We start from the raw sequence: 57,451 nt of genomic DNA, 5'->3' as shown, positions 1-57,451 counted from the left end.
GGCATCTAAGCTACATACGGATATGACTGGAAGATTATTTGAAACAGCGAGACCCTGTACTGCCGCAACACCCAATCTAACTCCCGTGAATGCACCAGGTCCAATACCAATAGCAATAGCATCAAGATCTTTTAAAGACAGTTTTGCATTAGCCAGTAGTGTCTCCACCCAGGGCAATAGGAGTTGGCTGGCACCCGCTGAAACAGCTTCATGCTTGAACTCTGGTGCTTTATCACCTAAAGATAAAGCCACCGAACACCACGCCGAAGAGGTGTCGATGGCCAATATATTTGCCAATTTGAATCCTATCCGCTAATTACAAAACCAAATTATGAACTCAATCCTGCAATCACTTCGGGAGGCGCTTGAACCAGCTCAATGAGCACCCCTTCACCGCCAATCGGAAACTCGTCATTTCCCTTGGGGTGCACAAAAGTAATGTCATAGCCTGCAGCACCCTTGCGGATGCCTCCTGGAGCAAAGCGCAGGCCATTGGCTGAGAGCCACTCAACCGCTTTAGGGAGGTCATCCACCCACAAACCAATATGGTTCAGGGGTGTTTGATGTACAGCTGGTTTCTTTTCGATATCAAATGGCTGCATGAGATCAACTTCAATCTCATGGGCACCGGAACCAATCGCACAAATATCCTCATCCACGTTTTCACGCTCAGAGACAAAAGTGCTTTTGTATTCAAACCCAAGCATATCAACCCAAAGCTTCTTGAGTCGATCTTTATTTTCGCCGCCTATGGCGATTTGCTGGATACCTAAAATCTTGAATGGTTTAGTGCTCATAGTCATTAACCTGGATTATTCAAAACGAATAATTAACTGATCTACCGCTAAGCTATCGCCCTCTTTAGCGCAGATTTCAGCAACTACACCATCTTGCATAGCGGATAGTGTGTTTTCCATCTTCATCGCTTCAATTGAGGCTAGCTTCTGACCTGCAGTAACCGCTTCACCAGCCTTGACAGCAATTTTTGTTAATAGGCCTGGCATCGGAGACATTACTAATTTAGAAGTATCTGGTGGCAACTTGACAGGCATGCGACGCTGTAACTCTGCACCCAAAGGACTCAGAACCATACATTCGAAATGGGCGCCATCCAGAATTAAAAGATACTTAACGCCACGTCGCTCTACTTGCGCAGTAATTTTATGTGTACCGTTAATAGTCGCGTGTAGACAAATTTGCCCAGGACGCCAGTCACTCACAATGTCATAACGACTCACACCATCAGCATCATCGATGTAGACAGAATAGATGCCATCTTTGAGTTCAACACGAATGGGCACTTCATACGGATCATTCATGGAACCGGTTTTTTTACCAGTAACCACGACGAATTTCTTCGCAATGATCATTTCATGGCCAGCCAATTGACCATCAATCATCTTGATATGTTCTAGATAGCGATAGCGCATAAAAGCAGCTAATGCTGCCAAACGCTTAGGATCAGCGGGCTGTACAGAATCCTTTTTGAAGCCCTCTGGATACTCTTCAGCGATAAAGCCAGTTGTAAAGTCGCCATTCACGAAGCGAGGGTGCTGAAGTAATGCTGCCTGAAACGGGATATTGGAATGAATGCCGCGAATCACGAAATCATTCAATGCTGAACGCATCTTTTCAATAGCTTCGGTGCGATCCTTGCCGTGAACGATTAATTTAGCAATCATCGAGTCGTAGTACATCGGAATTTCACCGCCCTCATACACGCCAGTATCAACGCGCACTCCATTGATAGACTCTGGCGGACGGTACTTCACTAGACGGCCAGTTGACGGGAGGAAGTTGCGGAATGGATCATCGGCGTTGATACGGCATTCCATAGACCAACCATCCAACTTCACATCTTCTTGCTTGAATGCCAACTTCTCACCAGCGGCTACCCGAATCATCTGCTCGACTAAGTCAAGCCCAGTAATACTCTCAGTCACTGGATGCTCCACCTGCAAGCGGGTATTCATTTCTAGGAAGTAGAAAGACTTATCTTTACCAACCACAAACTCCACTGTGCCGGCGGATTGGTAGTTCACAGCCTTTGCCAATGCAACCGCTTGTTCGCCCATCGCCTTACGAGTCGCTGGATCGATAAAAGGTGAAGGTGCTTCTTCAATGACCTTTTGATGACGGCGCTGAATGGAGCAATCACGCTCATTGAGATAAACCACATTGCCATAAGAATCCCCTAAAACCTGAATCTCAATATGACGCGGACCCTCTACAAACTTCTCGATAAAAATACGATCATCACCAAAGCTGTTCATCGCTTCCGTTTTACAAGCTGCAAAACCTTCGGCAGCTTCTTTGTCATTAAATGCAACGCGCAAGCCTTTACCGCCACCACCTGCAGAAGCTTTAATCATGACGGGATAGCCAATGCCTTGGGCAATCTTTACGGCCTCTTCAGTGGTGTCAATCGCTTCGTTATAACCAGGAATCGTATTCACCTTAGCCTCTAAGGCAAGCTTCTTGGAGGCAATCTTGTCTCCCATAGCAGCGATAGACTGATGCTTAGGACCAATAAAGACAATGCCCTCTTCCTCGCAACGCTTAGCAAACTGCTCGTTCTCAGATAAGAAGCCGTAGCCAGGATGAACCGCTTCAGCGCCGGTATCTTTACAGGCTTGAATAATGCGGTCCATTACTAAGTAGGATTCACGTGAAGGTGCTGGTCCAATGCAAACAGCCTCATCTGCCAGCTGTACGTGACGCGCCTCTTTATCTGCCTCAGAATAAACAGCAACAGTCTTGATGCCCATTTTTTTAGCGGTCATCATCACACGGCAAGCAATCTCGCCGCGGTTAGCAATCAGAATTTTCTTAAACATTTTCGTAGTCATAATTTGTCAGCGCCTTTACAGAGGAATATTGCCGTGTTTACGCGCAGGATTCTTCAAGTCTTTATCTTTGAGCATCGCAAGTGATCTAGCAATACGCTTACGGGTCTCGTGCGGAAGAATGACGTCATCGATATAGCCGCGACGACCTGCCACAAAGGGGTTGGCAAACTTCGACTTGTACTCGGCTTCACGTGCAGTGATTTTTTCTGGATCCGACTTCTCTTCACGGAAAATAATTTCCACGGCGCCTTTAGGGCCCATCACGGCAATTTCTGCTGAAGGCCAGGCAAAGTTCACGTCACCACGTAAATGCTTAGACGCCATCACGTCATAAGCGCCACCATAAGCTTTACGAGTAATTAAAGTTACCTTGGGCACGGTGCAATCAGCGTACGCATAGAGCAATTTTGCACCATGCTTAATAATGCCGCCGTATTCTTGTGCAGTGCCAGGCATAAAGCCAGGAACGTCAACTAAAGTCACAACCGGAATATTGAAGGCATCGCAGAAGCGTACGAAACGCGCAGCTTTGATGGATGCCTTGATATCCAAACAACCGGCCAAAATCAGTGGTTGATTAGCAACAATACCTATCGAACGGCCTTCAATACGAGCAAAGCCAATCACGATATTTTTTGCATAGTCCGGCTGTAATTCAAAGAATTCACCGTCGTCAACGATCTTCTCAATCAACTCTTTCATATCGTAAGGTTGATTGGGATTGGATGGCACCAAGGTATCCAATGAAAAATCAGGCTCTTCTGTACGATTAGCCCCCTTGATCAAAGGTGGTTTCTCGCGGTTTGAGAGCGGTAAGTAGTTAAAGAAACGACGCAGCATCATGATTGCATCAACATCATTATCAAAAGCCAAGTCGCAAACACCGGATACTGTTGAGTGAGTCACTGCGCCACCCAACTCTTCAGCAGTAACATCCTCATGAGTCACAGTCTTCACTACTTCAGGGCCCGTCACGAACATGTAAGAACTATCTTTGACCATGAAGATAAAGTCGGTCAAGGCTGGGGAATAGACGGCACCACCAGCTGAAGGCCCCATGATCAAGGAAATTTGCGGGATAACACCGGACGCAGTTACATTGCGTTGGAAGATTTCTGCATAGCCGCCAAGTGAGGCAACGCCCTCTTGAATACGTGCACCGCCAGAGTCATTGAGGCCAATTACAGGAGCGCCTACCTTGAGGGCTTGATCCATGATCTTGCAAATCTTTTCTGCATGAGCCTCTGATAAGGAGCCACCTAAAACAGTGAAGTCCTGTGAGAAAACAAACACTAGGCGACCATTAATCATTCCGTACCCAGTGACAACACCGTCGCCAGGAACGGTTTGATCGGCCATGCCAAAATCATGACAACGGTGCTCAACAAACATATCCCACTCTTCGAATGTGCCAGCATCCAGCAAAAGCTCAATACGCTCACGAGCAGTTAATTTGCCCTTCGCATGTTGAGCTTGAATACGCTTTTGCCCGCCACCCAATCGAGCAAGCTCACGCTTAGCTTCCAGTTGTTGAATGATTTCCTTCATTTCCTGCTCCTTAGAAAAATTCATGCCCCATGGCTTCCAGTAGTCGTCTTGCCGCTACTGAAGCTGCCATAGTTCCTTGGTTTACCTGCGCTGCCAAGCTTGGTAGAAGCGCTTGAACGGCTTCATTACTACGAAATGCATTTTTTAATCCTGCATCGATGCGATCCCACATCCAAGCACCTGATTGTTCTTTGCGCCGAGAATCAAATTTCCCATTGGCTTTTTGGAGAGATTCAAAATGAGAGACCTTTTCCCATAACTCCGGAACGCCGTTACCTTCTAAGGCACTTAAGGTCATGACTTGTGGGTGCCAAAATTCTTTGTTATGGGATGCGTGATCTGGATTGCCTTGAAAGCCTAGCAGTCGCAATGAGCTTGTAATAAATAACTGCGCGCGCATTGCAGCATCAGGATCAATGTCTACTTTGTTAATGACGATCAGATCTGCGATTTCCATCACACCCTTTTTAATCGCTTGTAGATCATCGCCGGCATTGGGGAGTTGCATTAGTAGGAACATGTCTGTCATACCCGCAACTGCAATCTCACTTTGCCCTACGCCAACGGTTTCAACAATAATCACGTCAAAACCTGCGGCTTCAGCAACCAACATGGCTTCACGCGTCTTCTCTGCAACACCACCCAGCGTACAAGACGATGGACTTGGGCGAATAAAGGCGTGCTCCAGAACGGATAGACGCTCCATACGGGTCTTATCACCCAAAATAGAACCGCCAGAGATACTGGATGAAGGATCGATCGCCAATACGGCGACTCGATGACCTTTATCAATGAGGTAAAGACCTAAAGTCTCAATCAAGGTCGACTTGCCAACTCCTGGAACGCCTGAAATTCCCAGACGAAATGATTTACCTGTTTTTGGCAATAAAGAATTCAACACCTCATCAGCGCGATGACGGTGATCTAGACGAGTTGATTCAAGCAGCGTAATGATCTTCGCTAATGCACGTCGCTGTTTAAGCGATGGCGCACCAGTGAGATCATTCACTAGAGCTTGATCAGCGGCTTCGAGCATGCCTATGGGCCGTACTAAGCTGGTTTAACAGACTTGCGGATTTGCTCTAGCACATCCTTAGCCGAAGCCGGAATTGGAGTGCCTGGACCATAAATGCCTTTGACACCCGCCTCATAGAGGAACTCGTAATCCTGCCTTGGAATCACACCACCAACGAATACGATGATGTCGTCTGAACCCTGTCTTTTTAATTCAGCAATGATGGCCGGCACTAATGTTTTATGGCCAGCAGCCAATGTAGAAACTCCCAAGGCATGTACGTCATTCTCAATCGCTTGGCGCGCACACTCTTCTGGAGTTTGAAATAGGGGGCCGATATCCACGTCAAAACCCAAATCAGCATAGGCTGTAGCAACTACCTTAGCGCCACGGTCATGACCATCTTGCCCCAACTTAGCAATCATCACACGCGGACGACGACCAAAGTCTTTTGCAAAGTCGGCAATTTCAGTTTGGAGTTTTGCCCAGCCTTCGGCTGAGTCATAAGCAGCTGCATACACACCAGTCACCTTTTGAGTATCGGCGCGATGGCGCCCGTAAACTTTTTCTAATGCATCAGATACTTCACCAACGGTTGCTCGTAAACGAATTGCATTGACAGATAACTCCAACAAGTTTCCAGAGTTATCCTCAGCAGCCTTAGTCAACGCTTCTAGCGCAGCTTCTACTTTTTTGGAGTCACGCTTAGCCTTAATTTCCTTGAGGCGAGCAACCTGACCTTCACGAACTTTATCGTTATCGATCATTAATACATCAACCAGATCTTCTTTACCAAGCTTGTATTTGTTAACGCCAACAATGACGTCGGAGCCTGAATCTATCTTGGCCTGTTTTTCAGCAGCAGCAGCTTCAATTTTGAGCTTGACCCAACCACTTTCAACCGCCTTGGTCATACCGCCCATGGCTTCTACTTCTTGAATAATTTCCCAGGCTTTGTCAGCCATCTCTTGAGTGAGGTTTTCCATCATGTAGGAGCCCGCCCATGGATCGATCACGCTAGGAATATGCGTTTCTTCTTGAAGGATTAACTGAGTATTACGGGCAATACGGCTGGAGAACTCGGAAGGCAAGGCAATCGCCTCATCCAAAGAGTTGGTATGCAATGACTGTGTGCCACCAAATACTGCAGCCATCGCCTCTACCGTAGTTCTTACTACGTTGTTGTAAGGATCTTGCTCGGTTAAGGACCAGCCCGATGTTTGGCAGTGCGTACGCAACATTAAGGACTTTGGATTCTTTGGCTCGAAGGACTTCATAATGCGCCACCACAACAAACGAGCAGCGCGTAATTTGGCAACTTCAAGGTAGAAGTTCATGCCAATAGCAAAGAAGAAAGAGAGGCGACCTGCGAAGCCATCAACATCCAAATCTTTAGCGAGCGCTGTTTTTACATATTCTTTGCCATCAGCCAAGGTGAATGCCAATTCCAACACTTGATTGGCTCCAGCCTCTTGCATGTGATAACCCGAAATAGAAATCGAGTTGAACTTCGGCATATGCTTAGCGGTGTACTCAATAATGTCGCCAATAATACGAATCGAAGGCTCCGGTGGATAGATGTAGGTATTGCGCACCATGAACTCTTTCAGAATGTCATTCTGAATGGTTCCGGATAGCTGCTCTTGTTTTACGCCTTGCTCTTCACCAGCCACAATGTAACCGGCCAGTACTGGCAATACAGCCCCGTTCATCGTCATCGAAACAGATACCTTGTCCAATGGAATGCCATCGAACAAGATTTTCATATCTTCTACAGAATCAATAGCAACACCGGCCTTACCAACGTCACCGGTAACACGTGGATGATCAGAGTCGTAACCGCGATGAGTGGCTAAGTCAAAAGCAACGGATACGCCTTGACCACCCGCATCAAGTGCCTTGCGATAAAAAGCATTGGATTCTTCTGCAGTTGAGAAACCAGCGTACTGACGAATGGTCCAGGGACGAACTGAGTACATCGTCGCTTGAGGACCACGTACAAATGGTTCAAATCCAGGCAATGTATCGGTGTAATTGAGACCCTCAACATCTGATGATGTGTACAAAGCTTTTAAATGAATTCCATCCGGGGTTTTCCAACCCAAGGAATCAACGTCACCATTAGGTGCAGATTTTTGCGCTGACTTTTTCCAGGCCTCTAGATTGGCGTCTGGAAATGATGGCCATGAATTGTTTTCTTTAGAACTCACAAAAACTCCCGGTTAATTTTTGCTGCATTGCATCGAAATATCCTTACATTCTGCTTGACTATTTCTCATTTGTCTAGTTATCATGTATTCATAATTATGAATACAAAACTGAATAACAGGCCCTTGTATGAAGACGTTGCTGACCGCCTGCGGGAGCAGATATTTAGCAAACAATTGGCATCTGGAAGCTGGTTAGATGAACAATCGCTTGCTGACCAATTCGGCATAAGCCGCACACCAATGCGTGAGGCAATTAAGGTTTTAGCCTCTGAAGGCCTTGTGACCATCAAGATGCGTCGAGGCGCTTATGTGACTGAGGTAGCTAGAAAGGATTTGGAGCAAATCTTTACCATCCTCTCCCTTTTAGAGGGTCAGGCGGCCAAGGAAACCGCAACCAAAGCTACCGAAGCAGAACTCAACATGCTGGACCACTTGCATCACCGCTTAGAGAAAGCTGCCGCTGACCGTGATATTGAGCAGTTTTTTGAGATAAATGGCAAATTTCATGAGCTAATTCAAGAAATTGCAGGTAATAAATGGATGAATGGTGTCATTGCCGATCTTCGTAAAGTACTCAAATTACATCGTAGAGACTCATTAACCGGTACCGGTAGACTGCAAAACTCTTTAGTTGAGCACCGAGAAATCCTTCGGGCACTTCTCAAGCGAGATGAGCAAGTTGCTGAAGCGGTGATGCGAAAACACCTTGCCCATGGGCTGGAAGCGTTAAGATAAAACCTATAAAAAATAAAGGCTTAGAAAGATATTCTAAGCCTTTTATGTAAGTAGCCTGAGCTAGCGGGGCTTACTTTTTAATAACAAAATTTCCCGGCAAGCTGGAAACATAAGCGGCGATATCTTGCATATCCGCATCGCTAAAGGCCTGAACTTGTGAGCCCATAATGGCGTTGTTACGTCCATACTGAGGATTACCGTTGCCTACTTTGTATGCTTTCAAAGCGTAATACAAGTAATCAGAATACTGGCCGGCTAACTTTGGATAGGCAGGCAAGATTGGAGCATTTAGTCCTGCACCATGGCAAGAAGCGCAATTAGCCTTCTCCACCAATGCCTGACCTTTATCAACGTTAGCAGCATTTGCTACGTTTACCAAACCAATGCTTGAGAGCAAAACTGCTGTAATTAGTGCAAATTTCATAAAAGTATCTCTATGTATCTTTATCAATGAATCACTTCAATGGGTTGTTCGGTGTGCTGGCAGTTTGCGCAGCATAGTATTCGCCAATATCAGCCATATCTTGGTCTGACAAGCTAGCAGCAATGGCGCGCATCGTTGGATGCTTACGTTCACCCTTTTTGTACTCTGACAAAGCGGTAGCAATGTAGGCACCATTTTGACCGCCCAACATAGGCACTTTGTATACCAATGGGTAATCAGCGCGGTAATCGGGGATAGAGTGGCAACCAACACAAAGCCAAACTTTAGCGTTACCAGCAGCGGCATTACCTTTAACTTCATCAGCCTGAGCAACAGAACCTGCAAAAGCTAAAGTTGCAGCAACAGCCAAATGAGGAAGAAATGAGAGTTTTTTCATAGAAATCAGTATTAATGAGTTTGATTTAGATCAATTTGGGAAGAGTATAGCGGACAGATGCCCTTCTCGCCATTTCAGAGGCCAAAATCAGTAGAAACACTGAAAAATTCCACTCATTTACCTATACTTGAAAGCTTAATCCAGTCCTTATTTAGGTATGTCCATGAGCAAATCCCCCTTGCCCTCCCCAAATCGCTTTGCAGGTAGCCAAAGTTATGTCGCCACTGATGATCTGAAATTGGCTGTAAATGCGGCCATTGCGCTGCAGCGCCCTCTTCTCATTAAAGGCGAGCCTGGCACTGGGAAAACCATGCTCGCCGAGGAAGTGGCTGCCGCCCTCAACATGCCACTGTTGCAATGGCATATCAAATCAACCACAAAGGCTCAGCAAGGTCTTTATGAATACGATGCTGTAAGTCGTTTACGCGACTCCCAATTGGGCGATGAAAAAGTAAATGATATTCGGAACTACATTATCAAAGGCGTTCTTTGGCAAGCTTTTGAAGCAGATGAGCCAACAGTATTGCTCATTGATGAAATCGATAAAGCAGATATTGAGTTTCCGAATGATTTATTACGTGAAATTGATCGCATGGAGTTTTATGTCTATGAAACCCGTGAATTAATTAAAGCAAAACATCGCCCACTCGTCATCATTACGTCAAATAATGAAAAAGAATTGCCTGATGCCTTCTTGCGTCGCTGCTTCTTTCATTACATCACCTTCCCAGACGCCAATACGATGCAAAGCATCGTGGATGTGCACCACCCCAATATCAAACAGGATCTTTTGGATGCTGCTCTGAAGGCCTTCTACCAGATACGGTCGTTGCCGGGCTTAAAAAAGAAGCCTTCTACATCTGAGTTAATAGACTGGCTCAAGCTCTTATTGGCGGAAGATATCCCACCTGAAGCACTGCATAGCAGCGATGAGAAGATTGTCGTACCGCCTTTGCATGGGGCTTTACTTAAGAATGAACAAGATATTCATCTATTTGAACGCTTGGTCATGATGAATCGCAATCATCGCTAACTTGTTAGCCAGAAGACTTCTTCAATGTTGATTCAATTCTTCCTAAATCTGAAAGAGGCCAAGGTGCCTGTTTCAGTGCGAGAGTTTTTAACTCTTTTGGAGGGATTGAAATCGGGTGTTATTAACCCTTCCATTGATGAGTTTTATCAGTTCTCGCGCTTGACCTTAGTTAAGGATGAACAACACTTTGATCGCTTTGATCAAGTGTTTGGTAGCTACTTCAACGGGATTGAACAAATTATTGCGCTATCGCCAGATATTCCACTGGAATGGTTAGAGAAAAAACTTCAACGTGTACTAACGGATGAAGAAAAAGCGGCGCTGCAGAAATTAGGCGGTCCGGATGCCTTAAAGAAGCGTCTTGAGGAGCTTTTAAAAGAGCAAAAAGAATGGCATGGCGGTGGAAATAAATGGATTGGCGCAGGCGGTTCTTCACCCTTTGGTCACAGCGGCTATCACCCCGAAGGCATCCGTATTGGTGGCGAGAGTGCTGGCAACAGAACGGCCATCAAAGTCTGGGAAGCGCGAGAATTTAAGGATTACGACAGCGATCTAGCATTAGGTACACGCAATATAAAAGTCGCTTTACGGCGCTTGCGTCGCTTTGCCCGAGAAGGATCTACTCTAGAGCTCGATTTAGATAAAACCATTCATTCAACAGCTGCCAATGCCGGCATGCTCGATATTCAAATGCGACCCGAGCGACATAACCAGGTCAAGGTTTTGCTACTCATGGATGTCGGCGGTTCGATGGATGATCACATCCAACGCATTGCTGAGTTATTTTCTGCTGCAAAAGCTGAATTTAAGCACTTAGAACATTACTATTTCCATAACTGCGTTTACGAAAACTTATGGCAAAGCAATCGCCGTAGGCGTGATCAAGTGACTGCAACGCAAGACATCATCAATAAATATGGGCCTGACTACAAACTCATCTTTGTTGGAGATGCGACGATGTCTCCTTATGAAATATTGAGCCCCAATGGCTCTGTTGAATACAACAATAAAGAAGCGGGCGCTGTTTGGATTAATCGGCTCATTGACCACTTCCCGCATTTTGCGTGGCTTAATCCTGAGCCCGAATCCATCTGGCAATACCGTCAATCGATCGACATCATGCAAAACCTCATGAAAGATCGTATGTACCCAGTCACTCTAAATGGTCTTGAAAGCGCCATGCGCCAACTTTCCAAGTAAGATTCTTTGTTTAATTTAATGATAGAAACCTCATATGAGCACGAAGATTAGCGAACGCCTTAAGTCCCTCGGAATTGATTTGCCCCCAGCGGGTCCCCCGGCTGCTGCGTATGTGATGGCCGCCACTACCGGTAATACAGTTTTTCTATCTGGTCACATTGCGAAACGCGATGGCAAGCCTTGGGTTGGAAAACTCGGTAAAGACTTGGATACAGAAACTGGTAAAGCCGCTGCTCGCGCTATTGCGATCGATTTGATTGCTACCTTACAAAACCACTTGGGCTCTTTAGATAAAGTCAAGCGCATTGTTAAAGTCATGGGTTTAGTGAACTCCACTGATGGCTACACAGAACAACACTTAGTGGTGAATGGCTGCTCTGAATTATTGTTTGAAGTCTTTGGCGACGCTGGCAAACATGCACGTAGCGCCTTTGGTGTCGCTCAAATCCCGCTTGGCGCTTGTGTGGAAATTGAATTGATTGCTGAAATTTAATTTGCCATTAATTAAATAGGATCAAGCCCTAGTTTCTGGATGTCGGCTTGCGTGTCGACGTCCATTAAATATGCCTGATTATCGGTAATAAATAATTTGACCAACTCTGGACGCTCATCCATATAGGGCCTACAGGCCATTCCGGGAATCGATAAGATTTGATCGATCAACCTTCTTGAAAACAATACCGGGTTACCTCGCTGACCATTCACCATTGGCAAAATGATTTCCTGGTTTGCGGCTCTTTGATTAAATTGACCTAGTAATGCCTCTATCTCAGCACTCGCTATGCTGGGTTGATCGCATAAAGCAATCATCAAAATATCGTAGTCACCCCTTAGAGATTCAAGACCAAGACGTACTGAAGAGGCTTGACCCAACTCCAGCTGGAGATTTTTTACCCAAGTTATTGGGTTTGTTACGAACTGCTTGATTAATTTAATTTCTGCTTCGATTTGGTCCGAGTAAAAGCCTGTAACGACCAAAGTCTCAATGGGGTCAAAACTCTGGGTAGATTGAATAAAGCGCTTTAACAAACTTTCTCCGCCTTTTTTTAATAAGGCTTTGGGATATCCACCCAAACGACTTCCCTCACCCGCTGCCAATATCAGGATGGCTAGACGCAAATTAGGGCTTTTGGAGGATTCACCGGAGATGCTCATTAGAGTGATAATAAATAGTTATTAATAAAAGCTTTCACAAAAGAACGAAAAAGAAGAAAACGCATGAACAGCACCGATTTAAGCGTACTCGAATCTGCCGTCGAATGGCTCCAAGCGGGTCAATCTGTCGCAATTGCGACCGTGGTTCAGACTTGGGGCTCAGCACCCCGTCCAATAGGCTCCTGGCTTGCTATACGAGCTGATGGGCAGGTTGCCGGGTCTGTTTCGGGCGGCTGCGTTGAGGATGACCTGATCCGCCGCGTTCAAACTGAAATCCTCACTCGCGATACCCCAGAAATGGTGGTTTACGGAGTAACCCAGCAAGAAGCTGCTCGTTTTGGTCTGCCTTGTGGTGGCACCTTGCGTTTATTGGTAGAGCCTAGGCCAGAATTAGCTGTTTTGGAAAAGTTGCTTGCAAATATTTCCTCCCATCAAATTACTCGCCGCTCCGTCAATTTGGCTACCGGCAAATCCACCCTCAGCTTAGGTAAGCGCAGTGATGAATTTGTTTGTACCGAACAAGAAATGCAAACCACATACGGTCCTCGTTGGCGCATGGTAATTATTGGTGCCGGCCAACTTTCCTTGTATACGGCTGATTTCGCACTGGCCTCCGACTTCGAGGTCATTGTGATTGATCCCCGCGAAGAATACGCCGAGGGCTTGAATCGCTCCGATATCGCCTTTGTAAAGGGTATGCCGGATGATGTCTTGCTGGAGATTGGTGTTGACTCTCATACCGCTGTTGTTGCGCTAACTCATGATCCGAAATTAGATGACATGGCCTTGATGGAGGCCCTGAAGTCTCCCGCTTTTTATGTGGGGGCGTTAGGTAGCAGAAAAAATACTCAAAAACGCAAAGAGCGCTTGCTCGAATTTGATGTCAGCCAAGAGCAGGTTGAAAAGTTACATGGCCCTGTTGGGCTTTATATTGGCGCTCTCACCCCACCAGAGATCGCAGTTTCGATTCTGGCGGAAGTGATTGCCGTTAAATACGGCGTGAGTATTCCAAAGAAAAATTAGCGAATTTAATTGGCTTAATTTGCTGTCAACTTGCCGTCTTTTAAACGTGGCTCAACAAAGTGACCCTTGCGAGCACGGTTACCCGCAAATGACTTCAAGGTTTTGGCATCTAAGCCGAGTTCAGTCGGCTTACCCGCGCGTCCAGCACCCGAATAAGTAGCGCCATCTGGGCCAACTGCGATAGCTGACGCCAAATGCTCTTTATCATCCAAGCCCATGAGAATTACACCCTTACCTCCGGTTGGCAGGCGCTTGAGTTCATCCAATGGGAACACTAATAACTTAGAAGCCTCTGATAAGCAGGCAACTTGCTTCATGCCTACCTTTACCTTGGCGGCACCTAAAGGGGCATCGCCAGGGACCTTAGCGTCCATACTCAAGAATGATTTGCCCGCTTTGTTACGGGTAGTCATATCAGCAACGTTAGCCAAGAATCCATAACCGGCTTTAGTAGAAAGCAATACCAAATCATCGGGTTGACCAGCGTAATAGGCAACCATTTGTGAGCCAGCAGCCAAGTTCACAAAACTAGTTAATGGCGAGCCATCTCCACGAGCGCCCGGTAATTCACTGACGGGAACTGTGTATACACGCCCGTCACTACCAAAGCCCTGAATAACATCTACAGTTCTCACTTCAAAGGTAGCGTATAAAGCATCGCCCGCTTTGAAGCCAAATTGAGTTGCATCATGCTCATGACCTTGACGAACACGTACCCAGCCCTTTTGGGAAACAATGACTGTGACAGGCTCATCAATGACTTTGGTCTCAGCAACGGCGCGCTTATCTTCCTGAATCAGGGTGCGACGATCATCACCAAAGTCCTTCATATCGGATTCGATTTCTTTGATGATGCGCTTGCGTAATACGGTGTCGTTTTGCAATAAACCTTCCAGGTCATCACGTTCAGTCTTAAGTTCTTTCAGCTCTTGCTCGATCTTGATACCTTCAAGACGCGCCAACTGGCGCAAGCGAATATCCAAAATATCTTCAGCCTGACGATCGCTGAGCTTGAACTCTTTAATCAAATCCGCTTTAGGCTCATCACTATTGCGGATGATCTTAATGACCTTATCAATATTCAGAAGAACGGTTAAACGCCCTTCCAAAATATGCATACGGTCTTTGACCTTGCCTAAGCGGTGCTGAGTTCGTCGAGTGACAGTGGCAACTCTAAATGCAACCCACTCAGACAGAATTTCTTTTAGGCCCTTTTGACGTGGACGACCATCATTACCAATCATCACCAAATTCATTGGGGCATTGGATTCTAATGAAGTATGAGCAAGCAATAAATTGACAAACTCATTCACGTCAATATTTTTGCTCTTTGGCTCAAATACCAAACGTACTGCGGCATCCTTGCTCGATTCATCACGCACGCCATCGAGCACATTCAGAATGGTCGATTTGAGATTATTTTGCTCAGGAGTTAAGGTCTTCTTACCGACTTTCACCTTAGGATTGGTGATTTCTTCAATCTCTTGCAAGACACGCTGCGAGGAAGTTGCTGGTGGAAGTTCGTTAACCACAATCTGCCATTGACCACGCGCCAGCTCCTCAACAGACCATCTTGCGCGCACTTTAATACTGCCGCGCCCTGCCTCGTAAATCTGCGCAATTTCTGCTGCAGAGGAAATAATTTGGCCGCCACCTGGATAGTCAGGGCCAGGCATGATTTCTAAAAGCTCTGAAGTGCTCATCTTCGGAGACTTCATTAATGCAACGGCAGCCGTAGCTACTTCACGCAAATTATGCGAAGGAATCTCGGTAGCCATACCTACGGCAATACCAGATGCACCATTAAGCAAAACAAACGGTAGGCGCGCTGGCAATAATTTGGGCTCTTGGAATGAGCCGTCGTAGTTCGGCGCAAAATCTACCGTACCTTCATCGATTTCACTTAAAAGCAAGCTAGCGATCTTAGTAAGGCGCGCCTCGGTATAACGCATCGCCGCCGCGCCATCGCCATCGCGTGAGCCGAAGTTACCTTGACCATCGATTAATGGGTAACGCAATGAGAAGCTTTGTGCTAAACGAACTAAAGCATCATATGCAGATTGGTCGCCGTGCGGATGGAACTTACCCAACACATCACCAACTACACGCGCACTCTTCACCGGTTTTGCATCGGCACGCAAACCCATTTCGCTCATCGAGAACAAAATACGACGCTGCACAGGCTTCTGACCATCAGACACATCTGGTAGTGCGCGACCCTTAACCACGCTAATTGCGTAATCTAAATAGGCACGCTCTGCGTATACCGCCAGAGTTAAGCTATCTTTTCCATCCTCATTGAGATCAATTGTTTTGGGGTCGTGATTGCCTGATCCGCCACCTGAGGTAGCAGCTACGGCAGGAGCTTCATCCACTTCAACAATATCTACTTCAATCGGGCTGGAGAACAAATCCGCCTGATCAGCCGGAGTATTTTTATCAGAAGTCTTTTTAATCGCCATTAGATATCCGCCTCCACTTCATTGCCACGCTCTTCAAGCCAGTCACGGCGTGCACCAGACTCTGATTTACCCATCAGCATATCCATTGTTTTAAATGTTTCGTCCTCAGTCCACGCGCCCAAAGTAACCGGTAGTAAACGCCGAGTGTCTGGATTCAAGGTCGTATCCCAAAGCTGCTCCGCACTCATTTCTCCTAAACCCTTAAAGCGAGAGATCTGCCACGCGGTTTCTTTGACGCCATCTTTACGTAATTTATCCTCAATAGCTTGAAGCTCATTAGCATCTAAGGCATAAATCTTTTGTGCTGGTTTCTTACCGCGCGCTGGAGCATCCACCCTAAATAGTGGCGGTCTAGAAATATGTATATGTCCTAACTCAATGAGTTTAGGGAAATGTTTGTAGAACAAGGTTAAGAGCAATACTTGAATGTGCGCGCCATCGACGTCCGCATCAGACAGAATGCAAACCTTGCCGTAACGTAAATTAGATAAATCAGGAGTGTCATTTGCTCCATGTGGATCCACGCCAATTGCTACAGCGATGTCATGCACTTCATTATTGGCAAACAAGCGGTCACGCTCAGCCTCCCAGGTATTTAATACCTTGCCACGTAATGGCAGGATGGCTTGATATTCCTTGTTACGTCCCATCTTGGCTGATCCACCAGCAGAATCACCCTCTACCAGGAAGATTTCATTCATGCCGATATCTTCGCTCTCGCAATCTGTAAGCTTGCCCGGGAGTACGGCTACGCCAGAGGATTTCTTCTTCTCCACCTTCTGACCAGCACGAGTTCTCGCTTGCGCCTGCTTGATCACCAGGTCGGCTAACTTGCGACCGTAGTCAACGTGCTGGTTGAGCCAAAGCTCTAAAGCAGACTTCACATAGCCAGAAACCAAACGTACGGCATCACGAGAATTCAGGCGCTCTTTAATCTGCCCTTGGAACTGAGGATCCAATACTTTGGCCGACAGAATGAAAGATGCGCGTGCAAATACGTCCTCAGGCATCAGTTTCACACCCTTCGGTTGCAATGCATGCATCTCAATAAAGCCTTTAACAGCATTAAATAAGCCTTCACGCAAACCGCTTTCATGAGTACCGCCAGCGGGCGTTGGAATCAAGTTCACATAACTCTCGCGCACTGGTGCACCATCTTCAGTCCAACAAACTACCCAAGCCGCGCCCTCGCCTTCAGCAAAAGAATCCTCTTCTCCAGTGCCAGTAGCGTATTGCTCGCCTTCGAATGGAGGAATGACTTCGGCGCCATGACCTGCTTGCGCAATCGCCTCATTTAAGTAGCCACGCAAGCCTTGTGCATATTGCCAAGTCTGGGTATCACCAGATTTTTCTTGAATCAGCGTTACCTTCACGCCAGGCAATAACACTGCCTTGGAGCGCAATAGACGAATGAGCTCAGGCATTGGAATCACTGAGCTATCAAAATACTTACCATCTGGCCAAGCACGTACGCGGGTACCGTGCGACTTGTCTTCTTTTGTAGAGGAAATTGTTTTGAGCTTTTCAATCACTTTGCCATCAGCAAAGGTCAATGTCGACATTTGGCCATCACGCCAAACAGTGACTTCTAATCTTTTAGATAAAGCATTCGTTACGGAAACACCTACACCATGCAAGCCGCCTGAGAATGCATAGGCACCACCAGTGCCTTTTTCAAACTTACCGCCGGCATGAAGCTGGGTAAACACAATCTCCACTACCGGTAATTTTTCGGTAGGATGCATCCCCACTGGAATACCGCGCCCATCATCTTCTACGCTTACGCTGCCATCGGCATGCATCGTAACGATGATTTGCTTACCAAAACCCCCTAAAGCTTCATCAGATGCGTTATCCAGCACCTCTTGAATGATGTGGAGTGGATTGTCGGTGCGGGTGTACATTCCAGGCCGTTGACGGACTGGTTCTAGTCCTTTTAGGACCTGAATCGACGATTCGCTGTATTCGGAAGTTTTACGGGTAGCCATGCGCGCAAATTGTAGTCATGTCTGAGATCCGAGCCGAATTTTTCGGGAATTCCCCTGTCATCCATGCCAAAATCGGGGGATGGGAGCCTTAAGTCATATTCGCGTTTTAGACCTCAGCCGAGTCTTGGCTGGTCCTTGGTGTGCTCAAAATCTGGCAGATTTGGGTGCGGATGTCATTAAAGTCGAAAGACCCGGCGTTGGAGACGACACCCGTCACTGGGGTCCTCCATTCGCTAAAGATGCCAATGGCAAGGAAACCGACGAATCTGCCTATTTTATTTGCATCAATCGCAATAAACGCTCTATTACGGTTGATATTGCCAAGCCCGAGGGTCAAGAGCTAATCCGCAAACTTGCGGCTGATTCTGATGTTGTCATTGAGAACTACAAAGTGGGTGACCTGGCTAAATATGGACTCGACTACGAAAGCCTAAAGAAGGTTAAACCCGATTTAGTCTATTGCTCAATTACTGGGTTTGGTCAAACTGGGCCTTACGCCCATCGCCCTGGCTACGATTTCATTATTCAAGGTATGGGCGGCTTCATGAGCGTAACCGGTGAAGCGCATGACTTCGAGGGTGCTAGTCCACAAAAATCCGGGGTTGCGATCGCGGATATTTTTACTGGCATGTATGCCAGTACCGCCATACTCGCAGCCATTGTCCATCGCGACCATACTGGTGAAGGGCAATACATTGATATGTCACTGCTAGATACACAAGTAGCTGTAATGGCCAATGTATCCAGCGCCTATCTCACCTCAGGAGAAGTTCCGAAACGCTGGGGTAATGCTTCTCCGATCATCGTTCCCTATCAAACTTTCCCTACCTCTGATGGCTGGATGATTGTGGGCGCTGGTAACGATGGTCAATTCCGACATTTCGTAGCCGCCGGTGGTGAACCTCAATTAGCGGATGACTCTCGCTTTGCAACCAATCCGCAGCGTGTTGAACATCGCAAGCAACTCATTCCACTTCTCGAGCAAATGACGCGCAAGAAGACCAAAGGTGAATGGATTTCACTGCTTGAGAAAGCCAATGTTCCTTGTGGTCCGATCAACAACTTCAAAGAAGTTTTTGAAAACGAGCAAGTGATTCATCGCGGCGTACAGATTGATGTACCCCACCCGACCGTTGGCACTATGAAATTGGTTGCTAGTCCGATGCGCCTATCTAAAACACCCACTGAAGTGCGAATGGCACCACCAACACTGGGTCAGCATACGCAAGAGATCCTGCATGAACGTCTCAAGCTGGATGATCAAGCAATCAAAGAACTCCGCATAAAGGGAATCATCTAACCGATGACAACGAAAACCTCCAAAGCAGGACTTTCGATGAAGCAGGTCCTCATCTATGGTGGGCTCATGGTCACCCTATCTATGGGTATTCGTCATGGCTTTGGACTCTTCAATCTTCCCATTACCTCTGCCAATGGCTGGGGTCGAGAAACGTTTGCTCTGACTATTGCTTTACAAAATCTGATTTGGGGAGCTGTGCAACCAGTTACTGGGGCCTTGGCTGATCGCTACGGCGCATTCAAAATCATGGTTGCCGGTGGGATTTTGTATGCCCTAGGTTTGGCAGGCATGGCTATCTCTACTGATGTCATGAATTTCACTTTAGCCGGCGGCCTACTTATTGGCCTGGCACAAACTGCCACGACCTACAGCGTGGTCTATGGAATTTTAGGTCGCAATGTGTCAGCTGAAAAACGGGTTTGGGCAATGGGTATTACTGCGGCTGCCGGCTCGTTTGGTCAATTCCTCATGATTCCAGCCGAACAAAGTTTGCTTAGTATGTTTGGCACCCAAGACGCACTACTGATGTTGGCGTTGATGGCAAGTTTGATGGTACCAACCGCATTCATGTTGCGTGAAAAGAATTTCACCTATAACCATAATCTGGGTGATCAAACGATTAAGCAAGCATTAAAAGAGGCTCTGGGTAACCCCAGTTTTCGCTACCTGACCTTAGGTTATTTTGTTTGTGGCTTTCAGGTAGTGTTTATTGCGGTTCATTTGGCGCCTTACCTCAAAGATCTCTCCTCAACTTATCCAGCGGTTGGCGCTCCAGTGGTAGCGACAACCGCCCTAGCCTTAATCGGCTTGTTTAATATCTTCGGCACCTATAGCTCCGGCATCCTAGGTCAACACCTCCCTAAACGCTATTTACTATCTGCAATCTATATTGGTCGTTCCATTGCCATTACAGCGTTCTTGTTGCTGCCACCAACACCGATGAGTACTTACATCTTTGCTGCCATTATGGGTTTCTTATGGCTTTCTACCATTCCACTGACCAACGGTATCGTTGCACAAATTTTTGGTGTGAAGTATTTGACGATGCTTTCTGGTCTCATCTTTTTCTCGCATCAGCTAGGTAGTTTCTGTGGAGCCTTCCTAGGGGGTTATTTGTTTGACCAAACTGGCTCTTATTTAATTGTTTGGGAAATTGCAATTGGATTGGGCGCCTTTGCTTTCTTAGTAAATCTTCCCGTCAAAGAACGAGCAATTCATAGAGTAGCTAATGCTTAAGAAAAAACCAGGCATTGGAAAGATCATCTCTTATGGGTTTGCTTTATTCATTTTGTTGTTCGTTTTCTCAATGTACTTCGCACCCGATATGATGGTGGCAGTGACAAATCAAGTATGGGCTCTGTGTGGTTGGTAATTCATTAGAATTGACTTAGCACACTTTTTTGTTTTCCTAGCATCTCGCCGTAGCACAATGGATAGTGCACATGCCTCCTAAGCGTGGGATACAGGTTCGATTCCTGTCGGCGGGACCAAATATTCCCCATACTTATCCACAGGTAATGTGGATAAATCCTTAAAAGTTTTCGTAAGTCACAGATTTGTATAGGCAGACCTAGCTTGCCTAATTTGTGTGCAGGGTAGCTTTCTCTATTTTGGATGTTTACTTATAAATATTTAAGTTAGTTCTTAAAATATTTTGTGTTATGCGGCTTTACCAATAAGGGCATAGAACACGAAGTTCCCTTACACTTAGACCATGACCAGTCTCTCAACCAGTACGTTAGCCGCCCTTGAGGAAATGCTCCAAAATACGGCGCGTTCTGCTCCAGCGGAATACCTGCCGATTTATTTATCCCGCGGTGCAACAGGCGAACAACTCATTGGTCACCTGAATCCAGAATTCATTCCTTTTCTGCAAGAGTCTTTGCACAAAGAAGCTATTGAGCTCATTGCCATGGGTCATGACAAACTCACCATTCAATTAGGCAAGCCTAGAGATTTATCAAACAGTCTCTACCAATTGGCCAATCGCATGAGGTTGGGTGGATTTATTCCTGGCTGGCGTAACGAAGACTTTGCGTGGGTTGATCAAAATGGTCACAAATACTTTCGCATGGAACGCGCTGCGTTTCGTACCTTTGGGTTTCGTAGCATGGCCACACATATCAATGGCTACACCCAAGGCAACACAATTTGGTTGGGTAGACGCAGTGAAACCAAGGCGACTGATCCAGGTAAGCTAGACAACTTGGCAGCCGGTGGCATTACGGCAGATGAAACCCCCTGGGTTAGTGCGCGGCGTGAGCTTTGGGAAGAAGCTGGCGTACCCGAACAAATCTCCGATCAAATTGAACCTGTGGGACGGATTCATATGCGCCGTCCATCTCTAGGTCGAGGCTTTCATGATGAGCAGCTCTATGTCTATGATTTGGAACTGGCTGACAACTTTGTCCCCACAAATCATGATGGCGAAGTGAGCGGCTTTTTTAAAATTTCACTGCTAGAGGCTGCTGCCAGAATCTTGGCCGATGAATTTACCTCGGATGCCGCCTTTGTTACCGCCGATTTCATATTGCGACGCAATAAATAGAGTTTTCGCCTTGTTTAGCGCAACAGGGCTACCGGTTGACTGGCGTCATGCCTTAAACAGTCAATTCGTGGTTAAATTCATCTTAAGGATGAAACAGGGGTGCCCTTCATAGCAGTTTTGCTAGAAGGCGCTGAGAAAGACCCTAGAACCCGATCCAGGTAATGCTGGCGTGGGGAGTTACATCAGACCGACACCCGGTTTCGTCCATCTAAAACAGCTAGGAGATGGAAATGAGTACAGGCAACACCTCAACTAAAAACGCTAAACACGAGATTCCAAGTTTAAAAAGTTTGGAGCGCGACTTCGGGCAAAAATTTGCCTATCCAGCGTCAACAAAAACTTACCTCCAAGGTTCAAGACCTGATGTCAAAGCGCCAATCCGCATGATTGAGCAACTACCTACTCGAGTAGGCGATGAGATGTTGGCAAATCCTCCGGTGCCTGTTTATGACACTTCAGGCCCATACAGCGATCCAGATGTTGTGATCAATCTTGAAAAGGGTTTGCCAAGACTACGTGATGCTTGGATTGCTGAGCGTAATGACACCATCCAGTTGGCAGGACCTAGCTCTGAATACGGCGTTGCTCGCTCTCAAGACGAAGCCACCCAAAATTTACGCTTTTCTCATATCAGCGCACCGCGCGTTGCTAAATCTGGTCATAACGTCAGCCAGATGTATTACGCTCGCCAAGGAATCATCACCCCTGAAATGGAATACATCGCCCTGCGTGAATCCATGGGTCTGGAGCAACTGCGCAAAGATCCAGCATATAAGCAACTCCTTAAGCAGCACCCTGGTAAAGGCTATGGCGCGAATCTGCCAGACATTGTCACCGGTGAATTTGTGCGCTCTGAGATTGCTGCAGGCCGTGCGATCATTCCAGCAAACATCAATCACCCTGAATTAGAGCCAATGATTATTGGCCGCAACTTCCGCGTAAAGATTAACGGCAACTTAGGCAACTCTGCTGTTACTTCATCCATTAATGAAGAAGTTGAAAAGATGGTGTGGTCGATTCGTTGGGGTGCAGACACCATCATGGATCTCTCCACCGGCAAGCATATTCATGAGACACGCGAATGGATTATTCGTAACTCGCCAGTTCCAATTGGCACAGTGCCAATCTATCAGGCACTAGATAAAACCGGCGGCATTGCTGAGGACCTTACATGGGAAATGTTCCGCGACACCTTGATTGAGCAAGCAGAGCAAGGCGTTGACTACTTCACCATCCATGCCGGTGTATTACTTCGTTATGTACCGTTAACTGCTGATCGTATTACCGGTATTGTTTCTCGCGGTGGTTCGATCATGGCTAAATGGTGTTTGGCTCATCACAAAGAGAACTTCCTTTACACGAAGTTTGATGAGATCTGCGAGATCATGAAAGCCTATGACGTGTCATTTAGCTTGGGTGATGGTTTGCGCCCTGGTTGCATTGCCGACTCTAATGATGCTGCTCAGTTTGGTGAGCTCCATACACTCGGCGAGTTGACTGCTAAGGCTTGGAAGCATGATGTACAGGTGATGATTGAAGGCCCGGGTCACGTTCCAATGCAGCGCATTGAAGAGAATATGACTGAAGAGCTGAAGCATTGCTTAGAAGCGCCTTTCTATACCCTCGGACCATTGATTACCGATATCGCCCCTGGCTATGACCACATCACCAGCGGTATTGGTGCTGCGCAAATCGGTTGGTATGGCACAGCGATGCTTTGCTATGTCACACCAAAAGAGCATTTAGGTTTACCGGACAAGGAAGATGTACGCGAAGGCATCATCACCTATAAGATTGCAGCCCATGGCGCTGACTTAGCTAAAGGCTTGCCTGGTGCGCAAGTCCGCGATAACGCTCTCTCTAAAGCACGCTTTGAGTTCCGCTGGGAAGACCAATTTAATCTAGGCTTAGATCCTGAGCGCGCACGTGAGTATCACGATGCAACACTGCCAGCAGAAGGTGCCAAGATTGCCCACTTCTGCTCAATGTGTGGTCCGAAGTTCTGCTCGATGAAGATCACCCAAGAAGTTCGTGATTACGCGGCCACTCTAGATGCAGACGGCAATCCTAAAGCGAAAGTCATCCCCATTACTGAAGTTGCCGATGCATCTAAGGGCATGGAAGAAATGTCTGCAGAGTTCCGCAAGCGCGGTAGTGAGATTTATCAGTAATCCAACTCGCTAAAAAGATAAAGATGGCTAGCGCAAGCTTCTCCAATAGCAAATTCGCAATTGTCGGCGGCGGCCTGATAGGTCGCTTGTTGGCTGTTGCACTTGCTAAAGGCGGTGCTCAAGTTGATCTGTTTGATAAGGGCGGCTCGGATGGCGCCCATGCTGCTGCGCGCATTGCTGCAGCGATGTTGGCACCATTAGCTGAATCTGCAATTACCGAAGATTCAGTGGTACGGATGGGTTTGCATAGCCTGCCTCGCTGGAAAGAGCTCATTGCTAATTTGTCTACTCCGGTTTACTTTCAGCAAGATGGCACTTTGATTTTGTGGCACCGCCAAGATACCAGTGAAGCTGAACGCTTTGCTGCACATCTGGAGAAAAATTGTCGCTCCAACTCTAGCTTAAGTGCGCCGCAAAAGCTCAATAACGAAGCTTTGAGGAATCTTGAGCCTGGTGTTGCCGACCGCTTTAATCAAGGACTCTATTTACCCAATGAAGGGCAATTAGATAATCGCCAGCTATTGGATGCTCTCGCTAGCGAGTTAACGCTATTGAAGGTCAATTGCTACTGGTATACCGAAATCGAGCTATCTGAATTGCGAAAACAGGCTGGCTATAAAGCGGTAATTGATTGCCGCGGCACAGGTGCCAAAGAAGACTGGTTATCTGGGGACAAGCCCAACAGCTTACGTGGCGTTCGCGGTGAGGTCATTCGACTCCATGCGCCAGAAGTGAAGTTGCGTCGCCCTACGCGCTTAATCCATCCACGCTACCCGATTTATATTGCCCCTAAAGAAAACGACGTCTATGTGGTGGGTGCAACGGAGATTGAATCCGATGATCTGTCAGAAATGAGCGTACGTTCTGCAATGGAATTACTCAGCGCTGTCTATACCGTTCATAGTGGATTTGCGGAAGCGCGTATTTTGGAGATGGCGACACAGTGTCGCCCGACTTTAAAAAATAATCTCCCAGAAATTCGGTCGATAAGAAATAAAGGGCTTACAGATTTGATCATGATCAATGGCTTATATCGCCATGGTTTTATGATTTCTCCTGCAGTGCTTGACTGCGCATTAGAGCTTTTGGAGTTCGGCACAAGTAAGACTGCATTGGATTTAGGATTGAGTATGACTCAAGATAACAATCGGGTTGAGGCGGTATGCGCGTAATCGTTAATCAAGTGGCTTATGAGTTGCCTAGCAAGAGTATGGTGAGTGACGCTCTGGCCTTGATCAATGCGAAGCCACCTTATGCCGTTGCCGTGAATCTCCATTTTGTACCCAAGACTAAGCATGCAGACTTTGTATTAAATGAGGATGACCAAATTGAAGTGATTGCCCCAGTTACCGGTGGTTGATCCAGAACGAATTATTTTGATATGAACGCTCCTTTACCTAATAAGCTCAATAGCGCAGACACACTCGTCTTATATGGCGAGAGCTTTGCGAGTCGTTTACTATTGGGTACCTCACGCTACCCTTCTCCACAGGTGCTAGAGAACTCGGTACAAGCGTCTAATCCTGGCATGATTACTGTGAGCTTGCGCCGCCAGGGAACATCAACCACTGAAGCGCATAGCGGCTTTTGGGATTTACTCAAAAAGATGGCAGTTCCCGTTTTACCAAATACTGCTGGTTGTCATAGTCCACAAGAAGTCATTACAACCGCGCAAATGGCGCGCGAAGTGTTTGAAACCGATTGGATCAAGTTAGAGCTCATTGGCGATGATTACACTTTGCAACCTGATGTCTTACGCTTAGTGCAGACAGCAGAGACTCTCATTAAAGATGGCTTTAAGGTTCTGCCGTATTGCACGGAGGATCTCATTTTGTGCCAACGTCTGGTTGATGTGGGTTGCCAAGCAGTCATGCCTTGGGCGGCCCCAATTGGCACTGGACAAGGCCCATTAAATCCGTATGCCATGAAACTCTTGCGTGATCGTCTGAAGGTTCCGCTCTTGGTGGATGCCGGCCTAGGGCTGCCTTCACATGCTTGCACCGTTATGGAATGGGGATTTGATGGTGTACTACTCAATACCGCAGTAGCCTTAGCGGATGATCCTGTAGTGATGGCCAAAGCCTTTGCTATGGCGGTTGATGCAGGTCGTGCAGCCTACTTATCCGGCGCCATGAAGCCACAAGAGTCTGCCCAAGCAAGCACTCCTTTAGTGGGTACTCCGTTTTGGCACCAATCGTAGTGACGCTAAGTTAAGTACACTGAACTCATGAGCCTAATTCGTGACCTTGCTGATCAAATCGTTGCTGCGCATAGCAATGAAGATTTATGTATTCCGATTCCAGCCTTTAGCCTAAACTCCCCGCCCCCACTCATTGATAACGAAGCGGCTGTCGATCATTACGAATTAGCCGGTGCATTAGCGGCCATTGATATGGGCTTTATTGAATCTGATGCCAAAATCCTGGGTAAGGCTTGGTCACGCATGACATTGCAAGATGGCGGCTTCAATCCCTTTAAATGGCCTAGCAGACCAGAGCATTTTGATTTATTGCCTTGGACTCGCAATATGAATCCCAATGCTTTTAAAGAATGTCCAAAACGCTTGGGCTTGTATGGCGTTATGCCCGATGCTGATTGGGTAAAACGCATGGTTGATGCTGAATTACCGACAGTACAACTACGCTTTAAGTCGGATGAAAAATCCAAAATCCGAAAACAGATTAAAGAATCTGTTGCAGCAGTCAAAGATAGCAAGACCTTGCTCTTCATCAATGATTATTGGCAAGAAGCAATTGATGCCGGCGCCTATGGCGTGCATTTAGGTCAAGAGGATTTAGAAGATGCAAACTTGGAAGAAATTCGGGGCGCAGGCTTAAGACTAGGATTGAGTACTCATGGCTATGCAGAGCTGGCTTATGCAGATCGTTTTTGCCCAAGCTACATTGCCATGGGCGCAGTCTTTCCAACAAATTTAAAGAAAATGCCAACAGCGCCGCAAGGACTGGGTCGCTTATATCGATATGCTCAGCTCATGAGCAACTACCCACTGGTAGCTATTGGCGGCATTGATCAAGATAGCATTCATGCGGTAGCAAAAAGTGGTGTTGGTTCAGTTGCCGTTGTGAGAGCCATTACACAAGCCAAAGACCCTAAGGCAGCGGTCAAGCACTTACAAGAATTAATGCGGGCGTGATTTACTAGCTGTTGGCCAAAATTAGGCTAGATCAGCTCAGTAATTGCCTTTTTCTTCGAGCAATGAAGTTGGATAAAAATCATGCATGTGCCATAGCGGCCCTGGACCTTCGCCAACACTTAAGAAGCGCCCCGCCTCTAGGCCTGCCTCTACATAGGCAATCGCCTTAGCAACGGCATGAGCTAGATCATGACCATCGGCTAGATAAGTAGCAATTGCAGAAGCTAAAGAACAACCGGTACCGTGCGTGTTCACTGTATTAACGCGATAGTGCTTGAATTCTTTTGATTGCACAACCTCAAGACCGTCCTCCATAGTGCGCCACATTAAGTAGTCAGTAATTTGGGTGTGCGTACTATCTAAATGCCCACCTTTAATGAGGACTGCTTGTGGCCCCATATCCAATAACTCTTCTGCAGCTAATTTGAAATCATTGGGGCCGCTAATTTCACGACCCAACAGTAAAGAGGCTTCATCTAAATTCGGCGTTACGAGTGATGCTATTGGGAATAATTCAGAGATCATGGCTTGGGCCGTATCGTCACCGCCTAAGCTTGCTCCGGAGGTTGCGCGCAAAACAGGATCTAAAACAATGCGTTTAACACTATGTTTGCGTAAAGATTTAGCAACTGTGCGGACTATTTCTGGGCTCGCTAACATGCCTATTTTGACAATATCAGCGCCAATATCCATTAAAACTGCGTCAATCTGGGCTTCAACCACGTCAAGATCTACATCCTGAATACGCGTAACGCCCAAGGTATTTTGGGCGGTAATTGCAGTTATGACTGACATGCCATAGCCACCAAGGGCGGTGATGACCTTGAGGTCGGCCTGGAGCCCCGCCCCACCGCCGCTATCGGACCCAGCAATGGTCAGTACTTTGGGGATCTGCACAGAAGTGGGAAGAAGTGATTTCATCTTGCTATAATATCGGCTTATTCCTCGATAGCTCAGTCGGTAGAGCGCCGGACTGTTAATCCGTAGGTCCCTGGTTCGAGCCCAGGTCGAGGAGCCAAATAAGTAAAGCCCCTAGAGAAATCTAGGGGCTTTTTCTTTATCCAGACTGATTAAGTTGATCTCTTAGACCAAGCCCTTCTTGCGCAAGTTGGATAGGCGATTATGGAGAGACTTCAATGTCAGAAGATTATATTTATCGCCTTCCTTCCAGGCGCTGCCTTTCCATTCGATGCCTTCTGGGGTGATATTAGCGAACGGCTCTTTACCTTCCTTTGCATAGCCCTCTAAGATGGCGATCAATGCTGCTCGATCATCGGATCCACCAGCATCTTTGATTGCATCCAAAATGGGTTTGGTGATCGTATCGCCATAGGTAACCTTAACATCCATATGGTTTGGCGCTGCTGGCTCTTCGAAGATGTACTCATGAGGCCACTCAAAGACATTTCTGGCGGAATTTTTAACCGCCTCTGGACTCACTGCACCGCTCTCAGGATTCTTTGGATCAGTTGGTAGGCTTAGGCCCAAAATCCAAGCTTCAAATTCAGCAATGCGGCTATAACGCTTTTCTTCGCTATCGCGCTTTTGCTCTTCTTGTGAGAGCAGCAAAGTCACCCATGCCCAGGCAATATCTTTAGGTATTGCAAACTCTTGAGCCAAAATACCGCTGGCTTTTTTTAGGATGGGTTTGGATGTGAGTTTTGACATTGCATTCTTTCTGGATTCGTTCTACTTTTTTAGTAAGCGCCTTCAATTTAGGGTGAAAAGTCAAAGGGAAGGCTCCCCGTTCATCTTGACACTGCTCTCCACATCCCCCGTAGGATACTCTTCATTAGATAGCTGCCTACCTGTCAGGCCTACGCAAACCCAGTTCTAGCAGGCCCCAGGACTGAGTCATGGGGCAAATCAAACAAGTTCGGCCGTATTCACTAAAATAGGCAGATGACTAAGATTCCTGAACTTCTCGCTCCAGCCGGCAGCCTTTCCATGCTGCGTACTGCCTTTGATTTTGGCGCAGATGCCATTTACGCCGGACAGCCTCGCTATTCACTAAGGGTTCGTAATAACGACTTTGGCAAGATTGAGGTTCTCAAGCAAGGCATCGATACCGCCCATGAAATGGGTAAGAAGTTTTATCTAGTTTCTAACTTACTGCCTCATGGTGGTAAGACGCGTACTTACATTAAAGACATGGATCCAGTCATTGCATTAAAGCCGGATGCTTTAATCATGTCCGATCCCGGCCTCATCATGATGGCTCGTGAAGCATGGCCAGACATGCCAATTCATTTATCCGTTCAGGCCAATACCGTGAATGGTGCTTCTGCTAAATTCTGGCGCTCGGTTGGTATTAGTCGCGTGATTTTGTCTCGCGAACTTTCCTTTGATGAAATTGAAGAAGTACGTCAAGACTGTCCAGAGATGGAACTTGAGGTATTTGTTCATGGCGCTCTCTGTATTGCCTACTCAGGTCGCTGCTTGTTATCGGGCTATATGTCCCATCGCGACTCTAATCAAGGCGCCTGTACCAATGCTTGCCGCTGGGATTACAAAGTAAAGCCTGGTCAACAAAATACGAGTGGTGATGTTGTACTACTTCAGGAAGCACGTCGCCCTGATGACTTGATGCCAATGGAAGAAGATGAGCATGGCACCTACATCATGAACTCAAAAGATCTGCGAGCTGTTGAACATATTGAGCGCCTAACTAAGATGGGGGTTGACTCTTTCAAAATTGAAGGTCGTACCAAATCACCTTATTACGTTTCTCGTACTGTGCAATCCTATAGAGCGGCAATTAATGATGCTGTAGCTGGCAAACCATTTAATACTGCATTATTAGGTCAATTAGAAGGTTTAGCCAACCGTGGTTATACCGATGGCTTTTATGAGCGTCACCATGACAAAGAGTATCAACTCTATATGCGTGGCCACTCCTTATCGGGGCGTAGCTTGTATGTTGGTGAAACACTGGAGATTGACCCTGCTAACGGCCGAGTGAAGGTAGATGTTAAGAATCGTTTTTCTATTGGCGACAAAATAGAAATCATCGAGCCAAATGGAAACACGGATGTTGTATTGACTGAGATGTGGAATATGAAGGGCGAATCAATTGATGTAGCCCCTGGATCGGGTCACTTTGTTTGGCTAAAAATACCAATGGCCACAACACATGCCTTTATTGCTCGCTATACACAAGAACCTGCACCAGCTGAGGTGGCTACTTCTAGCGCTTGCTCCACTTGCGGCGATTAATACACCCTATTTTTCTCATTTAAGATTTCCATGACTAACAGCGCTAAGAACTCCCCAAACAAACCCGGCTTGAAATTAAAGTTGGAAGATGAAATGAGGAAAGCGCTTGCTCTAACGCTTTACTTCGGCATTTGGTTCTGCGCTATTACCTTTATGGCTACAACCGCTTTAGAAGAGCGCCCTATCCCCCTGACCCTCTTTGGCTTTGCATTAATCAAAGCAGGCTTATCGGCAAAATTTATGCTGATTGCTCAGGCCGCCTATCCAATCAAGGTCGATAAAGAACATGGAATTGTTGGCCCTCTATTTGTTGAGTCTATCGTTTACATTGTTGTCATTATTGCCCTGAACTATATTGAAGCCGGAGTCGATGGCCTGATACATGGAAAAGAGTTTATTACCTCCATGGCAGCTTTTGGAAGCGGTGATCCATTAAGGGTATTGGCCATGTCGATTGTGTATTGGTTAATTGTTTGGCCTTACTTGATTTTTGTTGGGTTCAATAAGGTTGTTGGAAATACTGAAACACTTGCCGTCCTATTTGGCTCCAAAAAATAATTGTCTTACTTGTATTGCGTGAGAATTTTTTGGCTTTGCCTATTGGCGTTTTTGTGCCAACAGGCTTCTGCTCAAGAAATTGAAGCTCGCGCGTATTCCAATGCACCTATAGGCATCAACTTTGTTACTGGCGGCATTGCTCAAGCTAAAAGTGGTTCATACACCCTCACTACAGAGGCGGTAAATCTGACCCGCATCATTGATGTCTTCGGACAGTCCGGCAGAATCAGCTTGTTATTACCCTATGCTCAACTTTCTGGTGCCGGGAGTCTTGGCCCTCAAAATATCAATGCATCTGCGGAAGGCTTGTCCGATCCCGTTGTCAAGATCTCTGCCAATCTGTATGGTGCTCCAGCACTCTCGCTAGACGAATTTAAGAATTACCAGCAGGACTTAATTATTGGTACCAGTCTTGCCGCATCAATCCCATGGGGCAAGTACAACAGCGAGCAAATGCTCAATGTGGGCGCCAATCGCTCCCTTATTCAGCCCGCCATCGGAGCCTCTCAGGCAATCGGATCATGGCGTTTGGAATTGGCAGGCATGGCTACCATCTACACCAACAACACTAGTTTTCTGGGAAGTAATACGCTCTCTCAAAATCCCATCTATTCCTCGGAAGCCCATGCAATCTATTACTTTGAGAATACGGCCTATATTTCTGCCGATGCGACCTACTTCATGGGCGGTCAAAAATATGTCAACGGAACCGCAATTAGTGGCTCACAAGAAAACTGGCGTTTTGGCAGTACTTTTTCTTACCCTATCAATAAGCACAATTCGATCCGTCTCACTGGCAGCAAAGGCGTCTACTCCAACACCAATACCGATTACACCGCGCTGGGGATTTCTTGGCAGTACCGCTGGGGTGGCGGGCTGTAGGTAAAGAGGCTATTCCATCGCTACAATAAAGCCAAAGAACATTAAAAAGAGATACGAGACAATCATGAGCAATAAACCAAAAGATCCTACAGAGAGCGGTTTACGCAAAGGCTTAACTAGCTATGGCGACAAAGGCTTCTCTTTATTTTTACGCAAAGCGTTTATTAAGGGCGCTGGGTATACCAATAGCGCTTTAGATCGCCCTGTGATTGGCATTATCAATACCGGTAGTGCGTACAACCCCTGCCATGGCAATATGCCCCAGCTCTTGGAAGCGGTAAAGCGCGGCGTAATGCTAGCCGGTGGTTTGCCAATGGAATTTCCAACGATCTCCATTCATGAGAGTTTTGCTGCGCCTACCAGTATGTACTTGCGTAACTTGATGTCTATGGACACCGAAGAAATGTTGCGCGCACAGCCAATGGATGCAGTCGTCATGATTGGTGGTTGCGATAAAACCGTTCCCGCGCAAATGATGGGCGCTGCTTCTGCTGGTATTCCAGCTATTCAACTCATTACCGGCTCCATGCTCACCGGCTCACATCGCAGTGAACGTGTTGGCGCCTGTACAGACTGCCGCCGTTACTGGGGCAAGTTCCGCGCCGGTGAAATTGATGAAGTTGAAAAAGATGAAGTGAATGATCAACTGGTTGCGAGCGTAGGTACGTGTTCAGTCATGGGCACTGCAAGCACCATGGCCTGTATCTCTGAGGCGCTGGGTATGACGGTTCCTGGTGGGGCAACTCCTCCAGCAGTCACTGCAGACCGCATCCGCGTAGCCGAAGAAACCGGTACTTGTGCTGTGAAGATGGCAAAAGAAGGCCTAACGATTGACAAAGTACTCACAGCCGATGCCTTTGAAAATGCCATGCGTGTTTTGCTAGCGATTGGTGGATCAACCAATGGCATTGTTCACTTAGCAGCCATTGCTGGCCGCATGGGCCTCGAGATTGATTTAGATGCGCTTGATAAGATGGGTGATGAGACCCCTGTTTTGGTTGATCTCAAGCCCTCAGGTGATCACTATATGGAGAACTTCCATGACGCCGGTGGCATGACCACCTTGTTTCGTGAACTGAAGCCTCTCTTGAAGCTTGATGCGATGACTGTTTCCGGCAGAACTCTTGGTGAAGAGATTGACGCTGCTGCGCCAAGCTTTAAACAAGATGTAGTACGTCCATTTGATAAACCAATTTACCCACGCGGCAGTATTGCTGTCTTGCACGGCAATCTAGCGCCTGGTGGCGCCATCATTAAACAGTCTGCTGCTAATGAAAAGCTGATGGAGCATGAAGGTCGTGCCGTAGTATTTGAAGATGCTGCAGATTTAGCTAACCGTATCGATAGCCCAGACTTAGATGTCACTGCTGATGACATTTTGGTACTCAAAAATATTGGGCCTAAAGGTGCTCCTGGTATGCCAGAGGCTGGCTATATCCCCATTCCGATGAAATTAGCCCGCGCTGGCGTCAAAGATATTGTCCGCATCTCTGATGGACGTATGAGCGGCACTGCCTTTGGTACGATTGTGCTGCACGTTACCCCTGAATCCGCTATTGGCGGTCCATTAGCGCAGGTACGTAACGGTGATCGCATTCGTTTGAGCGTGAAGAATCGAGAGATTAGCCTCTTAATTTCCGATGAAGAACTGGCTCAGCGCATGAAAGACAATCCGATTACTTCTCCAACTGCTGAACGCGGTTATAAAAAGCTCTTCTTGGATACCGTGACTCAAGCAGACCAAGGTGTGGACTTTGACTTCTTAAGAGCAGCAAAGATGGTCGGCAAAACCCCCTCATCCAAATAAAATTTTTCAATGATTAACGCCAATCTCTTGCGTAGGGGCATGAATCTATGGCCACCATTTCTGGGTGCCGGCATTACGGTTGAACATATTGCCAAAGACTTTCGTCATGCTAAGGTACGTCTTAAGCACGGTCTATTGAACCGCAATATTGTTGGGGTTCATTTTGGAGGCAGTCTCTTTGCAATGACTGATCCATTCTTCATGATGATGGTGTCTCAGAATTTAGGTAAGGGTTACATTATTTGGGACCAGGCGGCCAAGATTGAATTTCTGAAGCCGGGCAAAGGGAAAGTTCATGCTAGTTTTGAAATTACTCAGGACCAATTGGATGAAATTGTTACTGCCGCAGAGCCTGGAGATAAGGTCTTAAGGGACTTTGTAGTCGACGTAAAAGATCAAGAAGATGATGTAGTGGCACGCATCACCAAGACCTTGTATATACGAAAGAAGATGAAGAAAAGCTAAGGCGTGTTGTTAGCTTTTTACTAATCGACTGATTGCTTTGTATAAGCGGGCGCATCAATAATACGCATCTCGCCTTCAATCCAGGCTTCCACCTCAAGCTGCAGCTGCTCTTCCGTTTTTCCTGCAACAGAAATCACAGGCCCAATGGCAAGCGTGATCACGCCAGGGCGCTTTAAGAAGGTGTTTCTGGGCCAAATGGCAGCAGAGTTCTGCGCCACCGGAAGAATGTCTGTATTTGTACTAATGGCAAGGCGCACACCGCCTTTTCTGTAAGGCTTAAATGATCCACGTGCGGTTCGCGTACCCTCTGGATAAATCGCAATCCAATTCCCCTCCGATAAAACTATTTTGCCCTGCTCGTTGACCGCTTCCCTAGCCCTCTCACGATCGCCCCGATTGATATGAATCATTTTTAACGAGGCTAAAGCCCAACCAAAAAAAGGCACAAACAATAATTCTCTTTTGAATACAAAGCAAAGTTGTCTTGGGAAGAAGGCTGGGTAGATAAAGGTTTCCCATGCAGATTGATGCTTTCCCAAAATAATTAATGCCTTATTAGGATCTTGGGGGATATTCTCAAAGCCCTTTATCTTTAGATCTATTCCACAGAAAAATAAGAGTGCTTTTTGGGTTAAACGGCACCAAAATACTCCCATCTGGTAACGCGTGTTTCGACTTGTAAAGGGAATGGCCAGAATAATTGCGCTAGCAACAATGGTGACGGTTGTGAAACCAAATAAATAGAATAGAAAGGAACGCAGCCAAAGAATCACGATAATATTTTTACTAATAAAGCGCAAAAAAACTTATTTTAAATGATTGGCCTTTACGAAATGACCCTTGGCAATGCTCATAAACCCCTTAATTCACGTCTTAGGATTTTTCCAACATTGGTTTTTGGTAAATCATTGCGGAAAACGATGTGCTTTGGGCGCTTATAGTTAGTGAGGTTCTCTTTGCAGAATGCCAAGATAGCTTCTTCTGTTAGGGACTGATCTTGCTTTACAACGAAAGCTTTGACAGCCTCACCAGAGTCTTCATCGGGCACACCAATGACTGCACACTCCAAGACACCTGGAATCAAAGACAGGACTTCTTCCACTTCATTTGGATAGACATTAAATCCAGAAACCAGAACCATATCTTTTTTGCGGTCCACAATCTTAGTGAGACCATCGGCATTCATGATGCCAATATCGCCCGATTTAAAGAAGCCATCAGATGTCATGACATTCTTAGTTTCTTCAGGCTTATTCCAGTAACCCGCCATTACCTGAGGCCCCCGGATGCAAATTTCACCAGGAGTACCAAAAGGCACCTCAATGCCGTCGTCACCCAGGATTACAACTTCAGTGCTTGGAACAGGAAAGCCAATATAGCCAGTAAAGCTTTCGATTAAAGCAGAGTTAACGCAAGCAACTGGTGAGGTTTCTGAAAGGCCATAGCCTTCGGCAATAGGAGCACCAGTCATTTCTTGCCAATGATCAGCAACTACCTTTTGCATTGCCATGCCACCACCAATAGTGGCCAAAATATTAGGGAACTTCACAGAGGCAAATTCTGGTTTGTGCATCAGTGCATTAAAGAGAGTATTAACACCAGGGAAAATATTGATATTTGGATGCTTCTTCAATAGTTTTATGAATCCATCAAAATCACGTGGATTAGGAACCAAAACTAACAGACCACCTTTGCGCATTCCCAATACGGAACAGGCTGTTAAAGCAAAGATGTGGTACATCGGTAACGCACATAAGAAAACCAATTGATCCACTTTTTTACGCTTTAATCCTGGCTCTAACCACAACTCTGTCTGAATAACATTAGACAAAATATTGCTATGTAAAAGAATCGCGCCTTTAGATAACCCCGTAGTGCCACCTGTATATTGCAAAAAGGCAATGTCACTTAAAGAAGTATTCGGCTTATTCCAGCGCTGACGACTACCCTCACCTAAAGCAGCCAAAAAAGTAATATGGTTAGGTAGATCCCATGCAGGCACGAGTTTTTTTACATTGCGTACTACAAAATTGACTATCGCACCCTTAAGTCCAATCATCTCTCCAAGAGAAGTCACGATAGTCTTTTTCAATGGCACGTCAGCAGCGATGTGCTGATAAACATGTGCAAAGTTTTCTAAGATGATTAAAGCTGAAGCACCGCTGTCTTTAAGCTGATACTCCAACTCACGGGCGGTATAGAGCGGATTAACGTTGACCACTACGAATCCAGCACGAAGAATACCGATCATCGCAATCTGAAACTGCAACACGTTAGGCAACATGATTGCAACCCGAGCACCAGGCACTAGACCAAGGTTTTGTAAGTAAGAGGCAAAGTGTTTGGAGTGCTGATCAAGCTCTCGGTAAGTTAAAAACTTATCGAGATACTCGCAGGCACGTCTATTCGGATAGCGTTCAAAGGATTCCTCGAACATATCCAGCAAGGAGTTATAGCCAGTGATATCGACTTCGTGAGGAACGCCCTCAGGATAGTGTTTTAGCCATGGCTTACTGGGGTTAGTCATATGAGATATGTGGTTTCTACTGTGATTTAATGTTGATGCAAAAACAAAAAGGAATTAAAAAGCCCTCAAATAGAGGGCTCTTTGTCAAACAGTTAAAGCATTAGAAGCGATAGCCAACACCAACCAGAATATCAGTGCCAGTGCCGCTAATAGTCATCCCTTGAAGTTGAGTACCGGTAGTGAGTGTTGCCGTTAAGTTTTTTGTACCATAAGAAGCATAGTTAACCTCACCAAAAGCATATAAGGACTCGGTAAACATCTGTTTATAGCCAAGACCTAAGGTGTAGCCAGTTAAGTTGGTTGATTGGTACGCAAGAGTTGGACCGGACAAACCAATGGTGGCACCAGTGTATCCGAGCTTCGCATAAGCTAAACGATTCTTATCAAAAGCATAGCCTGGTGTGAATACAACACTGTAAAGGTTTTTTACGTTATATGTTGCCGTACTACTTCCACCACTGACAGGTAGCGTTCCAAGAGCCCCGCTAATTGTTGTATTTGCAACGCTAAGCTGCCCCGTAGCGGAAGAGCTTGCGCCCGGATAGTATGTTGCACCAACTCCCAAAATCCAAGTTTCATTAATGCCAAAGTTATAACCAGCAGCTAAGTTAGCAATCCCTGTATTAACATTATTAACATTGCTAGCCGAAGCTCCCTGAGATACGTAGGCTGGATAGCCCAAGGCAGTTAGAGGAGTGCCAGCAGGAACACCAGGAATACCAGCCGGTGCTACTGCAGTATTTTGAGTAACAGCCGTACCGCTACCTATTTTAGGAGTGAAGACACCAAAACCAACGCCTACTTGTCCATAAGCACCTTCCCATGCATTCGTCTTGGACGATTGCGCCATAGCTGAACCTGCTACAACGCTTGTCATTGCAAAAGCGATTGCGCTGATTTGTAATTTCTTCATGTGTCTTCCCTTTTTATTTCAATTAATTGTTATTTAAATCTTGCACCACTGCAGCAACTCTATAGAAATTTATTTCAATATATAGCCCGGGTTTTCCCGAGGCTTATTTTGCAACGCAACATTTATTGCAATGCAAAAACGAATTTATTGCATTGAGACCCTATTGGTATGGACTTCACGCAGGGGTTAGTTATTTTTTGTGAGAGTAGTATTAAAAAAAATTCATGTAATATAAACGAACGATCGTATTATTTTTACAACAAAACAAGATTATTTAGAATCCCATGAATCAAACAAGGGTTAATTTGAAGGTTACAGACGAGCCAACCAAAGGGTCGGCTACCAAGACTTTAATTTTGGGTGCAGCGCTTGAAATTGCTAGCAGGTCAGGTCTTGAAGGCCTAACCATTGGAAACATAGCTGAAGTGGTAAAGATGAGTAAAAGTGGAGTGTTTGCTCATTTTGGTTCTCGTGAGGAGCTGCAGGTTGAAGTTGTTTGCGCATACCATCAAAAATTTCAGGAAGTCGTATTCGCCCCCGCACTCTTAAAACCAAAGGGCTTGCCCAGACTTAACCAAATGATTAGCTCTTGGCTCAAAATGAGTAGCGGCGGTGATACCTCTAGCTGTTTCTTTATTTCTGGAGCCGCTGAATTCGATGATTGCCCCGGCATTGTTCGTGACGAACTGCTACGAAGCGTTGAAATTTGGCGCTCTGCCCTTCTGAGAGCCATTAAAGAAGCAATTTCTGAGGGGCATCTAAAAAAATCTGTGGATGCCCAAGCTTTACTTTTTAGGCTTTACAGCATTGCACTAGGCGTTCACCATGATTCACGTTTTTTAGAAAATCCTAAATGCCTTGTCATAGCAAATAAGCTAATCAAAGAAATTTTTGCAGCAAATAAAGCAAGTAGGTAGCTCGTCAGAAGTTCTTAAGTTCAATTTAATAAGATAAATAAATATGCCTCAATACAATCCACCCCTCCGCGATATTCAATTCGTTATTCATGAAATGCTTGATGCCGGCAAAGAGTTTGCTGCTCTGCCTGCATATCAGGACGTTGATAAAGACACTATGAATCAGATCATTGAAGAGGCCGGCAAGTTTGCCAGTGGGATCGCTTTCCCTTTAAATCAAATTGGTGATCAACAAGGTTGTTCGCGACATGAGGATGGGTCTGTCACGACTCCTGCTGGCTTTAAGCAGGCTTATGAGCAGTATGTTGCTGGTGGATGGCCTGCTTTATCATGCGATCCCGCATATGGTGGCCAAGGATTGCCCCAATTACTTAATACCGTTCTATATGAGACTTTAAATTCTGCCAATCAATCTTGGACAATGTATCCAGGCCTATCGCATGGCGCCTATGAGTGCTTACATGCACATGGCACTGAAGAACAGAAAAAAACTTACCTAGAAAAATTGGTATCCGGTCAGTGGACTGGAACCATGTGCTTGACTGAGCCTCATTGCGGCACTGATCTGGGTTTGCTAAAGACTAAAGCCGAACCACAAGCAGACGGTACATATGCTATTAACGGAACCAAGATTTTTATCTCTAGCGGTGATCATGATTTAGCTGAGAACATTGTTCATCTTGTTTTAGCACGACTACCGGACTCTCCAATTGGAAGTAAAGGCATCTCTTTATTTGCAGTGCCTAAATTTCAGGTTGGAGCCGATGGTTCAATTGGCAAAGCCAATGCAGTTTCTTGTGGCTCCCTTGAGCATAAGATGGGTATTCATGGGAATACTACTTGCGTTATGAACTTTGATGGCGCTATTGGCACCCTCGTAGGCGAGCCCCACAAAGGCCTTAACGCAATGTTTGTGATGATGAATGCGGCGCGTTTGGGTGTTGGCATGCAAAGTCTTGGCTTAACAGAGGTGGCATATCAAAACTCTGCCGCTTATGCCAAAGAGCGTTTGCAGATGCGCAGCTTGACTGGCGCTAAAGCCCCTGAGAAAGCGGCTGATCCAATCATTGTTCATCCTGATGTACGGCGCATGCTCTTAACTCAGAGAGCTTATGCAGAAGCAGGTAGGGCTTTTTCTTACTGGGTAGCCCTCATGATTGATAAAGAACTCAACCATCCCGATGAAAAAGTTCGCAAAGAAACAGGTGAAATGGTTGCCCTACTCACCCCAATTATTAAAGCCTTCTTAACCGATAACGCATTTACTGCTACGAATGAAGGTATGCAGGTATTTGGTGGTCACGGCTATATTGCCGAATGGGGTATGGAGCAATATGTTCGTGACGCTCGTATCAATATGATTTACGAAGGCACCAATACCATTCAATCCCTTGATCTCTTAGGTAGAAAAGTTCTTGGTGATATGGGCAAGAAGCTCACCAAGTTTGGCAAGATCATCGAACAGTTCATTGAAGATGAAGGTGTTCGCAAGGAAATGCAGGAGTTTATCGATCCGCTTTCTGATATCGCTGTCAAGGTTGAAAAGCTCACCAAAGAAATTGGTATGAAAGCCATGATGAATCACGAAGAAGTGGGTGCTGCTGCAGTGCCCTACTTGCGCGTTGTGGGCCATTTGATTTATTCCTATCTTTTTGCACGCATGGCAAAGATTGCATTGGCCAATAAATCAAGTAACGACCCTTTTTATCAAGCAAAGCTTGCTACTGCCCGCTTCTATTTTGACAAACTACTTCCCGAGACAGCCATGCTGATCCGTCAAGCACGTGCTGGATCTAAATCGTTAATGGCTATGCCTGCCGATTTTTTCTGAGAGACTGAACATGAGTGATAACAAGATTATTAAGAAAGTAGCCATCCTAGGCGCTGGCGTGATGGGCGCTCAGATTGCTGCGCAGTGTATTAATGTAGGGTTGCCTGTAGTGTTGTTTGATTTACCAACGAATTCTGAAGATGGTAAATCTTATAATAAGAATGCAATTGCCATCAAAGCGATTGAGAGCCTTAAAAAGTTAAAGCCGGCCCCTTTGGGTTTATCTTCAGAAGCCAATCTAATTACTCCAGCAAATTATGAGGAGGACTTAGGTCTTTTAGCGGGTTGCGACCTTATCATTGAAGCCATTGCTGAACGCCTAGATTGGAAGCACGCACTCTATGAAAAAGTAGCTCCGCATATTCCGGCGCATGCTCTGTTTGCTACCAATACCTCAGGTCTTCCTATTGGTGAACTTGCCAAAGGCTTTTCTGGTGATCTGAAAAAGCGCTTCTGTGGCGTGCACTTCTTCAATCCACCTAGATATATGCATTTACTGGAGCTCATCCCGGCAGCGGATACTGATCCCGCCGTATTGGATGCTCTAGAAACCTTTATGACCTCTACCATGGGTAAAGGGGTTGTGCGCGCTAAAGATACGCCGAACTTTATCGGCAACCGTGTAGGTGTTTTCTCGATCCTGGCAGTGTTTGCAGAGGCGCAAAAGTTTGGCCTAGGCTTTGATGAAGTTGATGCGATTACGGGCAGCAAGCTTGGACGTGCTAAGTCAGCCACCTTTAGAACCAGCGATGTGGTTGGCTTGGATACCATGGCCCATGTCATCAAGACTATGGAAAATGCATTACAAGGCGATTCCTTCTCTGCCCTATTTAAAACGCCTGAAGTTGTTAGTCAACTCATTGCAAAAGGTGCGCTGGGACAGAAAACCAAAGCAGGTTTTTATCGCAAGGACGGGAAGAATGTGCTTGTATTAGATGCTGGCACCGGTGAATACAAACCATCTACTGCAACGATTGAACCGCTAATTGAACGCATTCTGAAAAAACCGATTGCTGAACGTCTTGAATTACTGCGTGAAACCGATGAACCGCAAGCTCAGTTCTTATGGGCCATCTATCGAGACATCTTCCACTACTGTGCGATTCACCTTGGCGATATTGCGCAATCTGCTCGAGAAATCGATTTTGCAATGCGCTGGGGTTATGGCTGGAATTTGGGTCCTTTTGAGGATTGGCAAGCTGCTGGGGTAACTCGAGTAGCAAACTGGATCAAAGAAGATATTGATGCAGGCAAAACACTGAGCAAAGAACCCTTACCCGCGTGGATCTTTAGTGGGCCAGTTGGCGATAAGCAAGCTTTCCATACTCCTGAAGGTTCATGGTCTGCATCTGAAAATAAATACATCCCCCGCTCTGCTTTGCCGGTATACCAAAAGCAAGTATTTAGAGCACCACTGCTAGGAGATGGTTCTCCTGATCCTAAAACAGCGGGCACCACTGTATTTGAAAACACAGACTTCCGAGCTTGGGTAGATGCTAATCAGCCTGAGGTCTTAATTGCTTCATTCCGCTCGAAGATGAATACCTTTAGTCCAGAAGTATTAAGTGGTCTACAAAAAGCGGTGGAGATTGCAGAGGCAAATTATGCGGGATTGGTGATCTGGCAGCCTACTTCATTGAAGCTAGGTACACCTGGTGGGCCCTTCTCTGCAGGGGCCAACTTGGAAGCTGCAATGCCCATGGTAATGAAAGGCGGCCCCGCTGGAGTTGAGCCATTCGTCAAAGAATTTCAAGACACGATGATGAAAATCAAATACTCCCAAGTGCCTGTAGTTTCAGCGATCTCTGGCATTGCTTTAGGAGGTGGTTGTGAACTGATTCTTCAATCTGCACGCAGGGTTGCCGCTATAGAGAGCTATATCGGTTTAGTGGAAGTTGGTGTTGGTCTATTGCCTGCTGGTGGCGGACTAAAAGAAGCGGCTATTCGGGCTGCACAGGGTGTCGCGCTTGCTGGTAATACCAATTATTTAGATTTCACGAAAGCGTCTTTTGAAAATGCGGCAATGGCTAAAGTTTCTTCATCGGCCCAAGAAGCAATGAAGATGGCTTACCTGCAAAAAGGTGACATTATTGTTGCTAACGTCTATGAATTATTAGCGCAAGCACAAAATCAGGTCAAGGCAATGCGTTACTCTGGGTACAGACCACCAATCCCAACCTTAATACCGGTTGGTGGCCGCTCTGTTGCGGCAACCGTGATGGGTCAGGTAGTCAATATGCGCGATGGCGGCTTTATCTCTGAACACGATGCGCACATCGCCAAGAAAATTATTGAGATTATTACTGGTGGCGATGTCGATGCAGGAACACTGGTAACAGAAGAATGGCTACTGAAACTGGAGCGTCAGGCTTTTGTGGAACTTATTGGTCACCCTAAATCGATGGAACGAATTATGGGCATTCTCCAAACTGGCAAGCCTGTTAGAAACTAATTTACCGAGATATCACTATGAAAAATATCCAAGACGCCTATATCGTTGCAGCCACTCGCAGTGCCGTTGGCAGATCTGGACGAGGCGCATTAAAAAATACTCGGCCAGATGATTTGCTTGGCAATGCCTTGCAACATATTCTGACGCAAGTCCCTACCCTGGATCCCAAAGCCATTGAAGATGCCATTATTGGGTGCGCAATGCCAGAGGGTCAACAAGGTTTGAATGTGGCTCGCATAGGTTTGCTCCTCGGTGGCCTACCAAATACTATAGGTGGCATTACCGTCAACCGCTTCTGCTCCTCCGGATTAAATGCTATCGCTATGGCAGCTGACCGCATTCGGGTTGGCGAAGCGGATGTGATGATTGCTGGTGGTATTGAGTCCATGAGCATGGTACCGATGGGTGGAAATTCACCATCAATGTCTCCAGAAATCTTTATGGGTGATGAAAATATTGGTATCGCATACGGTATGGGCTTAACCGCTGAGAAAGTGGCGCAACAATGGAAGATCAGTCGCGAGGATCAAGATGCTTTTGCATTCCATTCACATCAAAAGGCTATGGCTGCACAAGCTGCCGGTGAATTTAACTCTGAAATCTTTCCTGTCAAGGTGTCCCATCGCTCGATGAATCTAGACAAAGGTCAAGTAGATGTGCAATGGCGTGAATTTTTGAAAGATGAAGGTCCGCGCATAGATACCTCGCTTGAAGGATTGGCGAAACTCAAGTCTCCATTTGCCGCGAGAGGCAGCGTTACCGCTGGCAATAGCTCACAAACTTCTGATGGCGTTGGCGCACTTATCTTGGCTAGTGAAAAAGCAATCAAGACCTTTGGCCTCACCCCTTTGGCGCGCTTTGTTAGCTTTGCCGTGAAAGGTGTTCCACCTGAAATCATGGGCATTGGACCTAAAGAAGCTATTCCGGCTGCATTAAAGCTGGCTGGGCTCAATTTGCAGGATTTAGATTGGATTGAATTGAACGAAGCGTTTGCAGCCCAGTCTTTAGCAGTCATTCGAGATCTTGGTTTGGATCAAAGTAAAGTCAATCCTTTAGGTAGCGCTATTGCCCTTGGGCATCCTTTGGGTGCAACAGGCGCCATTCGCGCTGCGACAGCGATTCATGCCCTACAGAGACGTAATCTTAAGCACGCCATGGTGACGATGTGCGTTGGTACAGGTATGGGCGCTGCTGGAATATTTGAGCGCTGTTAATTAGCCTTATTAAAATTAGGAGACTTCAGAATGTTAAAGAAGCAAATTATCCTTTCAGCCTGCCTTATAGGTCTACTTGCTGGCAATGCATATTCTCAAGCTACCGACCCAGCTATTGGAGTTTGGAAGACGATTGATGACAAAACCAATGAGCCCTCTTCTTTAATCAAAATCGATGAAGTAAACGGCAAACTGGAAGGCACCATTATTAAAACCTTTCCAAAGCCGAATGAAAAGCCTTTGGTGTATTGCTTACTCTGCAAAGATGATCGCAAAGATAAGCCTATCCTCGGGATGAAGATCATGACTGATCTAAAGCGAGACAAACCTGGTGTTTGGATAGATGGAAGAATTCTGGATCCTGAAGAAGGTGAAATCTATCGCGTCAAAATTGCGACTGAAGATGGCAAGAAAATGGATGTGCGTGGCTATATTGGCGTTCCATTACTAGGTCGCACCCAAGTTTGGTACAAAGCTGAACAGTAATCTACAGATCACTTAAATAATATGAGCAATCAACCTCTTCCAGAAGTGCTACGCAAACATTTGGCGGACGGTAATTTACCCGTCATTGCAGCCCCACTTTTTATTATTAGCAACCCTAAATTAGTGATTGCCCAGTGCAAAGCGGGTGTGATTGGCTCGATGCCTGCTCTCAATGCCAGACCAGCTGAACAGCTTGAAGAATGGTTGATTGAAATTACCACTGCATTGGATGCATACAACAAAGAACATCCTGAGAAGCCTGCTGCACCTTTTGCCATCAATCAAATTGTGCATAAAAGTAACGATCGTCTTGAACATGATATGGCGCTCTGCGTCAAATACAAAGTTCCCATCATCATCACCTCTCTCGGTGCACGCGAAGAAATTAATACTGCCGCACATAGCTATGGCGGAATCGTATTACATGACATCATCAATAATGCCTTTGCTAAGAAAGCGATTGAAAAAGGTGCTGATGGCTTAATTGCAGTTGCCGCTGGCGCTGGTGGACATGCCGGCATTAAAAGCCCCTTTGCGTTAATTCAGGAGATTCGGGAATGGTTTGAAGGACCACTAGTACTGAGTGGCTCCATTGCTACTGGCGGTGCTGTTTTAGCAGCTCAGGCCATAGGCGCTGACTATGCGTATATTGGCTCTGCATTTATTGCCACTGAAGAAGCGCGTGCGAGTGAGGACTATAAGCAAGCAGTGGTTGATTGCAACTCAGATGACATTATCTTGAGCAACCTTTTTACTGGTGTGTCCGGAAATTATTTAGCACCCTCCATCCGCAACGCTGGCTTGGATCCGGATAATCTTCCAGAAAGTGACCCGAGCAAGATGAACTTTGGAGGTGCAGCTCAGAAAGCCTGGAAAGATATTTGGGGTTGCGGTCAAGGTATTGGGGCTGTGAAAGCAGTTACACCTACAGCGCAGTTCGTTGCTCGTTTAAAAACTGAATACGATCAAACTAAAGACAACCTGCTTAAAGGCACTGCATAGCCCATATGATTAATCATCAGCTAGCAGACGGCATTCTCCACATATTGCTGAACCGTCCTGAGAAAAAGAATGCGTTCACCAACGCGATGTATCGCGAGCTTACGCAGATACTGTCTGATGGGGATCAAAACCCCCAAGTAAAGGTAATGCTGATATCTGGGGCTGGCAATGCTTTTTCAGCCGGGAATGATATTGCTGATTTCATGCAATCCCCTATCACGCATGAAGATGCCCCACCGATTAGCTTATTAAAGGTGCTTGCAGGGCTCACTAAACCGTTGATTGCGGCTGTAGATGGGGTTGCAGTTGGGATCGGAGCAACATTATTGTTTCACTGTGATTTGGTTTACGCCCAAAAGGATGCGCGCTTCATCTTTCCTTTTGTTTCCTTGGGCTTGGTTCCAGAAGGTGCGGTCTCATTATTGCTACCACGTTTCGTTGGGCATCAAAAGGCTTCAGAAATATTGCTTTTTGGTGAACCCATCAGCGCTGATGAGGCCCATCAAATTGGATTTGTAAACAAAGTAATTTCAGAACCATCGGCACTGCCTTATGCGGAGCAGAGAGCTCAAAAGCTCGCCGCCCTTTCCTCGGGATCGGTATCTCGAACCAAGTCTTTATTAAGGGATGGCGCCCTAAAGACTGCAGTACTCAATCAAATTGATATTGAGGGAAAACTCTTTATTGATAGACTTCATGGCCCCGCAGCCAAAGAAGCTCTCACTTCTTTTTTAGAAAAGCGTGCTCCTAATTTTGAAGGCCTAGATTAGCGACCTGCTCGGATCAGGTCTACTGCTTTTTCAGCAATAGCAATGATGGGGGCGTTGGTATTCCCTCCGATCAAGGTTGGCATGATTGAGCCATCAACCACTCTTAGTCCCTCCATGCCATGAACTTTTAGGCTTGCATCAACTACCGCCATTGCATCATGGCCCATTTTGCATGTGCCTACTGGGTGATAGACCGTATCAGCCCGCTCCCGAATAATCTTCCGAATGTCATCATCTGTTTTTACGTTAGGCGTAAAGACATCCTTCTTTCGTATCTTAGTAAGCGCGGGAGCATCCATTAATTTCTTAGTTAATTTATAACCCTTAACTAATGTTTCAAGGTCTTCCTCTTCCTCTAAAAAACCAGGATCAATTAAGGGTGCGTGTTTCATACTGTTACTAGCAAGCGTAATCTGCCCACGGCTCTTGGGCCTCAATACGCATACATGACACGAATAGCCATGGGCCATATGTAATTTACGGGCATGATCTTCCACTAAGCTAACTACAAAATGCAATTGCACATCTGGCGCCTCAAGACTGGGATCTGTTTTGAGGAAGCCGCCCGCCTCTGCAAAGTTGGTGGCAATCATACCTTCACGTGAACGAACATACTTGATAATTTCACCAGTCAATTTAATCGTGCCGCCCAAAGAAATGCCGATGAGATCAAGACTATCTGCAGAATAGCCAAAAATAAAGTCGGGATGATCTTGAAGATTTTGACCTACACCAGGCAAATCATGGATGACTGGTATAGCAAATTTCTTTAGCTCTTGAGCGGGTCCCACTCCAGAAACCATGAGCAATTGTGGGGAATGGAAAGCGCCTGCACATAGAATGACTTCTTTATTAGCGCGCAAGATGTGCTGTTTACCACCCCGCGTGTAACTTACGCCTATAGCGCGCTTACCTTCGAACAAAATACGCTCAACCTGAACACCGGTTTGCACATTTAAATTTGTCCGTCTACCCATATGGGGGTGTAAATAGCCGCGCGCCGCACTCCAGCGCTCACCGTTTTTATGCGTAACTTGATAAATCCCCAAACCCTCTTGTTCGGCGCCATTGAAGTCTTCAGCAACTGGAAAACCAGCCTCCTTGGCTGCATTCAAATAGATTTTCTGAAAAGGGTTATGTGACTGCAGATTTGATACGGATAAAGGGCCATCATTTCCGTGGAAGGAATTCTTAATGGTGGTGTTGTTTTCACTTTTCTTAAAGTAAGGCAGTAGGTCATCATATGACCAGCCTGCATTGCCAAGAGACGCCCAATGATCGTAATCAGCGCGATGACCTCTGGTGTAAATCATGGCATTAATTGCCGAAGAGCCGCCCAAACACTTCCCTCTGGGCTGATATCCTCGGCGACCGTTTAAGCCCTTCTGAGGTACCGTTTGAAAGGCATAGTTATTGATTGTTGTGGGTAACATGGCGACTGCAGCCGCAGGTGCTTTCACGACCCAGCCATCCCCCTTACTGCCAGCCTCAAGCAATGCAACGCTAGTGCCAGCATCCTCACTAAGCCGCCCTGCCATCACACTACCAGCGGACCCACCACCTACGACGATGTAATCAAAGGCCTGAGGCTTCATGATTTATTAGCCCAGTGATTCATCAGCTTTGATCTGGCCGAAGGTTGAATATTGATTTTGCTCATATCCCCAGCGTAATGACGCACCACACGCTTGTCCATTAAGGCAAACCAAAGCGGTGGGCAATACGCCAAGGTAATCATGGATGCATAGCCACCCGGCAATTGAGGGGCCTCTCCAAAATGACGTAAAGCTTGATAGCGTCTGGTTGGATGCGCATGGTGATCGGAATGTCTTTGCAGGTGGTACAACAGAATATTGCCTACTATGTGATTGCTATTCCAAGAATGCTCTGGGGCACAGCGAACATACTCACCATTTTGATCTTTCTGCCGCAGAAGTCCGTAGTGCTCCACGTAGTTCACAACCTCCAACATCGAGGCGGCGTAGATGCCCTGAAGTACTAGAAAAATCAATGCTGACCATCCAAGCCAAAACATGAGAACACCATATAAGAGGATAGTGAGAGACCATGCTTGAAGATTTTCATTCTGAATACTCCAAACGTCCTTGCCTTTTCTTTTTAAGCGCTCGCGCTCAAGATCCCATGCAGAAATCAAACTACCCAGAACCGTACGCGGAAGAAAGGCCCAGAAACTTTCCCCCATACGGGCGCTAGCAGGATCCTCGGGTGTCGCTACCCGTTTGTGATGACCGCGATTATGTTCTACAAAGAAGTGGCCATACATACTGGAGGCTAATGCCAATTTAGAAAGCCACCGATCAATAGATTCTTGTTTATGTCCTAGCTCATGGGCGGTTCCAATACCAATACCGTTGGTGGATCCCACTGTAAATACCAAGGCAACGTAGGCATACCAATCTAAAGATTGAGTCGCCGCCAGCCAAGTTCCATAGACCGTTCCAATGAGTTGAAACGGGACATAAAGCCAGACCAAGGCACGATAAAAGAAATCTTTATTTAAATTCTCGACAGCGGATTCTGGGGGATTGCTAAAGTCTTCGCCAAAAGTCAGATCTAAGATGGGGATAGCAATATGAATAATAGCCGGGGCAAAAAGCAAACAGATCCACTGCCCCGTCAATGAGAAAGCCAGAATAGAAGCGGTAAAGGCAAATGGAATAGTTGGGCTCAATAACCAGAGCCAGCGCTTATCGCTCCAAGACTCACTAGCAGGTGCAGTTGCAATACTCACTAATTACCCCTTTGGATTGCTTTAGCAGCTAGACACCTACTAAAGACAGGAATGAATAGCCCCATAATGCCACCAAAACTAATTACGCAATATGTCCTTGATTTGTGCCAGGTATAAGTCTTGGCCGTGATTGACTTTAGACTGCCAATCATCGCCTGAATTCTCATTAGCTTCATCGGTGATATATTTAAATGATTGCCAAGGTATGTGATGATCATGTGCAATCGCAGCAATTGCAAATAGCTCCATATCAACAACATCCACACCTTGACTATGCAACCAAGGATCATAAGCAGTCACAAAGCTATCACCAGAGCCGCAGATAAATTGTCCGGTAGATACATACTCTTGCGGTCTTGTGCAAAAAGGAGTGCTGCCGCGAGGGGCTAATGGCTCGGTATCCATATCACGCTGAATGACCTTACCAATTTCTAGCAGGCCCTGTAATTCTGATTTGATTTTTCCTACGGTACCAAAGTTCAATATTCTCTTTGGTGAGTATTGGTGAATGGCTTTGATGCTGGTTATGGCAGCATTAATTTTGCCAACCCCTGAATAAACAATTTCCACGCCACTTGGTAGTGCTTCACGCTTGAGCTCGGACTCTAATGCGGTAATAATAAGAAGTTCTGTTTTCATATTGGCTGGTGATGAATTTATTAGATTATCTACCCGGAGTTCCTGATTTTCCAAAGCCCGGCATTTTCTTTAGGGATATATCCCCTTTATTAGCTAATCCAGCCGCCTTTAAAGAAGCTATTCATCAGTTAGATGAGGTGGCCCAGCAATTTGATTACACCCACATTCTAGGAATTGAATCCCGCGGCTTTATCTTTGGCTCTGCCCTAGCCCACCACGCTCACAAGGGCTTGGCACTGGCTAGAAAGCCTAACAAACTCCCTTTAGCTAGTCATCGTGAAGCTTATGGCCTGGAATATGGAAATGATGCTCTAGAGATTCAGCAATCTACCCTCCCTAAAGATGCCAGAGTATTGCTGCTTGACGATGTTCTTGCTACCGGCGGAACCTTAGTTGCTGCTGATAAATTAATTCGCAGCGCTGGCTTTGAAGTTGCTGGTGCTGTAACTCTTTTAGAAATTACATTCTTGAATGGTAATACGCTTTTAAATCAATCGGGGATTCGCCATCAGTCAGCACTGAAAAGCTAAATGAGCTTTTTAGCGCTCTTGATAACCTTCATGGCACCCCAACCCACTGCAAGAGCCTTGCTCGCCAACTTGGGCTTGTAATGCGCAAGTGCTGCAAATGCGCTAGTCCACAGGATAGGGTTGCTTCTTAAGAAGTTAACCGCATCAACCCCCTTATCAGCCCATGACAGAGGCTTTTCCCAAGCCTCAAAATGCTCAGCGAACTCTTTACGCTCACGACTCGCCTGAACTATTAACTCGTGTTGGCGCAACTCTAGTGATTTGAGTTTGGCACTCATTTAGAAAGAGCTTCGCGATCTTTTGCCAACTCAGCGATAGAAGCCTCAAACAACCTTGGCATCTTGCGTAGAGACTGGATAATTACGAAGGCCAAAATTAACCCGATGGATAGAAATGCTCCAGTTAGCAAACCAAGCGCCATCATTCGATCAGTCTCCCAGCTATAAATCACGATAAGCAATGCCAGCATCACTAAGCCAAAGAATAAAAAGAATAAGGCCCCGATAATCATTACTAACAAGCTGATGAATTTACTTCTGGCGATTTGCACATCCAGCGATAAAAGCTCTAAGCGCGTTTGTGCTATCGATGCACCAGTTGATGCAAGGCCTTTGATGGAGGAAAGTAAGTTTTCTTGAGACATAAGGGTCTAGCGGCGTCCAATAAATATGCCAATCAGCAAACCTAAGCCAGCTGCAACACCCACTGCCTCCCAAGGATTGCGATGCACGAAATCATCTGCACCTTCAGCGGCAACCTTCGCTTTCTCAAGCATCTTGCCCTCGACACCTGAAAGACATTCTTTGGCGCCTGCGAGAGTTTCTAGGGCTTTATTGCGAATGGAGCTAATGGCAGCGCCCGGATGATCTTCGGTTGCCTTGATTAAGGCTTCCGCATCAGCCATTAGGGATTTGAATTCACCAATCAGGCTTTCTGCGCCAACTTGCTTAGCCTCATGTGAATCTAAATGTTCGAGCTTCTTAGTGGTCATGGAAATGGATTCCTAATAGATAAAGCATTAATTGCCAATACTTCTATTCTAAGCACTTCTAGCCTGAGATCCCAGTAATAAAACCGTCATGCCAGCATTGCCTTCTTTAAAGCGCTTGAGATAGCGCTTTAAACCAGGACGTCGCCTAAGCAAGGCATGATAGGACTCACTACCAAAGGCTACATCTTCGCCAAAATGGTATTCATCAACCCGGTCGGAGTAGCGGTTATTTTCAAGCGCTTCATGGATAGCCCACTTAATTCGACCACCTTCACCGCTTGATCCATATCCATGAATCAACACAATGGCTTTAATCCCAACCTCTAAAGATTTGCGTAAATAGTCGGTAAGCCTCTCCAACGCCTCTTCAACATGAGGACCATCTTGCTTGATGTTGAGATCAATCGTATCGGAACTCAAGATAGGCAAATTGACAGAGCCGCAATGCGGACACTGATTAAACAATGCCCGCATATTCCCACAATCAGGACATTCAGCGTTATGTGCCACCTTAAAGAATCAGACTGATCTCCTTAAGAGCAGTACTTGCCTTCTAAACCCCGTGTATCGGTTGTCTTATCGTCAACCATGAGGTTCAAGGTCTTCTGGGCCAGCTCGCGATTCTCTGGAGTCTTGAGGCTGGCATTAATTAATGTTGATACATCCTTGCGGATTGAAGTATTGCCATAACGCAGACCTTTCAAAGTGGAAACCGCTTCAGCAGATATCTTGCACTGCTGATTTACTAACTCAGAAGAATCTGACGGGGATGTATTCGCGTAAGCGAATGCAGCGACAGAGATCGTAACGGCTGCTAATAGAGTCTTTTTCATCTTAGTTCCTTATTTTGTGACCACACGTTGGACAACAACCCACTTCTTTCGCCTTTGTCTTTCTAAGGGCGGCATACACACTGGATTCTGAAATCTGCATCTTTCTGGCTGCTTGAGCAGCAGTCATGCCCTTCCCCACCCACTCCAAGGCTTGATGTGTTTTCGGTATCTCTCTTTTCATTTCATCTCCCAGTAACAACACTATATCACAACTTCTGAAGTTGTGAAGTTGTGAAGTGTAATAATTAAGTAATGAGATACCCTAATAAGAGACCAAGGACTTGCTTGCATGGCTTTGGCGCTCAGAACGTCTCTAGGGCGCTTTGGTGTTATAAATACTGAATAAATAAGAAATTGGAGCTTCTTAAGACTGTCTTAAAGCACCCTACCAATTGAAGGAGATCTATGTCTTTACATTTCATGCCTAAAAAAGGCTTGTTGACTGTTTTTGCTGCCCTCATTACGGCCGCTTCAATTCCGGCCTTAGCGCAATCTGCAGCTGCATGGCCTACCAAGCCAATCAAAATTATTGTTGGCTATTCCGCCGGTGGTGCAACTGATGTATTAACCCGCCTGGTATCAGTTGGCATGGGTAATACCTTGGGTCAATCTATCGTGGTAGAAAACCGTCCTGGTGCCAATAGCAACGTTGGCGCTGAAATTGTGGCTCGCTCCCCTGCAGATGGCTATACGCTTTATGCCTTTTCCATTGCGAATACGATTAACGCTACGCTCTATCCCAATCTAAGCTATGACCCGATTAAAGATTTTGAGCCGATTGGCATGATTGCCAAGATCCCGAATATTTTGGTAGTGAATCCTAATCTTCCAGTAAAAACACTCGCAGAATATGTGCGCTATGCTAAGGATGCGAAAGATGGCGTAACCTTTGCCTCCTCTGGTAGCGGCTCATCCATTCATCTCTCTGGCGAAATGTTTAAGATGCAAGCAAAAATTCAAATGCTGCATATTCCATACAAAGGTAGCGCTCCTGCAGTAACGGATTTGCTTGGGGGTCAAGTTGAATCCATGTTTGACAACGCACCTTCTGCATTACCTCATATTAAGGCCGGAAAGCTACGTCCAATTGCTGTGACCAGCGCCCAACGCTCGCCATTTTTACCGGATGTTCCGACTATTGCTGAATCAGGCTATCCTGGTTTTGATGTGCAGTCTTGGTTTGCATTAGTTGCTCCTGCGGGAACGCCGAAGCCCATCATCATGCAATTAAATGCTGCCTTAAATAAAGCACTTAACTCCCCTGAAGTTAAACAGCGACTTCAAGAATTGGCTGCAACACCAGAGCCTGGTTCACCAGAAAAAATGGCTGCATTTGAAGCATCCGAAGTGAAGCGCTGGCGGGATGTTGTGAAGGCTTCTGGCGCTAAAGCTGAATAATTATGTTTCCGATTGATTTTTTTTGGAGGGCTGCACAGCGCTGGCCCGATCGCATTGCCATTGATACACCGAGTGGCCCCATTCATTACGCCACCTTAGCTAGGCGTGTTAAATCACTAGCGGCGGGGCTTACTGCATTGGATCCAACTTTACAGAGTCGAGTAGCTATTTGCGCGGGTAACAGTGATGATCACATTACTGCCCTGCTAGCTATTTTGGCTTGCGGTAAGGTATGGGTACCACTGAACCCTAAGAGCACCCATCCTGAGATTCAACGTATTGTTAATGTCACCGAGCCTTCTATTGTGATTTTGGATGCTGCCAATCAAGCATTACTGAAAGGCGCTGCGGGAGCATGGGTTTATACAGGCGCTGACTCTGATGCTTCTGCGCGCAGCATGAATGAATTAATTCAATTGCATGAGGATGCACCGCAGCCTTCTTTTGAATTACCTTTAGATGCAATTCAGGCGATCAAATTTACTGGCGGCACCACTGGGGCCCCTAAAGGTGTGATGCAGCCCTACCGCGCTTGGATGGCAAACATCACCAATCAGATTCAGGTATGGGGATTTGATGAGCATGAGCGCTATGTGGTTGCCGCGCCGATCACCCATGGTACATCTACCTATATTGTTCCTATCTTGGCGCAAGGTGGTTGTCATGTGATTCTGGATGGTGCAGGCGCTGAAGTAGTGAGAACAGCCTTTCGTGAACGACGCGGTACTGTTTGCTTCATGCCCCCAACCCTTGTTTATATGTTGATGGCATTACCTAATGCATCCAGAGAGGATTATCCAAAATTACGAAGGCTAATTTATGGTGGCGCGCCAATGCCTCCAGAACAAGTTCGTAAGGTACGTGATTTCTTTGGCCCAGTCTTGGGCACTACCTATGGTCAAACCGAGGCGCCGCAAATTTTGACGGTCATGCGCCCTGAGGATTTTGAAGACCCCAACAACTGGGCAGCCGTTGGCAGGCCTACTTGGTTTAGTGATGTGGCCATCATGTCTCCTGAAGGTGAACTATTGCCTACCGGTGAAATAGGTGAAGTCGTTGCCCGAGGTGATCTGCTGATGAATGGCTATTGGCGCATGCCTGAAAAGACTGCTGAAACCATTATCGATGACTGGCTTCATACCGGTGACCGTGGCCTGATTGATGAACGTGGATTTTTGTACCTCAAGGATCGCCTCAAGGACATCGTGATTACTGGCGGATTTAATGTATACCCAGTGGATGTTGAGAACGCCTTAAGTCAGCATCCCGCCGTTCATGAATGCCTTGTCTTTGGTCTCCCCGATGAAAAATGGGGTGAAACTGTTCAAGCCGCCGTCCAATTACATCCTGGACAAAAAGCGGATGAAGTAGAACTGATTGCATTTGTTCGCAACTTATTGGGGCCGGTACAAACTCCAAAGCGGGTTCACTTCTACGACAGCTTGCCTCGCTCTAATGTAGGTAAGTTACTGAAGAGTGCGGTGATTCAAAAACTTCAAACGCCTGCTTAGGCAACATTTAATACTTTTAGCTTATGACTACCAAAAAAACTCCTGTTACCAGCCTGTGCACACACACCCTTACTAGCTTGCATTATCGCGATGCAGATTTAGTGGAAGATTTAATGGGTAAGAAAACATTTACCGAAGTCATGTTGATGCAGATTCTGGGTAGAGAGCCTCGTGGTGTTGATATTCGCATTACAGATGTAGTGTTGATTGTGTTGATGGAACATGGTTTAACGCCGAGTGCGATTGCCACACGCTTGATCTATATGAGCGCTCCAGAAAATCTTCAAGGGGCTGTATCCGCCGGCTTACTTGCTGTTGGCAGTTCATTTATCGGTACGATGGAAAACTGCTCCGCTTTGCTAGACAGAATCGTCGCTTCCAAAGACCAATATGCTGAAGCCCTTTTGATTGCGCAACATTACAAGAGCATTAAAGGCGCCGTTCCTGGCTTTGGTCATCACCTACATAAGCCGGTAGATCCACGTGCTTACAAACTATTAGACATGGGTCGCGCTGAGAAAGAACTCAAAGGTGATCATATTCGTGCGCTAGAAACTTTATCCAAGGCAGTGGATGAAGTTGCTGGTCGCCCTATCACTATCAATGCCACTGGTGCAGTTGCTGCCCTGCTTGGTGAGATTGGCATACCTACTGCTGTGATGCGTGGCTTTGCCGTTATCTCCCGTTCTGCTGGCTTAGTGGCCCATATTGTTGAGGAACAACAAAGCCCATCCGGTCGCTTCATTTGGGACACGATTGAACATGCCATTCCGTTTGTGGATGGCGCCAACAAGATTGGCTAATGATGGGCTCTAGAGAATGCATACTAGTTACTGGTGCTAGCCGTGGTATCGGTCGCGCCATATTGGAGCGCCTAATTGCGGATGGCATGCATGTCATTAATTTTGATAAAGAGTCTCCTGTAAAAATTGCTGAGCATGAAACTTTTATCAAAGTAGACATGTCCGATGAGAAAGCTTTGCGCACTGCACTGGCTGATGCGACTTCTAATAACTCGATTACTCGCTTAGTGAATAACGCAGGCATTGTTTGCCCTGCTAGTATCGAGAAGACTACGATTGCAGATCTACAGGCCGTAATGAGCGTCAATATTGCTGCTGCCATTATTTGCGTGCAAGCCGTACTCCCCGCCATGAAAGCAGCTCATTTTGGTCGTATTGTGAATATTGCCAGTCGTGCTGCTTTGGGTAAAGAAGAGCGAATTTCATATGCGACTTCTAAGGCGGGATTACTGGGATTGACTCGCACTTTGGCTTTAGAGCTCGCAAGTGATGACATCACAGTAAATGCTATTGGGCCCGGACCGATTGCAACCGAACTCTTTCAGAGTGCGAACCCTCCTGGTGCCCCTGCTACACAACGCATCTTAGATAGCGTGCCTCTGGGTCGAATTGGCAAACCAGAGGAAGTGGCCCATATCGTCGCCTCTCTACTTGATCAACGCGCGGGTTATACAACTGGTCAGGTTGTATATGTTTGTGGTGACATGACTGTAGGTCTGAGTCAGTAAATGAATTCAAAACACCCTCCTGGTTTACCAACGGATCTCACTAATCGAGTAATCTTAGTTTCTGGCGGTGGATCTGCGGGTCCTGGATGGAGTATTGGTAGAGCCTCTTGTGTTACCTATGCTCGTTTAGGCGCAAAGGTCTGCGTAGTCGATCGAGATCAAGCATCTGCAGAAGAAACTACCAAGATTATTCTGAATGAAGGCGGTATAGCGGAAACTTTTGTTGGGGATGTTTCTGAAGAACTTGATGTAACAAGACTCTTTGACGAAGCTCGTAAACAATTTGGTCCTATTGATGTGCTGCATCACAACGTGGGCATTGGCAAAGTTGGCGGACCAATGGAAACCAGCGCTGAAGATTTTGATCGCATTCACAAGGTAAATGTGCGCAGCCTCCTACTTGCAGCTCAAGAGGTCTTGCCTGAAATGGTGGCGCGCGGTACCGGCAATATTATTGCCATCTCTTCAGTGGCGGGCATGCGCTATTTGGGCTACCCACATTTAGCCTATAGCGTAACCAAGGCTGCTAATACCCAATTTATTCGGATGATTGCTCAGCAATACGCCGATAAAGGCATTCGAGCCAATACAGTAGTGCCTGGCCTTATAGATACTCCACGCATTGCCAATACTGTAGCGAGGATGTTTTCTGAAAATGGTCTAGATGAAGCTCGTGCCGCACGTGATAAGCAGGTACCCATGGGACGCTCTGGAACAGCCTGGGATGTGGCACACGCTTGCGCCTTTCTGGTCTCAGATGCCGCAGCCTACATTACAGGCACTGAGCTGGTGGTTGATGGCGGCCTCACCGGGAAATACGTCTAAGTCCCAGAATTCCAGCCCCGAGCTTAAGGGATAGTATGATTTGATGATTCTTTAGGAGCTTTATATGCATCGAATCATCTACCGAGTTGTTTTATTGCTAGCAATCAGCGCTGTTCTGGTTGCTTGCAATATGAATGATAAAAAAATTAGTGGCTGGGAAGTGAATGATGTCTATCACTCGACCATCAT

Annotated in this window: 58 protein-coding genes, 2 tRNA genes and 1 riboswitch (2 of these 61 running past the window's edge); of the genes, 35 read left to right on the top strand and 25 right to left on the bottom strand. The window is 46.3% G+C overall.

Annotated features, from left to right (window positions below; translation table 11 throughout):
• The 6 genes in view from tsaB to scpA are tightly spaced (at most 32 nt apart) and all read right to left on the bottom strand, a layout consistent with a single transcriptional unit that may run on beyond the window.
• Positions 1-297, bottom strand: the start of a protein-coding gene (tsaB, locus tag FD963_RS05375; RefSeq protein ID WP_251367337.1) for a tRNA (adenosine(37)-N6)-threonylcarbamoyltransferase complex dimerization subunit type 1 TsaB. 408 nt of this gene lie to the left of the window's left edge; 297 of the gene's 705 nt are visible here — the first part of the coding sequence; the start codon lies at positions 295-297; the stop codon falls past the left edge of the window.
• Between the two features lie 32 nt (positions 298-329).
• Complete coding sequence (locus tag FD963_RS05370) at positions 330-797, bottom strand: VOC family protein (RefSeq protein WP_215363691.1); 468 nt, start codon at positions 795-797, stop codon at positions 330-332.
• Between the two features lie 15 nt (positions 798-812).
• Positions 813-2,849, bottom strand: a complete 2,037-nt coding sequence (gene accC / locus FD963_RS05365; protein ID WP_251367336.1) for an acetyl-CoA carboxylase biotin carboxylase subunit — start codon at positions 2,847-2,849, stop codon at positions 813-815.
• Positions 2,850-2,864: 15 nt separating this feature from the next.
• On the bottom strand, positions 2,865-4,397 hold the full coding sequence (locus tag FD963_RS05360; protein WP_072582555.1) for an acyl-CoA carboxylase subunit beta: 1,533 nt from the start codon (positions 4,395-4,397) through the stop codon (positions 2,865-2,867).
• 10 nt (positions 4,398-4,407) lie between these two features.
• On the bottom strand, positions 4,408-5,433 hold the full coding sequence (meaB, locus tag FD963_RS05355) for a methylmalonyl Co-A mutase-associated GTPase MeaB (protein ID WP_215363689.1): 1,026 nt from the start codon (positions 5,431-5,433) through the stop codon (positions 4,408-4,410).
• Between the two features lie 14 nt (positions 5,434-5,447).
• A complete protein-coding gene (scpA, locus tag FD963_RS05350) occupies positions 5,448-7,622 on the bottom strand; it encodes a methylmalonyl-CoA mutase (RefSeq protein ID WP_215363686.1) in 2,175 nt (724 codons plus the stop codon).
• Between the two features lie 96 nt (positions 7,623-7,718).
• Here scpA and FD963_RS05345 point away from each other — a divergent pair, with 96 nt between their 5' ends.
• A complete protein-coding gene (locus FD963_RS05345; protein ID WP_215363684.1) occupies positions 7,719-8,357 on the top strand; it encodes a GntR family transcriptional regulator in 639 nt (212 codons plus the stop codon).
• 70 nt (positions 8,358-8,427) lie between these two features.
• Here the strand turns inward: FD963_RS05345 and FD963_RS05340 are convergent, their stop codons facing one another.
• Both FD963_RS05340 and FD963_RS05335 read right to left on the bottom strand, forming a co-directional pair.
• On the bottom strand, positions 8,428-8,781 hold the full coding sequence (locus tag FD963_RS05340; protein ID WP_072582384.1) for a cytochrome c: 354 nt from the start codon (positions 8,779-8,781) through the stop codon (positions 8,428-8,430).
• Positions 8,782-8,812: 31 nt separating this feature from the next.
• Entirely contained in the window at positions 8,813-9,178 is a 366-nt protein-coding gene (locus FD963_RS05335) for a cytochrome c (RefSeq protein WP_215322115.1), read from the bottom strand.
• Positions 9,179-9,341: 163 nt separating this feature from the next.
• Between FD963_RS05335 and FD963_RS05330 the strand changes: the two genes are divergently transcribed.
• Genes FD963_RS05330 through FD963_RS05320 form a run of 3 tightly spaced genes read left to right on the top strand, consistent with a single transcriptional unit; the run spans position 9,342 to position 11,904 of the window.
• Positions 9,342-10,211 (top strand): AAA family ATPase, encoded by an 870-nt coding sequence (locus FD963_RS05330; protein WP_371818487.1) that lies wholly within the window; start codon positions 9,342-9,344, stop codon positions 10,209-10,211.
• Positions 10,212-10,235: 24 nt separating this feature from the next.
• Positions 10,236-11,411 (top strand): VWA domain-containing protein, encoded by a 1,176-nt coding sequence (locus tag FD963_RS05325; protein ID WP_215360208.1) that lies wholly within the window; start codon positions 10,236-10,238, stop codon positions 11,409-11,411.
• Positions 11,412-11,445: 34 nt separating this feature from the next.
• A complete protein-coding gene (locus FD963_RS05320; RefSeq protein ID WP_215363678.1) occupies positions 11,446-11,904 on the top strand; it encodes a RidA family protein in 459 nt (152 codons plus the stop codon).
• A gap of 11 nt (positions 11,905-11,915) precedes the next feature.
• On the opposite strand, the gene FD963_RS05315 is transcribed toward FD963_RS05320, so the two are convergent.
• Entirely contained in the window at positions 11,916-12,566 is a 651-nt protein-coding gene (locus FD963_RS05315; protein WP_215363675.1) for an NTP transferase domain-containing protein, read from the bottom strand.
• A gap of 63 nt (positions 12,567-12,629) precedes the next feature.
• Here FD963_RS05315 and FD963_RS05310 point away from each other — a divergent pair, with 63 nt between their 5' ends.
• A complete protein-coding gene (locus FD963_RS05310) occupies positions 12,630-13,589 on the top strand; it encodes an XdhC family protein (protein WP_215363673.1) in 960 nt (319 codons plus the stop codon).
• Positions 13,590-13,603: 14 nt separating this feature from the next.
• Here FD963_RS05310 and parC read toward each other — a convergent pair whose 3' ends face one another.
• Together parC and FD963_RS05300 are read right to left on the bottom strand one after the other, a co-directional pair.
• Positions 13,604-16,051, bottom strand: a complete 2,448-nt coding sequence (gene parC, locus FD963_RS05305) for a DNA topoisomerase IV subunit A (RefSeq protein ID WP_251367335.1) — start codon at positions 16,049-16,051, stop codon at positions 13,604-13,606.
• Entirely contained in the window at positions 16,051-18,039 is a 1,989-nt protein-coding gene (locus FD963_RS05300) for a DNA topoisomerase IV subunit B (RefSeq protein ID WP_215363672.1), read from the bottom strand. Before FD963_RS05300 ends, parC begins: the two co-directional genes overlap by 1 nt.
• Positions 18,040-18,118: 79 nt before the next feature.
• Between FD963_RS05300 and FD963_RS05295 the strand changes: the two genes are divergently transcribed.
• The 10 genes from FD963_RS05295 to thiE all read left to right on the top strand — a co-directional run bounded on the left by FD963_RS05295 (position 18,119) and on the right by thiE (position 27,212).
• On the top strand, positions 18,119-19,339 hold the full coding sequence (locus FD963_RS05295; RefSeq protein WP_215363670.1) for a CaiB/BaiF CoA-transferase family protein: 1,221 nt from the start codon (positions 18,119-18,121) through the stop codon (positions 19,337-19,339).
• Positions 19,340-19,342: 3 nt separating this feature from the next.
• On the top strand, positions 19,343-20,575 hold the full coding sequence (locus FD963_RS05290; protein WP_215363669.1) for an MFS transporter: 1,233 nt from the start codon (positions 19,343-19,345) through the stop codon (positions 20,573-20,575).
• Positions 20,568-20,711 carry a hypothetical protein gene (locus tag FD963_RS05285; protein ID WP_215360194.1) on the top strand — a complete coding sequence of 48 codons (144 nt, stop codon included), beginning with the start codon at positions 20,568-20,570 and terminating at the stop codon, positions 20,709-20,711. Before FD963_RS05290 ends, FD963_RS05285 begins: the two co-directional genes overlap by 8 nt.
• 43 nt (positions 20,712-20,754) lie before the next feature.
• A tRNA-Arg gene (locus FD963_RS05280) sits at positions 20,755-20,829 on the top strand.
• A gap of 224 nt (positions 20,830-21,053) precedes the next feature.
• A complete protein-coding gene (locus FD963_RS05275) occupies positions 21,054-21,887 on the top strand; it encodes an NUDIX hydrolase family protein (protein ID WP_215363667.1) in 834 nt (277 codons plus the stop codon).
• Positions 21,888-21,972: 85 nt separating this feature from the next.
• Positions 21,973-22,080: riboswitch (TPP riboswitch) on the top strand.
• A 37-nt stretch (positions 22,081-22,117) separates the two neighbouring features.
• The gene (gene thiC / locus FD963_RS05270; protein WP_251367334.1) at positions 22,118-24,058 is read left to right on the top strand and encodes a phosphomethylpyrimidine synthase ThiC; all 1,941 of its coding nucleotides are present in this window, start codon (positions 22,118-22,120) and stop codon (positions 24,056-24,058) included.
• 23 nt (positions 24,059-24,081) lie between these two features.
• The gene (locus FD963_RS05265; RefSeq protein ID WP_215363664.1) at positions 24,082-25,230 is read left to right on the top strand and encodes an FAD-dependent oxidoreductase; all 1,149 of its coding nucleotides are present in this window, start codon (positions 24,082-24,084) and stop codon (positions 25,228-25,230) included.
• On the top strand, positions 25,221-25,418 hold the full coding sequence (gene thiS / locus FD963_RS05260; RefSeq protein WP_215363661.1) for a sulfur carrier protein ThiS: 198 nt from the start codon (positions 25,221-25,223) through the stop codon (positions 25,416-25,418). Before FD963_RS05265 ends, thiS begins: the two co-directional genes overlap by 10 nt.
• A 21-nt stretch (positions 25,419-25,439) precedes the next feature.
• Positions 25,440-26,258 carry a thiazole synthase gene (locus FD963_RS05255; RefSeq protein ID WP_215363658.1) on the top strand — a complete coding sequence of 273 codons (819 nt, stop codon included), beginning with the start codon at positions 25,440-25,442 and terminating at the stop codon, positions 26,256-26,258.
• Between the two features lie 27 nt (positions 26,259-26,285).
• Positions 26,286-27,212, top strand: coding sequence for a thiamine phosphate synthase (gene thiE, locus FD963_RS05250; RefSeq protein WP_215363655.1), 927 nt, complete (start codon positions 26,286-26,288; stop codon positions 27,210-27,212).
• Positions 27,213-27,248: 36 nt separating this feature from the next.
• Here the strand turns inward: thiE and thiD are convergent, their stop codons facing one another.
• Positions 27,249-28,133, bottom strand: a complete 885-nt coding sequence (gene thiD / locus FD963_RS05245; protein ID WP_215363652.1) for a bifunctional hydroxymethylpyrimidine kinase/phosphomethylpyrimidine kinase — start codon at positions 28,131-28,133, stop codon at positions 27,249-27,251.
• A gap of 21 nt (positions 28,134-28,154) precedes the next feature.
• Here thiD and FD963_RS05240 point away from each other — a divergent pair.
• Positions 28,155-28,230 (top strand) — tRNA-Asn (locus FD963_RS05240).
• Positions 28,231-28,295: 65 nt separating this feature from the next.
• Here the strand turns inward: FD963_RS05240 and FD963_RS05235 are convergent.
• The gene (locus FD963_RS05235) at positions 28,296-28,880 is read right to left on the bottom strand and encodes a hypothetical protein (RefSeq protein ID WP_215363649.1); all 585 of its coding nucleotides are present in this window, start codon (positions 28,878-28,880) and stop codon (positions 28,296-28,298) included.
• Positions 28,881-29,114: 234 nt separating this feature from the next.
• On the opposite strand from FD963_RS05235, the gene FD963_RS05230 reads away from it, so the two are divergent.
• From FD963_RS05230 to FD963_RS05210, 5 genes are all read left to right on the top strand, one after another.
• Entirely contained in the window at positions 29,115-30,428 is a 1,314-nt protein-coding gene (locus FD963_RS05230; RefSeq protein ID WP_215363647.1) for a U32 family peptidase, read from the top strand.
• 30 nt (positions 30,429-30,458) lie between these two features.
• Positions 30,459-30,986: a hypothetical protein gene (locus tag FD963_RS05225; protein WP_215363645.1), complete on the top strand. Its 528-nt coding sequence runs from the start codon at positions 30,459-30,461 to the stop codon at positions 30,984-30,986.
• Positions 30,987-31,004: 18 nt separating this feature from the next.
• On the top strand, positions 31,005-31,868 hold the full coding sequence (locus FD963_RS05220) for a transporter (RefSeq protein WP_251367333.1): 864 nt from the start codon (positions 31,005-31,007) through the stop codon (positions 31,866-31,868).
• Between the two features lie 64 nt (positions 31,869-31,932).
• Entirely contained in the window at positions 31,933-33,675 is a 1,743-nt protein-coding gene (locus FD963_RS05215; protein ID WP_215363641.1) for an IlvD/Edd family dehydratase, read from the top strand.
• A gap of 9 nt (positions 33,676-33,684) precedes the next feature.
• Complete coding sequence (locus FD963_RS05210) at positions 33,685-34,140, top strand: DUF4442 domain-containing protein (RefSeq protein WP_251367332.1); 456 nt, start codon at positions 33,685-33,687, stop codon at positions 34,138-34,140.
• Between the two features lie 20 nt (positions 34,141-34,160).
• Here FD963_RS05210 and FD963_RS05205 read toward each other — a convergent pair whose 3' ends face one another.
• The 3 genes from FD963_RS05205 to FD963_RS05195 form a co-directional block, all read right to left on the bottom strand.
• Complete coding sequence (locus FD963_RS05205) at positions 34,161-34,913, bottom strand: 1-acyl-sn-glycerol-3-phosphate acyltransferase (RefSeq protein ID WP_251367331.1); 753 nt, start codon at positions 34,911-34,913, stop codon at positions 34,161-34,163.
• Between the two features lie 77 nt (positions 34,914-34,990).
• Entirely contained in the window at positions 34,991-36,667 is a 1,677-nt protein-coding gene (locus FD963_RS05200; RefSeq protein WP_215363639.1) for a long-chain-fatty-acid--CoA ligase, read from the bottom strand.
• A 100-nt stretch (positions 36,668-36,767) separates the two neighbouring features.
• Positions 36,768-37,580 carry an outer membrane protein gene (locus FD963_RS05195; protein WP_215363637.1) on the bottom strand — a complete coding sequence of 271 codons (813 nt, stop codon included), beginning with the start codon at positions 37,578-37,580 and terminating at the stop codon, positions 36,768-36,770.
• Positions 37,581-37,864: 284 nt separating this feature from the next.
• Between FD963_RS05195 and FD963_RS05190 the strand changes: the two genes are divergently transcribed.
• The 7 genes from FD963_RS05190 to FD963_RS05160 are packed head-to-tail and all read left to right on the top strand — an operon-like array spanning position 37,865 to position 46,252.
• Positions 37,865-38,497 carry a TetR/AcrR family transcriptional regulator gene (locus tag FD963_RS05190; RefSeq protein WP_215363635.1) on the top strand — a complete coding sequence of 211 codons (633 nt, stop codon included), beginning with the start codon at positions 37,865-37,867 and terminating at the stop codon, positions 38,495-38,497.
• Positions 38,498-38,540: 43 nt separating this feature from the next.
• The gene (locus FD963_RS05185; RefSeq protein ID WP_215363633.1) at positions 38,541-40,328 is read left to right on the top strand and encodes an acyl-CoA dehydrogenase C-terminal domain-containing protein; all 1,788 of its coding nucleotides are present in this window, start codon (positions 38,541-38,543) and stop codon (positions 40,326-40,328) included.
• Positions 40,329-40,338: 10 nt separating this feature from the next.
• A complete protein-coding gene (locus FD963_RS05180) occupies positions 40,339-42,780 on the top strand; it encodes a 3-hydroxyacyl-CoA dehydrogenase/enoyl-CoA hydratase family protein (RefSeq protein WP_215363631.1) in 2,442 nt (813 codons plus the stop codon).
• 17 nt (positions 42,781-42,797) lie between these two features.
• Positions 42,798-43,994, top strand: coding sequence for an acetyl-CoA C-acyltransferase (locus tag FD963_RS05175; protein WP_215363629.1), 1,197 nt, complete (start codon positions 42,798-42,800; stop codon positions 43,992-43,994).
• Positions 43,995-44,024: 30 nt separating this feature from the next.
• Positions 44,025-44,480: a DUF2147 domain-containing protein gene (locus FD963_RS05170; protein ID WP_215363627.1), complete on the top strand. Its 456-nt coding sequence runs from the start codon at positions 44,025-44,027 to the stop codon at positions 44,478-44,480.
• Positions 44,481-44,501: 21 nt separating this feature from the next.
• A complete protein-coding gene (locus tag FD963_RS05165) occupies positions 44,502-45,482 on the top strand; it encodes a nitronate monooxygenase family protein (RefSeq protein WP_215363625.1) in 981 nt (326 codons plus the stop codon).
• Between the two features lie 5 nt (positions 45,483-45,487).
• Positions 45,488-46,252: an enoyl-CoA hydratase gene (locus FD963_RS05160; RefSeq protein WP_215363623.1), complete on the top strand. Its 765-nt coding sequence runs from the start codon at positions 45,488-45,490 to the stop codon at positions 46,250-46,252.
• Here the strand turns inward: FD963_RS05160 and FD963_RS05155 are convergent.
• The 3 genes from FD963_RS05155 to FD963_RS05145 all read right to left on the bottom strand — a co-directional run bounded on the left by FD963_RS05155 (position 46,249) and on the right by FD963_RS05145 (position 49,643).
• Positions 46,249-47,847, bottom strand: a complete 1,599-nt coding sequence (locus tag FD963_RS05155; RefSeq protein WP_215363621.1) for a GMC family oxidoreductase — start codon at positions 47,845-47,847, stop codon at positions 46,249-46,251. The genes FD963_RS05160 and FD963_RS05155 overlap by 4 nt on opposite strands.
• Positions 47,844-48,998 carry an alkane 1-monooxygenase gene (locus FD963_RS05150; RefSeq protein ID WP_215363868.1) on the bottom strand — a complete coding sequence of 385 codons (1,155 nt, stop codon included), beginning with the start codon at positions 48,996-48,998 and terminating at the stop codon, positions 47,844-47,846. Before FD963_RS05150 ends, FD963_RS05155 begins: the two co-directional genes overlap by 4 nt.
• A gap of 84 nt (positions 48,999-49,082) precedes the next feature.
• Entirely contained in the window at positions 49,083-49,643 is a 561-nt protein-coding gene (locus FD963_RS05145; RefSeq protein WP_215363619.1) for a 5'-methylthioadenosine nucleosidase, read from the bottom strand.
• Positions 49,644-49,654: 11 nt separating this feature from the next.
• Between FD963_RS05145 and FD963_RS05140 the strand changes: the two genes are divergently transcribed.
• A complete protein-coding gene (locus FD963_RS05140; protein ID WP_215363617.1) occupies positions 49,655-50,173 on the top strand; it encodes an adenine phosphoribosyltransferase in 519 nt (172 codons plus the stop codon).
• Here the strand turns inward: FD963_RS05140 and FD963_RS05135 are convergent.
• From FD963_RS05135 to FD963_RS05110, 6 genes are read right to left on the bottom strand one after another with little or no spacing between them, the layout of a single operon-like run.
• Positions 50,170-50,451, bottom strand: coding sequence for a YqjK-like family protein (locus tag FD963_RS05135; protein ID WP_215363615.1), 282 nt, complete (start codon positions 50,449-50,451; stop codon positions 50,170-50,172). The two genes, FD963_RS05140 and FD963_RS05135, sit on opposite strands and share 4 nt — an antisense overlap.
• Positions 50,448-50,816 carry a phage holin family protein gene (locus FD963_RS05130; protein ID WP_215363613.1) on the bottom strand — a complete coding sequence of 123 codons (369 nt, stop codon included), beginning with the start codon at positions 50,814-50,816 and terminating at the stop codon, positions 50,448-50,450. Before FD963_RS05130 ends, FD963_RS05135 begins: the two co-directional genes overlap by 4 nt.
• A 6-nt stretch (positions 50,817-50,822) precedes the next feature.
• Positions 50,823-51,164 carry a YqjD family protein gene (locus tag FD963_RS05125; protein WP_215363611.1) on the bottom strand — a complete coding sequence of 114 codons (342 nt, stop codon included), beginning with the start codon at positions 51,162-51,164 and terminating at the stop codon, positions 50,823-50,825.
• A 48-nt stretch (positions 51,165-51,212) separates the two neighbouring features.
• Positions 51,213-51,638 carry a Smr/MutS family protein gene (locus tag FD963_RS05120; protein ID WP_251367330.1) on the bottom strand — a complete coding sequence of 142 codons (426 nt, stop codon included), beginning with the start codon at positions 51,636-51,638 and terminating at the stop codon, positions 51,213-51,215.
• 59 nt (positions 51,639-51,697) lie between these two features.
• A complete protein-coding gene (locus FD963_RS05115; RefSeq protein WP_215360136.1) occupies positions 51,698-51,997 on the bottom strand; it encodes a hypothetical protein in 300 nt (99 codons plus the stop codon).
• 1 nt (position 51,998) lies between these two features.
• A complete protein-coding gene (locus FD963_RS05110) occupies positions 51,999-52,178 on the bottom strand; it encodes a hypothetical protein (RefSeq protein WP_215363607.1) in 180 nt (59 codons plus the stop codon).
• 239 nt (positions 52,179-52,417) lie between these two features.
• Between FD963_RS05110 and FD963_RS05105 the strand changes: the two genes are divergently transcribed.
• From FD963_RS05105 to FD963_RS05080, 6 genes are all read left to right on the top strand, one after another.
• Positions 52,418-53,395, top strand: a complete 978-nt coding sequence (locus tag FD963_RS05105) for a Bug family tripartite tricarboxylate transporter substrate binding protein (protein WP_371818498.1) — start codon at positions 52,418-52,420, stop codon at positions 53,393-53,395.
• A gap of 2 nt (positions 53,396-53,397) precedes the next feature.
• The gene (locus FD963_RS05100) at positions 53,398-54,906 is read left to right on the top strand and encodes a class I adenylate-forming enzyme family protein (protein WP_215363602.1); all 1,509 of its coding nucleotides are present in this window, start codon (positions 53,398-53,400) and stop codon (positions 54,904-54,906) included.
• 23 nt (positions 54,907-54,929) lie between these two features.
• Positions 54,930-55,709, top strand: coding sequence for a citryl-CoA lyase (locus FD963_RS05095; RefSeq protein WP_215363598.1), 780 nt, complete (start codon positions 54,930-54,932; stop codon positions 55,707-55,709).
• Positions 55,709-56,437, top strand: a complete 729-nt coding sequence (locus tag FD963_RS05090; RefSeq protein ID WP_215363595.1) for an SDR family oxidoreductase — start codon at positions 55,709-55,711, stop codon at positions 56,435-56,437. The genes FD963_RS05095 and FD963_RS05090 overlap by 1 nt, the downstream gene beginning before the upstream one ends.
• A complete protein-coding gene (locus FD963_RS05085; protein WP_215363592.1) occupies positions 56,438-57,262 on the top strand; it encodes an SDR family NAD(P)-dependent oxidoreductase in 825 nt (274 codons plus the stop codon).
• 64 nt (positions 57,263-57,326) lie between these two features.
• Positions 57,327-57,451 carry the beginning of a hypothetical protein gene (locus FD963_RS05080; RefSeq protein WP_215322021.1) on the top strand. The gene runs 424 nt beyond the window's last position, so 125 of the gene's 549 nt are visible here — the first part of the coding sequence; it begins with the start codon at positions 57,327-57,329; its stop codon lies beyond the right edge, outside the window.

This window comes from Polynucleobacter sp. JS-JIR-II-50 (genome assembly GCF_018687895.1).
Classification (GTDB): Bacteria; Pseudomonadota; Gammaproteobacteria; order Burkholderiales; family Burkholderiaceae; genus Polynucleobacter.
This window is presented reverse-complemented; position numbering and strand designations above follow the sequence as displayed.

Bases quoted from the DNA above. Each gene is read 5' to 3' on its own strand.
- FD963_RS05370 (WP_215363691.1), bottom strand. From the start codon at position 797: ATGAGCACTAAACCATTCAAGATTTTAGGTATCCAGCAAATCGCCATA.
- accC (WP_251367336.1), bottom strand. From the start codon at position 2,849: ATGACTACGAAAATGTTTAAGAAAATTCTGATTGCTAACCGCGGCGAG.
- FD963_RS05360 (WP_072582555.1), bottom strand. From the start codon at position 4,397: ATGAAGGAAATCATTCAACAACTGGAAGCTAAGCGTGAGCTTGCTCGA.
- meaB (WP_215363689.1), bottom strand. From the start codon at position 5,433: ATGCTCGAAGCCGCTGATCAAGCTCTAGTGAATGATCTCACTGGTGCG.
- FD963_RS05345 (WP_215363684.1), top strand. From the start codon at position 7,719: ATGAATACAAAACTGAATAACAGGCCCTTGTATGAAGACGTTGCTGAC.
- FD963_RS05340 (WP_072582384.1), bottom strand. From the start codon at position 8,781: ATGAAATTTGCACTAATTACAGCAGTTTTGCTCTCAAGCATTGGTTTG.
- FD963_RS05335 (WP_215322115.1), bottom strand. From the start codon at position 9,178: ATGAAAAAACTCTCATTTCTTCCTCATTTGGCTGTTGCTGCAACTTTA.
- FD963_RS05330 (WP_371818487.1), top strand. From the start codon at position 9,342: ATGAGCAAATCCCCCTTGCCCTCCCCAAATCGCTTTGCAGGTAGCCAA.
- FD963_RS05325 (WP_215360208.1), top strand. From the start codon at position 10,236: ATGTTGATTCAATTCTTCCTAAATCTGAAAGAGGCCAAGGTGCCTGTT.
- FD963_RS05320 (WP_215363678.1), top strand. From the start codon at position 11,446: ATGAGCACGAAGATTAGCGAACGCCTTAAGTCCCTCGGAATTGATTTG.
- FD963_RS05315 (WP_215363675.1), bottom strand. From the start codon at position 12,566: ATGAGCATCTCCGGTGAATCCTCCAAAAGCCCTAATTTGCGTCTAGCC.
- FD963_RS05310 (WP_215363673.1), top strand. From the start codon at position 12,630: ATGAACAGCACCGATTTAAGCGTACTCGAATCTGCCGTCGAATGGCTC.
- parC (WP_251367335.1), bottom strand. From the start codon at position 16,051: ATGGCGATTAAAAAGACTTCTGATAAAAATACTCCGGCTGATCAGGCG.
- FD963_RS05300 (WP_215363672.1), bottom strand. From the start codon at position 18,039: ATGGCTACCCGTAAAACTTCCGAATACAGCGAATCGTCGATTCAGGTC.
- FD963_RS05295 (WP_215363670.1), top strand. From the start codon at position 18,119: ATGGGAGCCTTAAGTCATATTCGCGTTTTAGACCTCAGCCGAGTCTTG.
- FD963_RS05290 (WP_215363669.1), top strand. From the start codon at position 19,343: ATGACAACGAAAACCTCCAAAGCAGGACTTTCGATGAAGCAGGTCCTC.
- FD963_RS05285 (WP_215360194.1), top strand. From the start codon at position 20,568: ATGCTTAAGAAAAAACCAGGCATTGGAAAGATCATCTCTTATGGGTTT.
- FD963_RS05275 (WP_215363667.1), top strand. From the start codon at position 21,054: ATGACCAGTCTCTCAACCAGTACGTTAGCCGCCCTTGAGGAAATGCTC.
- thiC (WP_251367334.1), top strand. From the start codon at position 22,118: ATGAGTACAGGCAACACCTCAACTAAAAACGCTAAACACGAGATTCCA.
- FD963_RS05265 (WP_215363664.1), top strand. From the start codon at position 24,082: ATGGCTAGCGCAAGCTTCTCCAATAGCAAATTCGCAATTGTCGGCGGC.
- thiS (WP_215363661.1), top strand. From the start codon at position 25,221: ATGCGCGTAATCGTTAATCAAGTGGCTTATGAGTTGCCTAGCAAGAGT.
- FD963_RS05255 (WP_215363658.1), top strand. From the start codon at position 25,440: ATGAACGCTCCTTTACCTAATAAGCTCAATAGCGCAGACACACTCGTC.
- thiE (WP_215363655.1), top strand. From the start codon at position 26,286: ATGAGCCTAATTCGTGACCTTGCTGATCAAATCGTTGCTGCGCATAGC.
- thiD (WP_215363652.1), bottom strand. From the start codon at position 28,133: ATGAAATCACTTCTTCCCACTTCTGTGCAGATCCCCAAAGTACTGACC.
- FD963_RS05235 (WP_215363649.1), bottom strand. From the start codon at position 28,880: ATGTCAAAACTCACATCCAAACCCATCCTAAAAAAAGCCAGCGGTATT.
- FD963_RS05230 (WP_215363647.1), top strand. From the start codon at position 29,115: ATGACTAAGATTCCTGAACTTCTCGCTCCAGCCGGCAGCCTTTCCATG.
- FD963_RS05225 (WP_215363645.1), top strand. From the start codon at position 30,459: ATGACTAACAGCGCTAAGAACTCCCCAAACAAACCCGGCTTGAAATTA.
- FD963_RS05215 (WP_215363641.1), top strand. From the start codon at position 31,933: ATGAGCAATAAACCAAAAGATCCTACAGAGAGCGGTTTACGCAAAGGC.
- FD963_RS05210 (WP_251367332.1), top strand. From the start codon at position 33,685: ATGATTAACGCCAATCTCTTGCGTAGGGGCATGAATCTATGGCCACCA.
- FD963_RS05200 (WP_215363639.1), bottom strand. From the start codon at position 36,667: ATGACTAACCCCAGTAAGCCATGGCTAAAACACTATCCTGAGGGCGTT.
- FD963_RS05195 (WP_215363637.1), bottom strand. From the start codon at position 37,580: ATGAAGAAATTACAAATCAGCGCAATCGCTTTTGCAATGACAAGCGTT.
- FD963_RS05190 (WP_215363635.1), top strand. From the start codon at position 37,865: ATGAATCAAACAAGGGTTAATTTGAAGGTTACAGACGAGCCAACCAAA.
- FD963_RS05185 (WP_215363633.1), top strand. From the start codon at position 38,541: ATGCCTCAATACAATCCACCCCTCCGCGATATTCAATTCGTTATTCAT.
- FD963_RS05180 (WP_215363631.1), top strand. From the start codon at position 40,339: ATGAGTGATAACAAGATTATTAAGAAAGTAGCCATCCTAGGCGCTGGC.
- FD963_RS05175 (WP_215363629.1), top strand. From the start codon at position 42,798: ATGAAAAATATCCAAGACGCCTATATCGTTGCAGCCACTCGCAGTGCC.
- FD963_RS05170 (WP_215363627.1), top strand. From the start codon at position 44,025: ATGTTAAAGAAGCAAATTATCCTTTCAGCCTGCCTTATAGGTCTACTT.
- FD963_RS05165 (WP_215363625.1), top strand. From the start codon at position 44,502: ATGAGCAATCAACCTCTTCCAGAAGTGCTACGCAAACATTTGGCGGAC.
- FD963_RS05160 (WP_215363623.1), top strand. From the start codon at position 45,488: ATGATTAATCATCAGCTAGCAGACGGCATTCTCCACATATTGCTGAAC.
- FD963_RS05155 (WP_215363621.1), bottom strand. From the start codon at position 47,847: ATGAAGCCTCAGGCCTTTGATTACATCGTCGTAGGTGGTGGGTCCGCT.
- FD963_RS05145 (WP_215363619.1), bottom strand. From the start codon at position 49,643: ATGAAAACAGAACTTCTTATTATTACCGCATTAGAGTCCGAGCTCAAG.
- FD963_RS05140 (WP_215363617.1), top strand. From the start codon at position 49,655: ATGAATTTATTAGATTATCTACCCGGAGTTCCTGATTTTCCAAAGCCC.
- FD963_RS05135 (WP_215363615.1), bottom strand. From the start codon at position 50,451: ATGAGTGCCAAACTCAAATCACTAGAGTTGCGCCAACACGAGTTAATA.
- FD963_RS05130 (WP_215363613.1), bottom strand. From the start codon at position 50,816: ATGTCTCAAGAAAACTTACTTTCCTCCATCAAAGGCCTTGCATCAACT.
- FD963_RS05125 (WP_215363611.1), bottom strand. From the start codon at position 51,164: ATGACCACTAAGAAGCTCGAACATTTAGATTCACATGAGGCTAAGCAA.
- FD963_RS05120 (WP_251367330.1), bottom strand. From the start codon at position 51,638: ATGCGGGCATTGTTTAATCAGTGTCCGCATTGCGGCTCTGTCAATTTG.
- FD963_RS05115 (WP_215360136.1), bottom strand. From the start codon at position 51,997: ATGAAAAAGACTCTATTAGCAGCCGTTACGATCTCTGTCGCTGCATTC.
- FD963_RS05110 (WP_215363607.1), bottom strand. From the start codon at position 52,178: ATGAAAAGAGAGATACCGAAAACACATCAAGCCTTGGAGTGGGTGGGG.
- FD963_RS05105 (WP_371818498.1), top strand. From the start codon at position 52,418: ATGCCTAAAAAAGGCTTGTTGACTGTTTTTGCTGCCCTCATTACGGCC.
- FD963_RS05100 (WP_215363602.1), top strand. From the start codon at position 53,398: ATGTTTCCGATTGATTTTTTTTGGAGGGCTGCACAGCGCTGGCCCGAT.
- FD963_RS05095 (WP_215363598.1), top strand. From the start codon at position 54,930: ATGACTACCAAAAAAACTCCTGTTACCAGCCTGTGCACACACACCCTT.
- FD963_RS05090 (WP_215363595.1), top strand. From the start codon at position 55,709: ATGATGGGCTCTAGAGAATGCATACTAGTTACTGGTGCTAGCCGTGGT.
- FD963_RS05085 (WP_215363592.1), top strand. From the start codon at position 56,438: ATGAATTCAAAACACCCTCCTGGTTTACCAACGGATCTCACTAATCGA.